General features: G+C 62.4%; 56 protein-coding genes, 1 tRNA gene and 1 riboswitch (2 of these 58 running past the window's edge). Of the genes, 35 read left to right on the top strand and 22 right to left on the bottom strand.

Annotation, left to right across the window (positions count from 1 at the left end; all coding sequences use genetic code 11):
* The 4 genes from ASD03_RS33310 to ASD03_RS33325 all read left to right on the top strand — a co-directional run.
* A protein-coding gene (locus ASD03_RS33310) for a murein hydrolase activator EnvC (RefSeq protein WP_025425129.1) crosses the window boundary here: on the top strand, positions 1-1,319 show its 3' portion. Its footprint begins 100 nt before the window's first position; the window shows 1,319 of its 1,419 coding nt (coding positions 101-1,419); the start codon falls outside the window, past its left edge; the stop codon is at positions 1,317-1,319.
* The gene (locus tag ASD03_RS33315) at positions 1,309-2,631 is read left to right on the top strand and encodes a S41 family peptidase (RefSeq protein WP_025425130.1); all 1,323 of its coding nucleotides are present in this window, start codon (positions 1,309-1,311) and stop codon (positions 2,629-2,631) included. The genes ASD03_RS33310 and ASD03_RS33315 overlap by 11 nt, the downstream gene beginning before the upstream one ends.
* Positions 2,632-2,768: 137 nt before the next feature.
* Entirely contained in the window at positions 2,769-3,986 is a 1,218-nt protein-coding gene (locus ASD03_RS33320; RefSeq protein ID WP_057218351.1) for a divergent polysaccharide deacetylase family protein, read from the top strand.
* Positions 3,987-4,224: 238 nt separating this feature from the next.
* Entirely contained in the window at positions 4,225-4,752 is a 528-nt protein-coding gene (locus tag ASD03_RS33325) for an RNA pyrophosphohydrolase (RefSeq protein WP_025425132.1), read from the top strand.
* A gap of 634 nt (positions 4,753-5,386) precedes the next feature.
* On the opposite strand, the gene bfr is transcribed toward ASD03_RS33325, so the two are convergent.
* The 5 genes from bfr to ASD03_RS40885 form a co-directional block, all read right to left on the bottom strand.
* Positions 5,387-5,878, bottom strand: coding sequence for a bacterioferritin (gene bfr / locus ASD03_RS33330; protein ID WP_025425133.1), 492 nt, complete (start codon positions 5,876-5,878; stop codon positions 5,387-5,389).
* Entirely contained in the window at positions 5,844-6,257 is a 414-nt protein-coding gene (locus tag ASD03_RS38410; RefSeq protein WP_239637581.1) for a (2Fe-2S)-binding protein, read from the bottom strand. The genes bfr and ASD03_RS38410 overlap by 35 nt, the downstream gene beginning before the upstream one ends.
* A gap of 242 nt (positions 6,258-6,499) precedes the next feature.
* Positions 6,500-9,856 carry an error-prone DNA polymerase gene (locus ASD03_RS33340; RefSeq protein WP_038575756.1) on the bottom strand — a complete coding sequence of 1,119 codons (3,357 nt, stop codon included), beginning with the start codon at positions 9,854-9,856 and terminating at the stop codon, positions 6,500-6,502.
* Positions 9,853-11,370, bottom strand: a complete 1,518-nt coding sequence (locus tag ASD03_RS33345) for a DNA polymerase Y family protein (RefSeq protein ID WP_239637582.1) — start codon at positions 11,368-11,370, stop codon at positions 9,853-9,855. Before ASD03_RS33345 ends, ASD03_RS33340 begins: the two co-directional genes overlap by 4 nt.
* Positions 11,321-12,280: a hypothetical protein gene (locus ASD03_RS40885; protein ID WP_025425136.1), complete on the bottom strand. Its 960-nt coding sequence runs from the start codon at positions 12,278-12,280 to the stop codon at positions 11,321-11,323. Before ASD03_RS40885 ends, ASD03_RS33345 begins: the two co-directional genes overlap by 50 nt.
* Before the next feature lie 170 nt (positions 12,281-12,450).
* Here ASD03_RS40885 and ASD03_RS33355 point away from each other — a divergent pair, with 170 nt between their 5' ends.
* Complete coding sequence (locus ASD03_RS33355; RefSeq protein WP_025425137.1) at positions 12,451-12,885, top strand: metallopeptidase family protein; 435 nt, start codon at positions 12,451-12,453, stop codon at positions 12,883-12,885.
* Positions 12,886-12,973: 88 nt separating this feature from the next.
* On the opposite strand, the gene ASD03_RS33360 is transcribed toward ASD03_RS33355, so the two are convergent.
* Positions 12,974-13,180 carry a DUF1737 domain-containing protein gene (locus ASD03_RS33360; RefSeq protein ID WP_025425138.1) on the bottom strand — a complete coding sequence of 69 codons (207 nt, stop codon included), beginning with the start codon at positions 13,178-13,180 and terminating at the stop codon, positions 12,974-12,976.
* The gene (locus tag ASD03_RS33365; RefSeq protein WP_025425139.1) at positions 13,177-14,082 is read right to left on the bottom strand and encodes a CoA ester lyase; all 906 of its coding nucleotides are present in this window, start codon (positions 14,080-14,082) and stop codon (positions 13,177-13,179) included. Before ASD03_RS33365 ends, ASD03_RS33360 begins: the two co-directional genes overlap by 4 nt.
* A 111-nt stretch (positions 14,083-14,193) precedes the next feature.
* Here ASD03_RS33365 and ASD03_RS33370 point away from each other — a divergent pair, with 111 nt between their 5' ends.
* The 9 genes from ASD03_RS33370 to ASD03_RS33410 all read left to right on the top strand — a co-directional run bounded on the left by ASD03_RS33370 (position 14,194) and on the right by ASD03_RS33410 (position 21,511).
* Positions 14,194-14,439 (top strand): hypothetical protein, encoded by a 246-nt coding sequence (locus ASD03_RS33370; RefSeq protein WP_025425140.1) that lies wholly within the window; start codon positions 14,194-14,196, stop codon positions 14,437-14,439.
* Positions 14,440-14,688: 249 nt separating this feature from the next.
* On the top strand, positions 14,689-15,120 hold the full coding sequence (locus ASD03_RS33375) for a glyoxalase/bleomycin resistance/extradiol dioxygenase family protein (RefSeq protein ID WP_025425141.1): 432 nt from the start codon (positions 14,689-14,691) through the stop codon (positions 15,118-15,120).
* Positions 15,121-15,335: 215 nt separating this feature from the next.
* The gene (gene leuD, locus ASD03_RS33380; protein WP_025425142.1) at positions 15,336-15,941 is read left to right on the top strand and encodes a 3-isopropylmalate dehydratase small subunit; all 606 of its coding nucleotides are present in this window, start codon (positions 15,336-15,338) and stop codon (positions 15,939-15,941) included.
* 8 nt (positions 15,942-15,949) lie between these two features.
* Positions 15,950-16,330 (top strand): RidA family protein, encoded by a 381-nt coding sequence (locus ASD03_RS33385; protein ID WP_025425143.1) that lies wholly within the window; start codon positions 15,950-15,952, stop codon positions 16,328-16,330.
* A 121-nt stretch (positions 16,331-16,451) separates the two neighbouring features.
* Complete coding sequence (locus ASD03_RS33390) at positions 16,452-17,291, top strand: MoxR family ATPase (RefSeq protein ID WP_025425144.1); 840 nt, start codon at positions 16,452-16,454, stop codon at positions 17,289-17,291.
* Positions 17,288-17,740: an NUDIX domain-containing protein gene (locus tag ASD03_RS33395; RefSeq protein ID WP_025425145.1), complete on the top strand. Its 453-nt coding sequence runs from the start codon at positions 17,288-17,290 to the stop codon at positions 17,738-17,740. Before ASD03_RS33390 ends, ASD03_RS33395 begins: the two co-directional genes overlap by 4 nt.
* A gap of 192 nt (positions 17,741-17,932) precedes the next feature.
* Positions 17,933-18,010, top strand: a riboswitch (SAM riboswitch).
* Positions 18,011-18,073: 63 nt separating this feature from the next.
* Positions 18,074-19,000 carry a homoserine O-succinyltransferase gene (metA, locus tag ASD03_RS33400; RefSeq protein ID WP_025425146.1) on the top strand — a complete coding sequence of 309 codons (927 nt, stop codon included), beginning with the start codon at positions 18,074-18,076 and terminating at the stop codon, positions 18,998-19,000.
* A 14-nt stretch (positions 19,001-19,014) separates the two neighbouring features.
* Positions 19,015-20,199 (top strand): VWA domain-containing protein, encoded by a 1,185-nt coding sequence (locus tag ASD03_RS33405; protein WP_025425147.1) that lies wholly within the window; start codon positions 19,015-19,017, stop codon positions 20,197-20,199.
* Between the two features lie 289 nt (positions 20,200-20,488).
* The gene (locus ASD03_RS33410) at positions 20,489-21,511 is read left to right on the top strand and encodes an aldose epimerase family protein (RefSeq protein WP_025425148.1); all 1,023 of its coding nucleotides are present in this window, start codon (positions 20,489-20,491) and stop codon (positions 21,509-21,511) included.
* 112 nt (positions 21,512-21,623) lie between these two features.
* Here the strand turns inward: ASD03_RS33410 and ASD03_RS33415 are convergent.
* A tRNA-Gly gene (locus ASD03_RS33415) sits at positions 21,624-21,698 on the bottom strand.
* Positions 21,699-21,953: 255 nt separating this feature from the next.
* On the opposite strand from ASD03_RS33415, the gene ASD03_RS33420 reads away from it, so the two are divergent.
* The 5 genes from ASD03_RS33420 to ASD03_RS33440 all read left to right on the top strand — a co-directional run bounded on the left by ASD03_RS33420 (position 21,954) and on the right by ASD03_RS33440 (position 24,983).
* Positions 21,954-22,463, top strand: a complete 510-nt coding sequence (locus ASD03_RS33420; protein WP_025425149.1) for a prolyl-tRNA synthetase associated domain-containing protein — start codon at positions 21,954-21,956, stop codon at positions 22,461-22,463.
* A gap of 58 nt (positions 22,464-22,521) precedes the next feature.
* Positions 22,522-23,499: a thioredoxin gene (trxA, locus tag ASD03_RS33425; protein WP_025425150.1), complete on the top strand. Its 978-nt coding sequence runs from the start codon at positions 22,522-22,524 to the stop codon at positions 23,497-23,499.
* Between the two features lie 124 nt (positions 23,500-23,623).
* The gene (locus ASD03_RS33430; RefSeq protein ID WP_025425151.1) at positions 23,624-24,304 is read left to right on the top strand and encodes an LON peptidase substrate-binding domain-containing protein; all 681 of its coding nucleotides are present in this window, start codon (positions 23,624-23,626) and stop codon (positions 24,302-24,304) included.
* Between the two features lie 10 nt (positions 24,305-24,314).
* On the top strand, positions 24,315-24,503 hold the full coding sequence (locus tag ASD03_RS33435; protein WP_025425152.1) for a Trm112 family protein: 189 nt from the start codon (positions 24,315-24,317) through the stop codon (positions 24,501-24,503).
* 87 nt (positions 24,504-24,590) lie between these two features.
* Positions 24,591-24,983 (top strand): hypothetical protein, encoded by a 393-nt coding sequence (locus ASD03_RS33440; RefSeq protein ID WP_025425153.1) that lies wholly within the window; start codon positions 24,591-24,593, stop codon positions 24,981-24,983.
* 4 nt (positions 24,984-24,987) lie between these two features.
* Here the strand turns inward: ASD03_RS33440 and ASD03_RS33445 are convergent, their stop codons facing one another.
* Complete coding sequence (locus ASD03_RS33445; RefSeq protein ID WP_057210855.1) at positions 24,988-26,202, bottom strand: ubiquinone biosynthesis hydroxylase; 1,215 nt, start codon at positions 26,200-26,202, stop codon at positions 24,988-24,990.
* 85 nt (positions 26,203-26,287) lie between these two features.
* Here ASD03_RS33445 and tesB point away from each other — a divergent pair, with 85 nt between their 5' ends.
* The 7 genes from tesB to ASD03_RS33480 all read left to right on the top strand — a co-directional run bounded on the left by tesB (position 26,288) and on the right by ASD03_RS33480 (position 36,287).
* Positions 26,288-27,178: an acyl-CoA thioesterase II gene (tesB, locus tag ASD03_RS33450; protein WP_025425155.1), complete on the top strand. Its 891-nt coding sequence runs from the start codon at positions 26,288-26,290 to the stop codon at positions 27,176-27,178.
* Between the two features lie 231 nt (positions 27,179-27,409).
* Entirely contained in the window at positions 27,410-27,748 is a 339-nt protein-coding gene (locus ASD03_RS33455) for a P-II family nitrogen regulator (RefSeq protein WP_025425156.1), read from the top strand.
* A 27-nt stretch (positions 27,749-27,775) separates the two neighbouring features.
* Positions 27,776-29,140 (top strand): ammonium transporter, encoded by a 1,365-nt coding sequence (locus tag ASD03_RS33460; protein WP_057218353.1) that lies wholly within the window; start codon positions 27,776-27,778, stop codon positions 29,138-29,140.
* 242 nt (positions 29,141-29,382) lie between these two features.
* Positions 29,383-32,055: a DNA translocase FtsK gene (locus tag ASD03_RS33465; protein WP_025425157.1), complete on the top strand. Its 2,673-nt coding sequence runs from the start codon at positions 29,383-29,385 to the stop codon at positions 32,053-32,055.
* A gap of 136 nt (positions 32,056-32,191) precedes the next feature.
* Complete coding sequence (locus ASD03_RS33470; protein WP_025425158.1) at positions 32,192-32,854, top strand: outer membrane lipoprotein carrier protein LolA; 663 nt, start codon at positions 32,192-32,194, stop codon at positions 32,852-32,854.
* Positions 32,855-33,085: 231 nt separating this feature from the next.
* Positions 33,086-33,892 carry an exodeoxyribonuclease III gene (locus ASD03_RS33475; protein WP_057218355.1) on the top strand — a complete coding sequence of 269 codons (807 nt, stop codon included), beginning with the start codon at positions 33,086-33,088 and terminating at the stop codon, positions 33,890-33,892.
* Between the two features lie 220 nt (positions 33,893-34,112).
* Positions 34,113-36,287, top strand: coding sequence for a TonB-dependent siderophore receptor (locus ASD03_RS33480; RefSeq protein ID WP_025425160.1), 2,175 nt, complete (start codon positions 34,113-34,115; stop codon positions 36,285-36,287).
* A 39-nt stretch (positions 36,288-36,326) separates the two neighbouring features.
* Here ASD03_RS33480 and ASD03_RS33485 read toward each other — a convergent pair whose 3' ends face one another.
* Together ASD03_RS33485 and ASD03_RS33490 are read right to left on the bottom strand one after the other, a co-directional pair.
* Positions 36,327-36,782, bottom strand: coding sequence for a Crp/Fnr family transcriptional regulator (locus tag ASD03_RS33485; RefSeq protein ID WP_057218358.1), 456 nt, complete (start codon positions 36,780-36,782; stop codon positions 36,327-36,329).
* A gap of 114 nt (positions 36,783-36,896) precedes the next feature.
* A complete protein-coding gene (locus ASD03_RS33490) occupies positions 36,897-37,580 on the bottom strand; it encodes a response regulator transcription factor (protein WP_025425162.1) in 684 nt (227 codons plus the stop codon).
* A gap of 143 nt (positions 37,581-37,723) precedes the next feature.
* Between ASD03_RS33490 and ASD03_RS33495 the strand changes: the two genes are divergently transcribed.
* The 3 genes from ASD03_RS33495 (at position 37,724) to ASD03_RS33505 (ending at position 40,270) form a co-directional block, all read left to right on the top strand.
* The gene (locus ASD03_RS33495; RefSeq protein WP_025425163.1) at positions 37,724-38,272 is read left to right on the top strand and encodes a L,D-transpeptidase family protein; all 549 of its coding nucleotides are present in this window, start codon (positions 37,724-37,726) and stop codon (positions 38,270-38,272) included.
* Positions 38,273-38,428: 156 nt separating this feature from the next.
* A complete protein-coding gene (locus tag ASD03_RS33500) occupies positions 38,429-39,079 on the top strand; it encodes a DUF6875 domain-containing protein (RefSeq protein ID WP_128090482.1) in 651 nt (216 codons plus the stop codon).
* A gap of 66 nt (positions 39,080-39,145) precedes the next feature.
* Positions 39,146-40,270: a GNAT family N-acetyltransferase gene (locus ASD03_RS33505; protein ID WP_025425165.1), complete on the top strand. Its 1,125-nt coding sequence runs from the start codon at positions 39,146-39,148 to the stop codon at positions 40,268-40,270.
* Positions 40,271-40,295: 25 nt separating this feature from the next.
* Here ASD03_RS33505 and ASD03_RS33510 read toward each other — a convergent pair whose 3' ends face one another.
* The 5 genes from ASD03_RS33510 to rplS all read right to left on the bottom strand — a co-directional run bounded on the left by ASD03_RS33510 (position 40,296) and on the right by rplS (position 45,067).
* The gene (locus tag ASD03_RS33510) at positions 40,296-40,832 is read right to left on the bottom strand and encodes a histidine phosphatase family protein (RefSeq protein WP_025425166.1); all 537 of its coding nucleotides are present in this window, start codon (positions 40,830-40,832) and stop codon (positions 40,296-40,298) included.
* 271 nt (positions 40,833-41,103) lie between these two features.
* Positions 41,104-42,513: a 3-isopropylmalate dehydratase large subunit gene (leuC, locus tag ASD03_RS33515; protein ID WP_025425167.1), complete on the bottom strand. Its 1,410-nt coding sequence runs from the start codon at positions 42,511-42,513 to the stop codon at positions 41,104-41,106.
* 243 nt (positions 42,514-42,756) lie between these two features.
* Positions 42,757-43,578, bottom strand: a complete 822-nt coding sequence (locus ASD03_RS33520) for an amino acid ABC transporter permease (protein ID WP_025425168.1) — start codon at positions 43,576-43,578, stop codon at positions 42,757-42,759.
* Positions 43,579-43,587: 9 nt separating this feature from the next.
* Complete coding sequence (locus ASD03_RS33525; protein ID WP_025425169.1) at positions 43,588-44,397, bottom strand: transporter substrate-binding domain-containing protein; 810 nt, start codon at positions 44,395-44,397, stop codon at positions 43,588-43,590.
* 127 nt (positions 44,398-44,524) lie between these two features.
* The gene (gene rplS, locus ASD03_RS33530; RefSeq protein WP_025425170.1) at positions 44,525-45,067 is read right to left on the bottom strand and encodes a 50S ribosomal protein L19; all 543 of its coding nucleotides are present in this window, start codon (positions 45,065-45,067) and stop codon (positions 44,525-44,527) included.
* Positions 45,068-45,394: 327 nt separating this feature from the next.
* Here rplS and ASD03_RS33535 point away from each other — a divergent pair, with 327 nt between their 5' ends.
* A complete protein-coding gene (locus ASD03_RS33535; RefSeq protein ID WP_025425171.1) occupies positions 45,395-46,141 on the top strand; it encodes a sulfite exporter TauE/SafE family protein in 747 nt (248 codons plus the stop codon).
* On the opposite strand, the gene trmD is transcribed toward ASD03_RS33535, so the two are convergent.
* The 6 genes from trmD to ASD03_RS33565 form a co-directional block, all read right to left on the bottom strand.
* A complete protein-coding gene (gene trmD, locus ASD03_RS33540; RefSeq protein WP_025425172.1) occupies positions 46,123-46,815 on the bottom strand; it encodes a tRNA (guanosine(37)-N1)-methyltransferase TrmD in 693 nt (230 codons plus the stop codon). The two genes, ASD03_RS33535 and trmD, sit on opposite strands and share 19 nt — an antisense overlap.
* 11 nt (positions 46,816-46,826) lie before the next feature.
* Positions 46,827-47,387: a ribosome maturation factor RimM gene (gene rimM, locus ASD03_RS33545; protein ID WP_057218361.1), complete on the bottom strand. Its 561-nt coding sequence runs from the start codon at positions 47,385-47,387 to the stop codon at positions 46,827-46,829.
* A 92-nt stretch (positions 47,388-47,479) separates the two neighbouring features.
* Positions 47,480-47,854, bottom strand: a complete 375-nt coding sequence (gene rpsP / locus ASD03_RS33550; protein WP_025425174.1) for a 30S ribosomal protein S16 — start codon at positions 47,852-47,854, stop codon at positions 47,480-47,482.
* Positions 47,855-47,891: 37 nt separating this feature from the next.
* A complete protein-coding gene (locus ASD03_RS33555) occupies positions 47,892-48,227 on the bottom strand; it encodes a chorismate mutase (protein ID WP_025425175.1) in 336 nt (111 codons plus the stop codon).
* A 13-nt stretch (positions 48,228-48,240) separates the two neighbouring features.
* On the bottom strand, positions 48,241-49,803 hold the full coding sequence (gene ffh, locus ASD03_RS33560; RefSeq protein WP_025425176.1) for a signal recognition particle protein: 1,563 nt from the start codon (positions 49,801-49,803) through the stop codon (positions 48,241-48,243).
* Positions 49,804-50,106: 303 nt separating this feature from the next.
* Positions 50,107-50,589, bottom strand: a complete 483-nt coding sequence (locus tag ASD03_RS33565; protein ID WP_025425177.1) for a MarR family transcriptional regulator — start codon at positions 50,587-50,589, stop codon at positions 50,107-50,109.
* 129 nt (positions 50,590-50,718) lie between these two features.
* Here ASD03_RS33565 and ASD03_RS33570 point away from each other — a divergent pair, with 129 nt between their 5' ends.
* The 5 genes from ASD03_RS33570 to ASD03_RS33590 form a co-directional block, all read left to right on the top strand.
* Positions 50,719-51,732 (top strand): MBL fold metallo-hydrolase, encoded by a 1,014-nt coding sequence (locus tag ASD03_RS33570; protein ID WP_025425178.1) that lies wholly within the window; start codon positions 50,719-50,721, stop codon positions 51,730-51,732.
* Positions 51,733-51,838: 106 nt separating this feature from the next.
* Entirely contained in the window at positions 51,839-52,744 is a 906-nt protein-coding gene (gene dapF / locus ASD03_RS33575) for a diaminopimelate epimerase (RefSeq protein ID WP_171520372.1), read from the top strand.
* A complete protein-coding gene (gene mtaB, locus ASD03_RS33580) occupies positions 52,741-54,015 on the top strand; it encodes a tRNA (N(6)-L-threonylcarbamoyladenosine(37)-C(2))-methylthiotransferase MtaB (protein WP_025425180.1) in 1,275 nt (424 codons plus the stop codon). The genes dapF and mtaB overlap by 4 nt, the downstream gene beginning before the upstream one ends.
* Before the next feature lie 18 nt (positions 54,016-54,033).
* Entirely contained in the window at positions 54,034-55,725 is a 1,692-nt protein-coding gene (gene ftsY / locus ASD03_RS33585; protein WP_025425181.1) for a signal recognition particle-docking protein FtsY, read from the top strand.
* Between the two features lie 198 nt (positions 55,726-55,923).
* Positions 55,924-56,355, top strand: the 5' portion of a protein-coding gene (locus tag ASD03_RS33590; protein ID WP_025425182.1) for a septation protein A. Its footprint extends 201 nt past the window's final position; the window shows 432 of its 633 coding nt (coding positions 1-432); the start codon lies at positions 55,924-55,926; the stop codon falls past the right edge of the window.

Genomic DNA, 56,355 nt, shown 5'->3' on the forward strand with positions numbered 1-56,355 from the left:
CCCAGGATGCACCGGCGACGCCAGCGGCATCAGCGGCGGACCAGCAGCAGGGGCCGCCCGATCCGGCGGCAAACCTGACGCTTCGTCGAGACAGCACCCGCAGCGAGCTCGATGCGCTGTCGAAAACCATCACGCTGTCGCAGGAGCGCGCCGACGAGCTGGCGGCGACCATCGCCGAGATCGACAAAAACAATGAGGCATTGCGCGCCGCCATTGTCGATTCTGCCAGGAAGCGGCAGGGTCTGGAGCAGCAGATCGTCGATGGAGAGAAGAAGCTGAGCGAGTTGCGCTCCAAGGAAGATACCGTGCGCCGATCGCTGCGCGCCCGGCGTGGGGTGCTTGCCGAAGTGCTCGCCGCACTTCAGCGCATGGGCCGCAACCCGCCGCCGGCGATCCTGGTGACGCCTGAGGATGCGCTCGGCTCCGTTCGCAGCGCCATTCTGCTCGGCGCTGTCGTACCCGGAATTCGCGAGGAAACGGACAACCTCGTCGCCGACCTGAAGGCGCTCGCCGATATCAGAACCGGCATCGGCAAGCAGCGCGAAGAGCTGACGGCAGCGATGACGGCCAATGCCGAGGAAGAGCGTCGCATGTCGATGCTCGTGGCCGAAAAGGAAAAACTGCGCCAGAAAAGTGCGGCCGAACTCGCCGCCGAACAGCGCAAGGCGCAGGAACTCGCCTCGCAGGCGACCAATCTCGAAGGCCTCATCGGTTCGCTCGAAAATGACATCGCTTCGGTGCGCGACGCGGCTGCCGCCGCACGCGCGCAGGAAGAGGAACGCCTGCGCATGAGCGAGGCCGAGCGCGAAGCGGCGCGGGAGCTCGCCCGGAGCGCCGTGCCCGACAAAAACCGCATTGCGCCAGCATACGTGTTCTCGGAGCTGAGGAATAAGCTTGCCTATCCGGCCGCGGGATCGCTTTTGCGAAAGTTCGGTGATGCCGATGGTACAGGGCACTCCCTGCAAGGGATCATGTTGGAAACCAACCCCGGCGCGCTGGTGACTGCGCCGTCAGATGGCTGGATCGTCTATGCAGGCAATTTCCGCAGTTATGGGCAGATGATCATTCTCAATCCGGGCGACGGCTACCATGTTGTGCTGTCGGGCATGGAGAAGGTGAGCGTACAGACCGGACAATTTGTCGTGGCGGGTGAACCGCTTGCGACGATGGGTGCGAAAAGAGTCGCAAGTGCTGCGGCCTTGGCGCTGGAAACCGACCGGCCGACGCTTTACATTGAATTCCGAAAAGACGGAAAACCGGTTGATTCCCGACCATGGTGGACCGCAGCAGAGGTTGGAAAGGCGCGAAATGATACGTAGGGCTTCACTTGTTCTGGTCGGGGCGCTGATGGGTGCGACCGCTATGGGCGTCATTTATTCGGCTGTCGTTCCGGCCGTCGCGGCCAATACCTCGACTTATCGCGAGCTGGCGATTTTTGGTGACGTGTTTGAGCGCGTGCGCGCGCAGTACGTCACCCCTCCGCAGGATGACAAGCTGATCGAGAATGCCATCAATGGCATGCTCTCTTCGCTTGATCCGCACTCGAGCTACATGAACTCGACCGACGCCGAGGACATGCGCACCCAGACCCGCGGCGAATTCGGCGGCCTCGGCATCGAAGTGACGATGGAAGACGACCTCGTCAAGGTCACGAGCCCGATCGACGACACGCCCGCGGCCCGCGCCGGCGTTCTCGCCGGTGACTTCATTTCCAAGATCGACGGCCAGGACGTTCGTGGCCTGAAGCTTGAAGATGCGGTCGAGAAGATGCGTGGCGCCGTCGGCACCCCGATCAAGTTGACGATCCTGCGCAAGGGCGCCGACAAGCCGATCGAACTGTCGATCGTGCGTGACGTGATCGCCGTTCGCGCCGTCAAGTTCCGCACCGAAGGCGACGTCGGCTATCTTCGCGTGATCTCGTTCACCGAGAAGACCTACGACGACCTGAAGAAGGGCATCGAGAAGATCAAGTCCGAAGTACCGGCCGACAAGCTGAAGGGCTATGTCCTTGACCTGCGCCTCAACCCGGGCGGTCTGCTCGACCAGGCGATCAACGTTTCCGACGCCTTCCTGGAGCGTGGCGAGGTCGTTTCGACCCGCGGCCGCAATCCGGACGAGACCCGCCGCTTCAACGCGACGCCTGGCGATCTGACCGACGGCAAGCCGGTGGTCGTTCTCGTCAATGGCGGCTCGGCTTCCGCATCGGAAATCGTTGCCGGCGCCCTGCAGGACCTGAAGCGCGCGACCGTGCTCGGCACGCGCTCCTTCGGCAAGGGCTCGGTACAGACGATCATTCCGCTCGGCGAAGCAGGCGCTCTGCGCCTGACGACGGCGCTCTACTACACGCCGTCGGGCAAATCGATCCAGGGAACGGGCATCACGCCCGACATCAAGGTCGAACAGCCACTGCCGCCGGAACTGCTTGGCAGGGTCGAAGCCCAGGGCGAATCCGATCTGCGTGGCCACATCCAGGGACAGAGCGAAACCGACGAAGGTTCCGGCTCGGTCGCCTATGTACCGCCGGAAACCAAGGACGACCTGCAGCTCAACTACGCGCTTGACCTCTTGCGCGGCAAGAAGACCGATCCGGCCTTCCCGGCAAGCCCGGAGCAGGCAGAGCTCAAGAAGTAAGCCATTGAAGGCGCCGGGCTGGTCAACCCGGCGCCTTTATACTATGTGGGCTGCAGGTGCTGCCGGAAACCGCCGATTCTCTTAAAAACGGCGCATCCCTCACCGGCAACTCTCCTTCAGGTCGACCGAGGCTCCGTTTGGGAACAGATCTCAATGCCCCCCTTGGCCAGAACCGCCGGGAAAAGACCGCGCCAAGACGCGACCGTCGTTGCCTTCTCAGCTATTCCCTTGTCGGCATCTTTGCCCTTTCCATAATCGGCCTTTCCGTCTGGAACGCCGTCGCTCCGGATGGGTTGCGCAGGCAGGCGTCCGAACCGGGTGTGGTTGGGCCGGAACCGGCCGAAACGGCACAAAAGACACCCAATTCCACAAGCGGGCAAGCATCGAACACCAGCGGCGGCACGCTGAAGCCGGGCACCGCCTTCTCCGGCGCTCATGTCGAGGAAACCCTGACAAACGACGGCGCGACCGTCACCAAGTTCACGCCGCGCCAACGCGACGGCAGCGGGCCTGCGCTGATCAATGTCGGCCCGATCCGCGGCCAGGACCCGCGCATGGCCGCCCTTCCGAATGACGACCTGCTGGAAGACAGCGCTGAGGGCCGGCTACCGATCACCGCCGCCGACGGGCTGCGGCCGATGGATCAATATGCCCGACCCTGGTCGGGTGCACGCGGCACCCGTATCGCGCTTGTGATCGGCGGCCTTGGCCTCAGCCAGACCGGCACGCAGAAGGCCATCCGCGACCTGCCGCCCGACGTCACCCTCGCCTTTGCCGCCGCCGGCAACAGCCTGCAGCGCTGGATGCAGGAGGCAAGACGCAGCGGCCATGAGATCCTGCTGCAGATCCCGATGGAGCCTTTCGATTACCCCGACAACGATCCGGGACCGCGCGCGCTCCGCCTCTCGCTTGGTTCGACGAAGAACCTGGCCGAACTGCACAAGAACATGGCGCAGATCACCAACTACACCGGCATCATGAACTATCTCGGTGGGCGCTTTCTCTCCGATGCCGATGCTCTCGAACCGGTGATGCGCGATCTCGGCAAACGCGGCGTGCTTTTCCTCGACGACGGCACGTCGGCGCAATCGCTGTCCGGCAAGCTTGCCGATGCCTTTGACGTTCCGCATGGCTTCGCCGACATGACCGTCGACAGCGAGCTCAGCCGCAGCGCCATCCTGAAAAAACTCGACGAGCTGGAACGCATCGCCCGGCGCAACGGTACAGCCATCGGTGTCGCCTCGGCATTCGACGAGAGCGTGGCCGCCATCGCCCAGTGGGCCGGCGAGGCGGAAGGGCGCGGCATCGAGATCGTCGGCGTTTCAGCACTCGTCAAGGACCCGCAGCAGAGATAGGTCAAGCGTGCCTTGAGCGCCGCGCGTCTTATTGGACGCGCAAAGGTCGCTGTAGCACTTTGAATTGCTGCATGTAGGGCGCCATGTCAGAAGCCCAGCGCCTCAGGCGAGGCGCACGAAATCATTGCGAACCCGAAAGATGGGTGCGATGAGACTTCACAAAGGTTCGAACACTTCAGGGCCATACGCTGCCGTGCGCGAGCAGTGGGTCACGCCTTGAGCCAGGAGAGGACAGCGGATGAGCAAGCATAACGACAAGAACCTACGGGCCGAAGACCTGCCCTATCGCCCCTGTGTCGGCGTCATGGTGCTGAACCGCGCCGGCCTCGTCTGGGCCGGCCACCGGATCGCCGTCGGCAATTCCGAATATGACGGCTCGCCGCAGCAATGGCAGATGCCGCAGGGCGGCATCGACAAGGGCGAGGATCCGCTGAAGGCCGCCTATCGCGAGCTCTATGAAGAGACCGGCATGCGCACGGTTTCGCTGCTCGCCGAGGCACCGGGCTGGATCAACTATGACCTGCCTTCACACCTGATCGGCATCGGCCTCAAGGGCAAATTTCGTGGCCAGACGCAGCGCTGGTATGCCTTCCGCTTCGAGGGCGACGAGAACGAGATCGCCATCAACCCACCGCCGGGCGGCCACGAACCGGAATTCGACGCCTGGGATTGGAAGCCGATGCGCGACCTGCCGGAGATGATCGTACCGTTCAAGCGCAAGGTCTATGAGGAGGTCGTTGCCGCCTTCGCCCACCTGGCGCCGTAACTACGCCTTTCGCAACAGGGGCCGGGTCTGCGCTGACATCGACCTTTCGCGGGGGACCCAGCCGACAACACGCACACCGCAAAGCGATGCCCTGGCATCCGTCGCAGATTGCGAGCTGCCAGCGGACGATAGGCGGCCGCTCGCAGCGCGCGCTTTTGGTCTTGCGATTGCCGCGGCAACCCTCACCGACCGCCTGGTTCCGGTTGAGGTTTTGCCCTGCCCGGCAGCAATGCCACTCTGGGGCCGATCGCCAATATCCGGCAGGTTGGTATCGAGCAGGCGCCGGCCGGCCCGATACCAATTCGGTGCAGGGCGCATCGCCGTTTGAAGACGCATGGAGAAATGCGCTCGAGCCTGAGGGTTCACAGACCCCCACCGGGCTCTTTGAGGGTCTGCATGCGGGCGAACCGTCAGCCCGCGCGCCCATTCTTTAGAGCGTTTCCGATTTAGACGGAACCGCACAAACGCTCTATCTCTTTGTTTTTACGCATTTCCTGACGGAAAACCGCTTCGCACTTTTCCTGGAAATGCTCTAAGCGCGTCAGGCAACGGGGCGCCATAGATCGTCTTGGCCCGAAAACCAGAAAGCCGCCGAGGTGATCGGCGGCTTTCTCGTGTGAATGGTGCGAGACGCTCAGTCGATCTCGGCTTCGTTGGCCGGTGCTGCGTTGAGCTGGCCGTATTTCGCTTCGCCGATGGTTTCGAGCAGTTCGAGTTGGGTCTCGAGGAAGTCGATATGACCTTCCTCATCAGCAAGCAGCTCTTCGAACAGCTTCATGGAGACGTAGTCTCCGGCGTCATGACAGATGTCGCGTGATTTCTTGTAGGCCGTGCGGGCATCGTATTCGCCGGCGAGATCCGCCTTCAGCACTTCCTTGACGTTCTGGCCGATGCGCAGCGGTCCGACCGTCTGCAGGTTCGGATGACCTTCGAGGAAGATGATGCGCGCGACGAGCTTGTCGGCATGATGCATTTCTTCAATCGACTCGGCACGTTCCTTCTTGGCAAGGAGCGTGTAGCCCCAATCTTCGAGAAGGCGGAAATGCAGCCAGTATTGGTTGACGGCGCCGAGTTCGAGATAGAGCGCTTCGTTAAGCTGCTCGATGACCTTTTTGTCGCCTTTCAAAATCCGCCCTCCGGTTGTCTTCATGGAATTGTTTGAGGCGGGCCATGAAATCAAATATCTCGACATCCGTCGAGTCGCGACGGCCGTGATATTGCTCGGTGGTGCGGATGATGATGTCGACGACGTTGGGGAAACAGCCGCAGCAGCGACCGCGTTTTTCCATCGCGTGATAGACTTTCGCCGGCACGATCAGCTGCCAACAGTCTTCATCGAGAAGGCTGACAATCATGTCCTCGATCTCTTTTTCCGTGATGAAATTGCAGCTGCAAACCAGCATGTCGTCTTGCCTGTGAAACGCAACGTCCTGAATTCGCTCATAAAGCAAAAGAGGACATTTATTGTCAACAAAAAACTCCACAAGCGGAACTTGCACGCAGATTAGAACGAATCTAAACATGACAAAAAACATCGTATTTTCAGAATATTAGCGTAGCATTGATGACCTTTCTTTCTGTGGATTTCCCGGCGATTGCCGCAGGATACTGCGACATTTTTACGCAGGAAGACCAAGGTGAGTGGCCGAAATCCGGTACGGCAAGCCCAGCTCCGGAAGGACGGGTCATGAAACGGCTGTGAGGGACCGAGCCTTCGAAGCCAAGCCGAGCCCATCGTGTCTGTTCATCAATGGAAGTTGCGGCCTTTCGGCATGACGTCGGCAATTTCGGTCGCGACGGCCTGATGATCGGCGCCGGCGGCACGGCGGGCAGCCGCAAGGCGCAGTTCCTTCAGCACCTTCTTATCGCGCGCGTCGGCCGTCGGTCGCAGCACCTCGTCGGCACGATCGTTGGCGCCGAAGCGGCGCTCCTCCTTGCGCAACAGCCCGAGCATCGGGGTCATATCCTCGATATACTCCGCCACCACGTGGATGACCTCGCTTTCACGCTGGAGCCGGCCGCGGATCTTGACGAGACGCGCACCCATGATCACCGGCCGGTATTTTTCAAAAACCTTCGGCCAGACGATGGCATTGGCGACGCCGGTCTCGTCCTCGATCGTCATGAAGATCACGCCCTTGGCCGAGCCTGGACGCTGGCGAACGAGCACCAGCCCGGCAACCGTCACTCTTCGGCCGACGGGTGCCGTGGCAAGCGCGCGGTTTTCGACCAGCCCCTGCCCCGAAAACTCCGCCCGGAGGAAAGAAACCGGATGCGCCTTCAGCGAGAAGGAGAGATAGCGGTAATCGTTGATGACCTGCTCGCCCTCCAGCATCACCGGCAGCGAAACTGCCGGCTCCAGCTGGAATTCGTCCTGCGTCGCCTGCTCGAAGAGCGGCAACCGCTCGGCAGCACTTTTCTCATCCAGCGCCTTTACCGCCCAAAGCGCGTTGCGGCGATCGAGCCCGATCGAACGGAACGCATCCGCATCGGCAAGCTTCTCCAGCACGGAGCGCGGCAATCCCGAGCGCAGCCAGAGATCGCGAACCGAGGTATAGCCCCGGCCGCGATGGGCGATAAGCTTGTCCACGATCTCCATCTCTCTCAGCCCCTTGACCTGGTTGAAGCCGAGGCGGATGGCCTTTTCCGTCTTGATCACACCCAGCATGTCCCGATGGCGCGGCTCCACCGCACCACGATCATGCCCGCCCCTCTCGAGGTCCGCATCCCAATTCGAATGGTTGATATCGACAGGCAGCACCCGCACGCCATGTTCGCGCGCGTCCCGCACCAATTGGGCGGGAGCGTAAAAGCCCATCGGCTGTGAGTTCAGAAGTGCTGCGCAGAAGACATCGGGATAATAGGTCTTCAGCCATGAAGAGACATAGACGAGCAGCGCGAAGGACGCAGCATGGCTTTCGGGAAAGCCGTATTCGCCAAAGCCTTCGATCTGCTTGAAGCAACGTACGGCGAAATCTCTGTCGTAGCCATTGTTGACCATGCCCTCGACCATCCTTTGCTCGAAGGTGTGGATGGTGCCGGTTCGCTTGAAGGTCGCCATTGCCCGCCTGAGCTGATCGGCCTGGCCCGGCGTGAAATTTGCCGCGGTAATAGCGATCTGCATCGCCTGTTCCTGGAACAAAGGCACACCAAGGGTCCGCTCCAGAACCACTTCCAGCTCCTTGCTCGGATATTCGATGGGTATGTTGCGATTGCGCTGCTCCCGCCGCTTCAGATAGGGATGCACCATGTTGCCCTGGATCGGTCCGGGCCGCACGATCGCCACCTCGATGACGAGATCATAGAAGACACGAGGCCTGAGCCGCGGCAGCATGCTCATCTGAGCCCGGCTCTCGATCTGGAAGACGCCGATCGTATCGGCCCGGCAGATCATGTCGTAGACGTCATCCTGCTCATCCTTGAACAGCGTGTGCAGGTCTTTCCTCACGCCGTAATGCCGCTCCATCAGCTTGAACGCCCGGGCGATGCAGGTCAGCATGCCGAGCGCCAGCACGTCGATCTTCAGGATCTTCAGCGTATCGAGGTCGTCCTTGTCCCACTCGATCATGTAGCGGTCGGGCATCGCCGTGTTCATGATCGGCACCACCTCGTCGAGCCGATCGCGGGTGATGACGAAACCGCCGACATGCTGAGAGAGATGGCGGGGAAAGCTCATCAGCGCGGTGGCATAGTCGAGCACTCGCACCGTCGTTGGATCCTTGACATCGAGACCGGCGGCCTTGGCCTCCCGTTCCGACAGGTCGGCGGCCGACCAACCCCAGACCGAACCGGCAAGCGCCGATTGCACGTCCTCGGAAAAGCCGAAGGCTTTGGCCGTTTCGCGACCGGCCGACCGCGCCCGGTAGCTGATGACGGCGGCCGTAAGCCCCGCATGCTCCTTGCCGTACGTCCTATAGATATGCTGGATCACCTCTTCCCGCTTCTCGTGCTCGAAATCGACATCGATATCCGGCGGCTCGTCACGCTCCGTCGACAGGAACCGGTCGAAAAGCAGCGTCGTCGAAAGCGGATCGACCTCGGTGATGGCAAGGCAGTAGCAGACCGTCGAATTTGCCGCCGAGCCGCGGCCCTGGCAGAGAATGTCGACGCTTCGCGCATATTCCATGATGTTGCGCACGGTGAGGAAGTAGGGCTCATAGCGCTTGCTGGCGATCAGCTCGAGCTCGTATTCGATCTGGGTCGAGACCTTCGCGGGAATGCCTTCGGGATAACGCACATGGGCGCCTTCCATCGTCAGCCGCCTGAGGGTCTGTGTCGTCGTCTCGCCTGCAAAACTCTCATCGGGATATTGGTATTCGAGTTCCGCCAAAGTGAAATTCAGCCGGCGGAAAAAATGCCCGGTATTGGCGATCGCCTCGGGGTAGTCGCGAAAGATGCGCGCCATTTCCGCCGGTGGTTTCAGATGGCGTTCGGCATTCGCCTGAAGCCGGAACCCCGCCTGCGCCACCGTCACATGCTCGCGTATGGCGGTGACGATATCGGCCAGCGGCCGGCGCGCCGGCGCGTGAAACAGCGGACTGTTGGTGGCGATCAGCCTCGTGCCCACGTTGCGGGCGATGGTCGCCAGCCCGGCAAAGACAAGCTGATCGAAACCGTCATAGCGCGGCACCAGCGCCAGATAGAGCCGGTCGGCAAAATGCGGCTTCAGCCGCTTGAGAAATTCCGCAAGGTTTTTAGCCTCCGACGCCCCGATCACCGGGTCGGGCAGGACGGCAATCAGGATATCCTCGCCCCATTCGACAAGGTCGGTCTCGTAGAGCGTACAGGTGCCTTTCTTCGCCCGCAGGTTTCCAGCACTCAGCATGCGGCAGAGATTGCCCCAGCCCCGACGGTTGCGCGGATAGGCGAGCACATCCGGGATGTCTTCGGCAAAGGAAAGCCGGGCGCCGGGCTGGAAGGAAAACGCCTCCACCTTGGCCTGCGCATGAGCGCGCACCACGCCCGCCACCGTATTGCGATCGGCAACGCCAAGGCCGGAAATACCAAGGCGGCTGGCGGCAACGATCATTTCGCCCGGATGGGAGGCTCCTTCGAGGAAGGAGAAATTCGACCAGGCGCCGATCTCGAAATAGGGCGTGCTCATGCGAAGACCCCATGCATGAACCAGCGCGGCTGTGCGGGCCCGCCATAATGCCCTTCTCGAAACAGCCAGAAGCGCCGGCCTTTTTCATCCTCCACCCGGAAATAATCCCGCTCGGCCGCCTTTTCGCCATCGACCCACCATTCGGCCGCGATCCGTTCAGGACCCTCGGCGCGCGCTATGCGATGAAGGCTCCGCCGCCAGCGAAAGCTTCTGGGCGGGCCCTCCGGCACCTCGGCCACCGCCTCCACCGGCTCCGGACTTTGGAACAGCCGCTGCGGTCGAACGGAAGCCATCCTAAGGCAGGCCGGAACAGTGGAAGCGGCTTCCTCGACCGTCTTCAGCATTTCCACATCCGCAAGCGGCTGAAAGGCGGCGGCACGCTCCGGCACGTGGCTCTGCGACAGGACGGGCAGAAACAGGCTTTCTGCGCCCAGCCGCGCCATGACCCTGTCGGCAAAGGCCGCAAGCGGCTGCTGCCGATCCGGCGTGCCGGAAAAATCCTCCTGCATCACCTCGTATTTTTCGCTTTTGGGAACCGACAGCCGCAGGATCTCGAAACCGAAACCGGCATCGAGATCCTCGTGCACCGCCTGCAGCCGCTCGCGGAAAAGGCCGGCAATGCGGCTCGGTTCAATCAGCGGCGAAGACGTTCCGGCAGCGATGCGAAAGACCCGGCCGTCGACGCGAAACAGCAGCAGTTCGAACAGCCGTCCGCCTTCGCCGCGCTTTTCCAGCTCCGGCTTCAGCCTTGCTGCCAGCTCCTGCGTCAGGCCGAGAATATCGTCCTCACCCTGGACCGGCTCGGAAAGCCGCCGCTCGGCCGAGAGGCTGGCAACGGGGAGCCGCGGCGAGAGCGGCTCGTCCTCCAGCCCCATGGCCTGATCGAGGCGCAGGAGCAGAATGGATCCGAAGCGGCGGGCAAGCGGCGCCCGCGGCGCCTCGATGATATCGCCGACCTGCTTGAGCCCGACCCGGCCGAGCGTTTCGATCATGTCGACTGGAAGCCTGAGGGCAGCCATCGGCAGTGGCGCAAGCACGCGTACGGCCTCCTCCGGAGCGATCACGCTTTGCGAGCCGAAGCGCGCCACCGCCCAGGAAAGCCCTGCCGAAGACGAGATCGCCGCACGCGCCTCGATGCCGAGATGAAAGAGCCGGGCGAGCAGGTCGTCGAGAAGCGATTTCTCGCCGCCGAGAAGATGGGCGCAGCCGGTAATGTCGAGATAAAGGCCGCTTTCGCCGTCGAGCGCCACCAGCGGCGTGTAGCGGCTGCACCAGTCCGCAAGCCCTTCCAGAAGGGCGCGATCCGCCGCCCGGTCGGCGGGCAGCACATCGACCTCGGGACACATGGCCCGCGCCTCGGCAACGCCCTGGCCCAACTGGAATCCTGATTTCTCGGCAAGGCCATCGAGCGCGACGAGGCGCATCGCATTCCTGACCCGGTCGGCAAAGACGACAGGCGGATGATCAGGACGCCCGCGGGAAAGCCAGGAGGTTCCCCAGCGGCTCCGCGCCACCCGGTCGGCCGGAAGATGCGGAAAGTCGAGCGACAGAATGCGCTGGTTGTGGGTCTGCCGCAGCAGCGGCTGGTAGGGGCTCGACGGGGTAAAAGCGGCGGTCATGGGGGTTCCACTCCAGGAAGAGGCCGACGGGAGCAGGAGACCTGCTTTTTTCGGCAATGACGTGAAAGACGGGATGGCCGATGCTGCCGCAAAGCATCGAACCGTCAGGGAGGGCGCGCTCGCGGGCGGGCGCCGGTTCGATATGAAGCCGGAAGAAGGCGCTGCTCGCCTCCTCGTGACCGGACTGACGCAGAAGAAGAAGAGGAATGCGTCCGGCGCGCGCGCGAACATGCAGGCGCCGGCTTTCGCTCAAGGCCAGCGATGCCGGATTGCCGCGAATTTCGAGAATGACGGCACAGAAGGCCGGGACGGAAAGCGCCGTCTCGGCGATCCACAGCGCGTCCTTCACCGTGCGCGGCAGGCTGAGGATCAGGCTTCGAATGTCGAGCCCGTAAGCCTTGAGACCAAGACCGTAGGGCAGGCCGGCCTCGGTCGAGGCCAGCGACTGGCTGACCCACAGAACCGGTGCCCCGGCATCGCCCTTTTGCTGGCGCGCCTGCTGACAAAGGGCGCTGAGCGCGGTTGCAAAACCGGCCGCAGCGCCGGCATCGCGCGTCTCGGAATTGCGGATCTCGGTCATACCCTCGAGCGGCAGGCCGCCCTCGAGGATATCGTCGAGTTCGGGAATGCCGAGCGGCAGGACCTTGCGGCCGGAGGACTGGTGACCTTCTTCCTTGCGCCGAAAGCCTGCGGGATCGGCCGCCTTGACCGCCTTCACGACGCCCGCAAGCCTGCGATTTTCGATCCTGGCTATGGTTTCGCGAAGCGAAAGAACGGTCTCCCGCTGCACGGCGTTCTCGGCCATGACGGTCAACTCCCATTTAAGATGTTCCTGTTATGTTCTTATAGATTCCAGAGCTGACCACATGAGTCAACAGCCAAGTTTAAGAATTTATTCCTCGCCCACCCCAGCCGGAATTCAACACTCGAAAAACAAAGGCAAAATCGCTATATGGAGGGCAACAAGGAGTGCCTATGGCCCGCATTGACCAGACCGATGATTGGCGGGAACGCCACGCACCGACGCTCACGACATTCGAACAACTCGCAGTGGAAGCCTACAGCCACCTGCCGCAGGAGTTCCGCCAACTGACGACCGACCTCATCATCGAGGTTGCCGATTTTCCAAGCGACGACGTCTTCGAGGACATGGCGCTGGAGACGCCGTTCGACCTGCTCGGCCTGTTCGAAGGCCGTGGCATCAGCGAACGTTTCACCATGGAGACAGGTGAGTTTCCGAACCGGATCATCCTTTATCGCCGCCCGATCATCGACTATTGGGCGGAAAACGAGGAAACGCTGGGCGACATCATCACCCATGTGCTGATCCACGAGATCGGCCACCATTTCGGCCTCTCCGACGACGATATGGAACGGATCGAGGCGAGCGTGGAGCACGTGGGCAACTAAGCCCCCATCCGCTCCGAGGCAGAGCCCCCGAAAAACAATCGGAAAACAAAAAAACGCTCCGGCCGGAAAGTCGAAGCGTTCCTGCTTTTTACTGTTCCGACAGCTTGATGTCGGGGTGGTAGTCCTTGCCTTCGACTTCCTTGAATACGGCCTGTCCGCATTGCATGTGCTGCGTATCCGCATTGAAGGCGTAGGTCGGTGAGCCGTGCAGGGACCAACCCTGGTTCAGTGCCGCCGTCACCTTATGGCAGAAGGACGCATCGTCGGGGCCGGTGAGGAAGCGGTAAAGTTTCAAAATCTTGCCTTTCGTTTTTCAATCATCTCCGCCTTGGCGGCGAGCTTCAGGGCCTGATCGAGATGCAGCCGCTCGATCATTCGGCCATGAAGATTGATGACACCTTTTTCCGCGTTCTCCGGCAGCGCGAAGGCGGCGATGATGGCGCGCGCCTCGTCGACGGCCGCCTGCTCGACGCCGAAGCGTTCGTTGGCCGGGCCGATCTGCAGCGGGTGGATCAGCATCTTGCCGTCATAGCCCATGTCGCGCCCCTGCCGGCACTCCTCGTCGAAACCGTCGGCGTCACGGAAATCGTTGAACACCGCATCGATGACGTCGAGACCGCTCCCGCGTGCGGCCAAAAGGATCTGCATCAGCCAGGGGATGAGGTACGGACGGCCGGGCCGGTCGGGAACACCGGTTTCCTTGCGCAGGTCGTTGAGGCCGACGACGAAACAATCGAGCCTGCCGCCGAAGGTGCGGCCGGTCTCGGCGATAACAGGCGCATTGACGACACCGCGCGGCGTTTCGATCATCGCCCAGAGACGCAACGCCTCCGGCGCATCGTTATCGGCCAGCCAGTCGGCGACGATCTGGATATCGGCCGGACTTTCGACCTTGGGCAGCAGGATTGCGTCAGGCTTTGCCGAAACGGCCGCCGCCAGATCCTGCTGGCCGAAGCCCGATCCGAGCGCATTGATGCGGATGATGACCTCACAATCCGGCCTGTTTTCGACGAGGTGGCGAACGAGGCCGTCCCGCGCCTCGGCCTTGCGCTCCGGCGCCACCGCATCCTCAAGGTCGAAGATCGCGGCATCGGCCGCAAGTTCCGCAACCTTGGCCAGTGCGCGGGCATTGTCGGCCGGCACTGAAAGCACCGAACGGCGCAGGCGAACGGGGTGATGTTCGATCGATTTTGTCATGCGGCCAGTTGTGCCCGCCTTTCCTTTTTTCCGCAAGACGAGGCGAACGGCCGCACCCCTCTTGCAAGCGGCGGCGGCAACACCCACATCCCGAGCAGAAAGGTGACGATCATGCAAAGCATACGTTCTGTTCTTTTTACGGCTCTCGCCATCACCATTACGCTGGCAGCCTTCGTCTTCACCGCATCGCTTGCGCTTGCGCTCGCCGGCATCGCCGCCGTTGTCGCGATCGGCAGCGCCATTGCCGCCCGGCTGAACCTGAAGCAGGCTCGAGCAACGGCCCGCCCGACCTCCGGCGCCGCCCCGCGCGAAATGCGCATCTGGAACGACGGTCGCGGCACGATCATCGATCTCTAGGCATCGATCTCCAGAGCGTTTCCGGTTTAGACGACGTCGCGGAAGCGCTCTATCTCCTTGTTTCTACGCACTTCCTGACGGGAACCGCTTCGCATTTTTCCCGAAATGCTTGAGTCTGCCCGACGCGGCAGCCCAATCTCGCTCGATTTTTTTGCGACACCCGTGTCGGCAAGACCCGCTTGCGTTCGTCCTTGGGTCAGGCCAGCAAAGGTCATGGCCACTGCATCATTCCCTCAACAGGAGCATGACATGGACAGCACGACGCAGAAAACAGACGCAAACCAGCTGCCGAAGGCCCTCAACGGCCTGGTGCCTTATCTCCAGGTCGACGGCGCGGCCAAGGCGGCGGAATTCTACAAGCACGCCTTCGGCGCAAAGGAAGCCTATCGGCAACCGGTCGACGACCAGGGCCGGACGATGCATATCCATCTCCACATCAACGGCAGCTCGCTGATGCTCAGTGACGCCTATCCGGAATACGGCCATGCCCTGGAAAAGCCGCAGGCCTTCAGCCTGATGCTGCCGGTCGACGACATCGACGCGTGGTGGAGCCAGGCGGTCGCCGCCGGCGCCGAAGTCGTGATGCCGATCGAATTGATGTTCTGGGGCGATCGCTACGGGCAGCTGCGCGACCCCTTCGGCGTGCTCTGGGCGCTGAACGCCCCAGTAAAAGCAGGCTAGAGTCAAGACAGGCTGAGACCGAAGCCAGACACCGGCCGATTTCGGCAAAACCCTCGGGCAAGGCGCCCAACGGATAAAACAACCGCGACAACACTTGCCGGGCAGGCGATTTCACCCGCCCGGCAAGCATCTTCGGGATAGATTTTCCTTCATTTCGGCGCAAAACTGATCTAAACGCTTACGCAACATTTCGCTGAAATCGAAGGCCTGAAGTTATGGAAAAGTTCGTCAAGCTCACCGGCGTCGCCGCTCCCCTCCCCGTCGTCAACGTCGACACGGACATGATCATTCCGAAGGATTACCTGAAGACGATCAAGCGCACCGGCCTCGGCACCGGACTTTTCGCCGAAGCGCGCTACAACGAGGACGGCTCGGTCAACCCGGATTTCGTGCTCAACAAGCCCGCCTACCAGAACGCCAAGATCCTGGTCGCCGGCGACAACTTCGGCTGCGGCTCCTCGCGCGAGCACGCACCGTGGGCGCTTCTCGACTTCGGCATCCGCTGCGTGATCTCGACCTCGTTCGCCGACATCTTCTACAACAACTGTTTCAAGAACGGCATCCTGCCGATCGTCGTCAGCCCGGAGAACCTGGACAAGCTGATGGACGACGCCTCGCGCGGCTCCAACGCCATCCTCTCGGTCGACCTGGAATCCCAGGAAATTACTGGTCCGGACGGCGGCACGGTCAAGTTCGAGGTCGATGCCTTCAAGCGCCACTGCCTGCTGAACGGCCTCGACGACATCGGCCTGACGCTGGAGAAGGCAACGGCCATCGACAGCTTCGAAAAGTCGACCACCGCCTCGCGCCCCTGGGCGTGAGCGACGGGATGACGCGCAAGCTCATCTCTTCCGGTTCGCCCTTCGAGAAGACGGCAGGCTATTCGCGTGCCGTCGCCAAGGGCGACTGGTGTTTCGTCTCCGGCACCACCGGCTACGACTACGCCACCATGACCATGCCGGAAACGGTGGAAGAGCAGGCGCACAATTGCCTGAAGACGATCGAGGGCGCGCTGAAAGAGGCGGGCTTCTCGCTCTTAGACGTGGTGCGCAATCACTACTACGTCACCGATGCCAGTTTCGCCGACCGGGTTTTTCCGATCTTCGGCGAGATGTTCGGCGAAATCCGCCCTGCCGCCACCATGATCGTCTGCGATCTCATCCGCCCGGAAATGCTGATCGAGATCGAGGTTACCGCCTTCCGCGGCTGACGTCTGACGGGTCGCAGCCAGCGGCAGTGACACCTGCACCGCTTATGCGCTACTGCAGAAGCATGACGACGGCCCTCGCCCGCAGGACCGTTTTCCGCATCACTATGACCGGAAGAAGCCCATGCAATTCGAAGGCACCGCCGACTATATCGCCGACAAGGACCTGATGATCGCCGTCAACGCCGCGATCCGGCTGGAACGGCCACTGCTCGTCAAGGGCGAGCCCGGCACCGGCAAGACCGAGCTTGCGCGGCAGGTTGCAGCTGCTCTGGGACTCGACCTGATCGAATGGAACGTCAAGTCGACGACCAAGGCGCAGCAGGGACTTTACGAATATGACGCCGTCTCGCGCCTGCGCGACAGCCAGCTCGGCGACGAGCGCGTCAACGACGTCAAGAACTACATCCGCAAGGGCAAGCTTTGGCAGGCCTTCGAGGCCGGGAAGCGTGTGGTGCTCTTGATCGACGAAATCGACAAGGCCGACATCGAGTTTCCGAACGACCTGCTGCAGGAACTCGACCGGATGGAGTTCCACGTCTACGAGACCAACGAGACGATCCACGCCCGCCAGCGGCCGATCGTCGTCATCACCTCCAACAACGAGAAGGAACTGCCGGACGCTTTTCTGCGCCGCTGCTTCTTCCACTATATCCGCTTTCCCGACGCAGACACGCTCGCCCGCATCGTCGAGGTGCACTATCCCGGCATCCGCAAGACGCTGCTTTCGGCAGCCCTTGCCGCCTTCTACGATATCCGCCAGGTGCCGGGGCTGAAGAAGAAGCCCTCGACCTCCGAAGCGCTCGACTGGATCCGCCTGCTCGTCGCCGACGAGATCGACCCGGCCGACCTGCGCGCCGATCCAAAGACCATGCTGCCGAAGCTGCACGGCGCGCTTCTCAAGAATGAGCAGGACGTCCACCTTTTCGAGCGCCTGGCCTTCATGGCACGCCGCGACGGATGAGACCGGACGCCAACAAGGTCCTGATCTACGCCACCTGGCGAGGGCATCTGCTCGTCTTCGACGAGCCGGACTTTCCCGATGTAGATCTGCAGGTCCCGGGCGGCACGATAGAACCGGGAGAAAGCCCTGAAGCGGCGGCCTTCCGCGAATTTGTCGAGGAGACCGGGCTGACGCCGCCGCCGGCATTATTGCCATTTAAAACGCAGGACTATCACTTCACGCAGAACGGCCGGAAAATCTGCCATCGCCGGCACTATTTCCATGGGCCGTTAGCCGGCGAACAAAAGGAACCCTGGCTGCACCGCGAAATGACGCCGGAGAGCGGTGGCCCGCCGATCCGCTTTCGCTTCTTCTGGCTCAGTCAGAGCGAGGCCGGCAAGCGGCTGGGATATGGCATGCAGAACGGTCTGGACTTGCTGCACCTAGCAACAGATTGCCCCTCACCCTAACCCTCTCCCCGCAAGCGGGGCGGGGGAACGCGGCGACCGCAACCTCATCACCTGCTGTAAGCCTGAAAGGGAGCCGAACGGCCGCGGCAATGTCCCTTCTCCCCGCCTGCGGGGAGAAGGTGGCGGCAGCCGGATGAGGGGCCAACCCACACGAATCGTTTTTCATTGACCCCCGCGGCCTTGCCGCGCTATCAAACAATCCGTGGTGATTTGGCCGGCCGGCTTGCAGCCACGTTAAACAAATCGCTAAAGGGCCGAGGAAACGTGGATTTTCCGAGGACCGGTCGCGATCAATCGCCGCCGGTTTTTTTGTATTGATCGAGTGGAAGCCCCATGCCCATCAAGATACCCGATACGCTGCCCGCATTCGAGACCCTCGCGACCGAGGGCGTGCGGGTGATGACCGAGACCGTGGCGATCCGTCAGGATATCCGCCCGCTCCAGATCGGGCTGCTGAACCTCATGCCGAACAAGGTCAAGACCGAGATCCAGATGGCGCGCCTCATCGGCGCCTCGCCGCTGCAGGTCGAGCTGTCGCTGATCCGCATCGGCGCGCACCGCGCGAAGAACACCTCCGAGGAACACCTGCTTGCCTTCTACGAGACCTGGGAGGAGGTGAAGGCCCGCAAGTTCGACGGCTTCATCATCACCGGCGCCCCGGTCGAAACGCTGGAATACGAGGACGTCACCTATTGGGACGAACTCAAGCGCATCCTCGACTGGACGACGACCAACGTGCATTCGACGCTGAACGTCTGCTGGGGCGCGATGGCGGCGATCTATCATTTCCATGGCGTGCCGAAATATCCGCTGAAGGAGAAGGCTTTCGGCGTCTACCGCCACCAGAACCTGCAGCCCTCCTCCGTCTATCTCAACGGCTTTTCCGACGATTTCGCCGTGCCGGTGTCGCGCTGGACCGAAGTGCGCCGCGCCGACATCGATGCGGTGCCCGACCTTGAGATCCTGATGGAATCGAAGGAGATGGGTGTGTGCCTCGTGCACGAGAAGAAGGGCAAGCGCCTCTACATGTTCAATCACGTAGAGTATGATTCCACTTCGCTATCGGACGAATATTTCCGGGATGTGGATGCGGGCGTACCGATCAAGATGCCGCATGACTACTTCCCGCACAATGATTCAACCCTGCCGCCGCAGAACCGCTGGCGCAGCCATGCGCATCTTTTCTTCGGCAACTGGATCAACGAGATGTACCAGACGACGCCCTACGAAATGGACCTGATCGGCAGGAACGAAAGCTAGGGCCGGAGCCGCGGATGTTCATCCCCTTCTTCCTCGAATTGAAGGCCGCGAAGATCCCGGTGACGCTCCGGGAATTCCTGTCCTTGATCGAGGGCATGGAGGCGGGCATTGCCACCTTCGATATCGAGGCGTTCTATTTTCTCGCACGCACGGCATTGGTGAAGGATGAGCGCCATATCGACCGCTTCGACGGCGTATTCCGGCATTGTTTTTCCGGCCTTGAGGCCATCAATCCGCCAGACGAGTTCGCGCAGGGTGAAATCCCCGAAGAGTGGTTGCGCAAGCTTGCCGAAAAATATCTGACCGAGGAAGAGAAGCGCCTGGTCGAAAGCCTTGGCGGCTTCGAGACCCTGATGGAGACCTTGCGCCAGCGGCTCAGCGAACAGGAAGGGCGCCACCAGGGCGGCGCCAAATGGATCGGCACCGCCGGCACCTCACCCTTCGGCGCCTATGGCTACAATCCCGAAGGTGTGCGCATCGGCCAGGACGGCTCGCGGCACCGGCGCGCGGTCAAGGTGTGGGACCGGCGCGAATTCAGGGATTACGACGACACGGTCGAACTCGGCACGCGCAACATCAAGGTGGCGCTCAAACGGCTCAGGCGCTGGGTGCGCCAGGGTGCTGCCGACGAACTCGACCTCTCCGGCACGATCCGCGCCACCGCCGAGCACGGCTATCTCGATGTCGTCACCCGGCCGGAACGGCGCAATGCTATCAAGCTCTTGATGTTCTTCGACGTCGGCGGTTCGATGGACGACCATATCCGCATCGTTGAGGAGCTGTTTTCGGCGGCACGCGGCGAATTCCGCCACATGGAGCACTTCTACTTCCACAATTGCGTCTACGAAGGCCTGTGGAAGGACAATCGCCGCCGGCGCGCCGACATCACCCGCACGGCGGAGCTGCTGCGCACCTTCGGCAGCGACTACCGCGCGATCTTCGTCGGCGACGCATCGATGAGCCCCTATGAGATCAGCCACCCCGGCGGTTCGGTCGAGCATTGGAACGACGAGGCCGGCGGGCTCTGGCTCTCGCGTATCGCCGCCCATTTTCCCCGGTCTATCTGGCTCAATCCGGTTGCCGAGCAGCATTGGGGCTACACTCAGTCGATCGGCATGATCAGGAGCCTCGTAGGCGGACGGATGTTTCCCTTGACGCTTGCCGGACTGCAGGACGCGACGAAACAACTATCACGCTGAATCTACCGCAGAAAATCTCGATTTCCGGTTGCCGATCCACCTGAAATGACGCAGGTTGCTTGTCGTGAGGACTGCATGTTTCCGTAAATCGTAGAGCATCCCGCTTTCAAGTGGAATCACTGAAAGCGGATAAGATGCTCTAGAATCAAAGTGCTAGAGCGTCCTTTGTGTGTTCATCTGAACGCACGGCGCTCTAGCCGATTTAAGGATACAACATGCAGCAGTTCTAGAGTGTACAGCGACCTTTGCGCGTCTGCTAAGACGCGCGGCGCTGTGGGGGAGCCAGGCGATGGACAAGCATGCGGATACGGAAATCTTCGGACACCTGCCATCGGGTGAGCCGGTTCATCGTGTCGTGCTCTCCGGTGGTGGCCTTACTGCCTATATCCTCACCTGGGGCAGCGTGATCCAGGATCTGCGGCTGGATGGCCATGAGCCGCCGCTGGTGCTCGGGTTCACCGATCTCGAAAGCTATCTCGACCATTCCCCCTATTTTGGCGCGACGCCCGGCCGCTGCGCCAACCGTATTGGCGACGGTCGCTTCACGCTCGACGGCAAAACCTACCAGCTCGAATGCAATGAAAAAGGTGTGACCCACCTGCATGGCGGCAGCGACAACATCGGCAAGCGCAACTGGACGATCGTCAGCCACACACCGGACAGCGTCACGTTGGCGATCACCGACCCGGACGGCCGCGCCGGCTATCCCGGCAGCTGCCAGATCCGCTGCACCTACCAGCTCAAAGCCGGCGGCGTGCTCAGTGTCGTCTACGAGACGGAGACCGATCGGCCGACACTCGCCAATGTCTGCCAGCACAGCTATTTCAATCTCGATGGCGGCACGGACGCGCTTGGCCACGACATCATGATCGCCGCCGACCATTATCTGCCGACCAACGAGTTCCAGGTCCCGACGGGCGAAATCCGCCCGGTCGAAGGCACCGCCTTCGATCTCAGGGAAATGACCTCGCTCAAGCGCCAGACCGAGGGCGAACGCATCGCCTACGACCACAATTTCTGCCTTTCGCCGGAGCGCATGGCAAAACACTCAGTCGCCTTTGCCCGCAGCCTCAATTCCGGCGTGACGATGGAAGTGCTGACGACCGAGGCTGGCGTCCAGCTCTATACCGGCTTCAAGCTCGACGTGCCGGTGCCCGGCCTCGAAGGACGCCGCTACGGCGCCTTTGCCGGTTTCTGCCTTGAAACCCAGGTGTGGCCGGACGCGGTCAATCACGAGGGCTTTCCGAACGCGGTTCTGCGCCCCGGCGAACTCCGCCGCCAGGAAACCGACTATGTCTTCATGAAGAGCTGACAGGCGAGCGCATCGGCGCTGACAGCAGAGACAAGACGGCTGCTGCGTTTCGCCCGGGGCGAATGCATTGGCCGAAGCCAAAAGCATTTACAAGTAAAATGGTTGGGAAAATTGGAGCGGGTGAGGCGATTCGAACGCCCGACCCCAACCTTGGCAAGGTTGTGCTCTACCCCTGAGCTACACCCGCTCATTACCTCGGTCCGGGGGTAGTCGGTGGACCGTGGGTGCCGCGCTGTCTTGCGGCGACGGGCGCTATATGGCCTAAGCGATTTTGGAATGCAACAGGGAAATGTCGAGAAAGCGAATATTTTTTGGAAGCCTCCCCGGGAAGCCCGCAAATGCCGCGTTTTCGCGCCGCGCCGCCGTCTCTGAGATTGCACGCCGCGGCCGTTCTCCCCTAAAGCAGACTGGAAAAAAACGGAGCGGCAGGAGAATCACCCTCATGAACGAAGCGCAGCCGAAGACCGCGGACGAACTTTTCCGCTTTCTCGACGACCTCGGCATCGAACACAGCACCAAAAAACACGAGCCGGTGTTCACCGTGGCCGAATCGGTGGCATTGCGCGACGAAATCCCCGGCGGTCACACCAAGAACCTGTTCGTGAAGGACAAGAAGGACAACTACTTCCTTTTGACCGTAGAGGAACACGCGACCGTGGATCTGAAGACGGTACACCAGGTCATCGGTGCTGCGAGCAAGGTTTCCTTCGGCAAGCCGGAGAAGCTGATGGAATATCTCGGCGTCATCCCGGGAGCGGTGACCGCACTCGGCGCCATCAACGACACCGGCGGCAACGTCAAGGTGATCATCGACGAGGAATTGATGAAGTTCGATGTGATCAACTGCCACCCGCTTTCCAACGACGCGACGACCTCGATCGGCTCGAACGACCTGTTGCGCTTCATGGAAGCGACGGGACATGAACCGCTTGTCTTGAAAGTGACAGCCTGACATACGATCTTTGGCGCGAATGCAGGAAGCCGGATCACGAGCCGGCGAGGAGAGAAGAATGACGGGCAACGACAATCCCTATGCAGGGTCCTTCGGCAACCAGATGACCGCTTCGGCTTCCTTCGGCGGCCAGCCGGCCGCGGCCGCCGCACCGGGCGGCGACCTGATCAAGGAAACGACGACCGCCAACTTCAGCAAGGACGTGCTGGACGCCTCGCGCCAGCAGCCTGTTCTCGTCGATTTCTGGGCGCCCTGGTGCGGACCATGCAAGCAGCTGACCCCCGTGATCGAAAAGGTCGTGACGGAAGCCGCCGGCCGCGTGAAGCTCGTCAAGATGAACATCGACGACCATCCGTCGATCGCCGGCCAGCTCGGCATCCAGTCGATCCCCGCCGTCATCGCCTTCGTCGGTGGGCGACCGGTCGACGGTTTCATGGGTGCCGTGCCTGAAAGCCAGATCAAGCAATTCATCGAAAAGATCGCCGGCCCCGCCGTCGACGACAGCAAGGCCGAGATCGAGGCAGCACTTGCCGACGCCAAGGGGTTGCTCGAAGCGGGCGATGCCGAGAACGCCGCCGGGCTCTTCGGCGCCGTGCTGCAGGCAGACCCGGAGAATGTGGTGGCTATTGCCGGCATGGTCGATTGCATGATCACGCTTGGCCAGATCGCCGAAGCGCGCGAAGCGCTTACGAGCCTGCCGGAAGATCTTGCCAAGGATGCCGGCATCAGCGCGATCGCCAAGAAGCTTGACCAGATCGAAGAAGCCCGCAAGCTCGGCGATCCGAACGCCCTGGAACAGCGGTTGGCGGCAAACCCTGACGACCATGAGGCGCGCATGATGCTCGCCAAGATCCGCAACGTGGAAGGCGACCGCAATGGCGCGGCCGACCACCTGCTGACGGTCATGAAGCGCGACCGGGCTTTCGACGACGATGGCGCACGGCGCGAGCTCGTCTCGTTCTTCGAAGTCTGGGGCCCGAAAGACCCGGCGACGATCGCCGCCCGCCGCAAGCTGTCGTCGATCCTCTTTTCCTGAGCAGAGCAGCAAGATCGGTGCGTTTTTCCCTTGAGATTTTCGAAGGGCGCACCATTTCTTGATCTGGTTGGCTATGCCTATGGGCGTGGCGGGGCAGAACCGGACATCTGCAAGGTCAATTGGAATGCATGTCGGAAATGCACGTTATCTTGGTCCGCAGGACTTGCCGGAGATCATTCCGGTGTTTCCGCTGACCGGTGCGCTGCTGCTCCCGGGTGCCCAGCTGCCGCTCAACATCTTCGAGCCACGCTACCTGGCGATGCTCGACGACGCTCTTTCCGGCAATCGGCTGGTCGGGATTGTCCAGCCCTCCTTCTGCGAAGGCCGCAACGACATCGGCGTCGGGCCGGTGCCCGCGCTCTGCGAGGTCGGCTGCATCGGCCGCATCACCTCCTTTGCCGAAACCGGCGACGGCCGCTACATCACCTCGCTGACCGGCGTATGCCGCTACCGACTGTTTAACGAGGTGGCCGGCACACGCGGCTATCGCCGCTTCCGTATCGGGCCCTTCACGGCCGATCTCGAAAATCGCGACGATGAAAGCCTTGTCGATCGCTCGGCGCTGCTGGCAGCCTTCAGGGCCTATCTGGAGGCCAACAAGCTGAAGGCCGACTGGGAGAGTGTCGAGCGCGCCAGCAACCGCACGCTGGTCAACTCCATGGCGATGATGTCGCCCTACGGACCGGCAGAAAAACAGGCGCTGCTGGAGGCCCCCGACCTCAAGACCCGCGCCGAGACGCTGATTGCCATTACCGAGATCGTGCTTGCGCGCAATTTCGGCGATGTCGACAACATTCTGCAGTAAGCGAGGGGTCATGGACGTCAACGCCAGCAAGGTCGATCCGAAACTGCTCGAACTGCTCGTCTGCCCGTTGACCAAGGGCCGGCTCAGCTATCGCGCCGAAGCCAATGAGTTGATCTCGGAAAAGGCACGGCTCGCCTATCCCATCCGCGACGGTGTGCCGATCATGCTGATCTCCGAGGCACGCAAGATCGAGGACTGACGCCAGCGGCCGATCCCACATCCTTTGACGATCAGTCAAGGAATAGCCCGTAAGTTGCCTGGACTATCGGTAGCTCGGCGGGACACGATGAACATCTGGCACTACGTCGTCGCGATCGTGACTCTGACCGCGCTTGGCGCGGCGGTCCATGTCTTCCGCTCGTCGTTCAATTTCATTCCCGATCGCTTCAATGCCGCGCCCGGCCAGTTCTGGCGCAATCACGCCATCGACGACATGCTGAGTGCGAACTACGGTTTCTGGGACATGGTCGCCGGGACCGAATACGACGAGGACGGATTTTACGAGTTCTTCAGCCGCAGAAATCTACGCATCTGCTTCACGTGGACGATCGCGATCGGCATGACATTGCTGTTGTCGTACCAGGATCTGCAAGACAAATTCACTGCCGTCGTCGATGTCGCGCCCGGCTGGCTCTGGGCGCTTTTCGTCTACCGGATCGAGAATCTCACCATCTTCTGACCCCTCAGATCGGCTGGCCGGAAAGCAGCCGCGGGTCCGCGTCGCCGGCAACGCCGGCCGCCTGGCGGATGAAGAAGCTTTTGAGGGACGGCAGCCGATCGACAAGACCGAGACCGAAGTCGCGGGCGATCCTGACGGGTGTAATGTCGTTCGAAAACAGTCGGTTGAGCACATCCGTGGTCACCCCCATGCGGAAGGTGTCGAACCGGCGCCAGCTCTGGTAGCGCTCGAGGATAGCAAGCGAACCGATATCGAGCCCGAGACGATCCGCCTCGACGATCGTCTCGGCCAGCGCCGCCACGTCCTTGAAGCCGAGATTGAGGCCCTGGCCGGAGATCGGGTGGATCCCGTGGGCGGCATCGCCCGCAAGCGCAAACCGCGGTTTTACGAAATCGCGCGCAAGGGTCAGGCCGAGCGGAAAGGCGCGACGGCCGCCGACAACCTTGAGATGGCCAAGCCTGTGGCCGAAGCGGCGCTCCAGCTCTTCTTCGAAGAGGAAATCGTCGCCCTTGACCAGGCGCTCCGCGTCCGCAGTGCGCTCGGTCCACACCAGCGACGAGCGATTGTTCTTGAGCGGCAGGGTGGCAAAGGGGCCGGCCGGCAGGAAATGCTCCTCGGCCGTGCCTTCGTGCGGGCGCTCATGCTCGACGGTGGTAACGATGCCCGACTGGCCATAGTCGAATTCGACCGTCTTGATGCCGGCCGCATCGCGCAGCTTCGAGCGCACGCCATCGCAGGCAACCAGCAGACGGGCCTCCAACTGCTCGCCGCCGGTAAGCGTCACCGCAACCGCATGATCGCCGCTCTCGAAGGTTTCGACCATGGTCGACTGCCGCACGGTTACACCAAACTCCTCGCAGGCGGCGCGCAGCGCGCCGACCATGGCCGTGTTCGGCACCATATGGGCAAAGGGCCGCCCCTCCTCCCCCTCGCCGTCGAAGGTGAGGAAAACCGGGCGCACCGGATCGGATGTCTTCGAATCGGTGATGACCATGCGCCGGATCGGCTCGGCCTCCGGCACAATCGCCTGCCACACGCCGAGAACATCGAGCATGCGCTCAGCTGCCGAGGCGACGGCAGAGGCGCGCTCGTCGCGCTTCCAGGCGCCTTCCGGCGCACCGTCTATGACGGAAACTTCGAGATGCGGTGCCGCCTTCTTCAGCGATACCGCGAGCGAAAGGCCGACATAGCCGCCACCGGCAATCAACACATCGATCATCCGCTTTCTCCCGTCGCACTTGAGCATCGTTTCATGCCTATATAGATCAATGCCATCGCCGTTCCTACCATCGGAGACAGCCGAAATGTCGCGCCCCACTGAGACCGCAACGCCCATGGATGCGCTGCTTGCCACACTCGACCTCGAAAAGCTCGAGGAGAACCTGTTCCGTGGCCGCAGTCCCCAGGTCGGCTGGCAGCGCGTGTTCGGCGGCCAGGTGATCGGGCAGGCGCTGGTCGCAGCCCAGCGCACTGTCGACGAAGGCCGCTACGTGCACTCGCTGCACGCCTATTTCATGCGCCCAGGCGATCCGTCCGTGCCGATCATCTACGAGGTGGACCGCATCCGCGACGGCTCGAGCTTCGCCACGCGGCGTGTCGTCGCCATCCAGCACGGCAAGGCGATCTTCTCAATGTCGGCGTCGTTCCAATATGACGAGGACGGCTTCGAACATCAGATCGACATCCCCAACGTGGCGATGCCGGAAACCCTGCCGGGCGAGCAGGAGCTGAAGGACAAGTTCCTGGCGCACGCCCCCGAAGCGATCCGCCGCTACTGGGAGCGGCCACGGCCGATCGAGATCCGGCCGGTCTCGCTCACCCACTATTTCGCCCGCAACGATGGTAAGCCGACCCAGGACGTCTGGGTCAAGGCCGTCGGCCATGTGCCCGACGAGCGCCACCTGCAGGCGGCCGTGCTTGCCTACCTCTCGGACATGACGCTGCTCGACACGTCGCTCTATGCCCATGGCACGTCGGTGTTCGATCGCAACCTGCAGGTTGCAAGCCTCGATCACGCCATGTGGTTCCATCGCCCCTGCAAGATGGACGACTGGCTGCTCTATACCCAGGACAGCCCCAGTGCCCATGGTGCCCGCGGCATGACCCGCGGCAGCCTTTTTGACCGTTCCGGCGTGCTGATTGCCTCGGTGGCGCAGGAAGGCCTGATCCGGAAAAAGGCAGCTGAACAGGAATAGGGCACTTATTCTTTTCTGCCTATTTTTTAATCTTCTAAAGTGACGATTTTTTAGCGCGTCGCGGCACCGTCGCTGTGCGTGATAATTTTCCCATGCCTTTTCATAGGTTTAGCGTGCCACGACGAATCTGGCACGCCCCTTGAATGTAGCTGTCCGGTTGCACGGCGCTTTCAGCGTTCCGCAGCAAGGAGAGATGGCCTCCGACCGGAGGCGAACAAGGATGGGAAACCGATGAAAATTGTGATGGCCATTATCAAGCCGTTCAAGCTCGATGAGGTTCGCGAAGCCCTCACTGCTGTTGGCATCCAGGGCCTGACCGTAACCGAGGTTAAAGGCTACGGCCGCCAGAAGGGACATACTGAAATCTATCGCGGCACCGAATACGCCGTGAGCTTCCTGCCAAAGCTGAAGATCGAGATCGCGGTCGCCTCGGAGGTCGTCGACAAGGCCGTGGAAGCGATCGCCGTTGCCGCCAAGACCGGCCAGATCGGCGACGGCAAGATCTTTGTCTACTCCATTGACCATGCCGTGCGCATCCGCACCGGCGAAACCGATTCAGAAGCGTTGTAAGCCACGCCGTTCAGGGAGCACTACTCGATGTCGTCAAGCAAACTTTCCACCTCTCTGGTCAGGATCGGCGCAGCCTCTGCCGCCCTTCTTGCACCGGTCGTCGCCTTTGCCCAGGAAGCCGCACCGGCAGCCGCCGCTGCCACCACCGCAGCACCCGTTCCCGACAAGGCCGACACGGCCTTCATGTTCATCTCCACGCTGCTCGTCTTCTTCATGCTGATCCCAGGCCTCGCGCTGTTCTACGGCGGCCTCGTTCGCGCCAAGAACATGCTGTCGGTCCTGATGCAGTGCACCGTCATCGGCGCAACGATGATGATCGTCTGGGTCGTCTATGGCTATTCGTTCGCCTTCGGCGGCTCGACCAACCCCTATTTCGGCGGCTTCGCCAAGATGTTCCTCGCAGGCGTCTCGGTTGACAGCACGTCGGCCACCTTCTCCCAAGGCGTGGTCATTCCGGAATACATCTTCATGCTGTTCCAGATGACGTTTGCAGCGCTGACGCCGGCCCTCATCATCGGCGCCTTTGCCGAGCGCATCAAATTCTCGGCGGCCGTGCTCTTCTCCGTCCTCTGGGCAACCTTCGTCTACTTCCCGATCGCCCACATGGTCTGGGACGGCAACGGCCTGCTCTTCGGCATGGGCGCCCTCGACTTCGCCGGCGGCACCGTCGTGCACATCAATGCCGGTGTTGCGGGCCTCATCGGCGCGATCATGGTCGGCAAGCGCACCGGTTTCGGCAAGGACATGATGGCACCGCATTCGATGACGCTGACGCTCGTCGGCGCAGCGATGCTGTGGTTCGGCTGGTTCGGTTTCAACGCCGGCTCCAACCTCGAGGCATCAGGCGGCGCGATGCTCGCAACCGTCAACACCTTCCTCGCGACCGCAGCAGCCATCCTTACCTGGTCGGTCGTCGAAACCTTCACCCGCGGCAAGGCCTCGATGCTCGGTGCAGCCTCGGGCATGATCGCCGGCCTCGTCGCCATTACGCCTGCCGCCGGCATCGCCGGCCCGATGGGCGCGATCGTCATGGGCCTGATCGTTTCGCCGCTGTGCTACTTCTTCGTCTCGGTGGTGAAGAACAAGTTCGGCTACGACGACACCGCTGACGTCTTCGGCGTTCACGGCGTCGGCGGCTTCTTCGGTGCGCTGGCGACCGGCATCTTCGCATCGTCATCGCTCGGCGGCATCGGCTATGCCGACGGCGTCACCATGGGCGGCCAGTTCATGACCCAGCTCACCGCCGTCGCCATCACCATCATCTGGTGCGGCGTGGTCTCGGCCATCCTCTACAAGGTGGTCGACGCGATCGTCGGGCTCCGGGTCTCGGTCGAAGCCGAACGCGAAGGTCTCGACCTCTCGTCCCACGGCGAAGCCGCCTACCACAGCTAAGCCAATCGCGGCGCCGTCAACAGGCGCCGCTCAACGTCCCGTCGCGGTCCGTCTGATACGGATCGCCTTTGGCCCGGATCGACTGATCCGGGCTTTTTTTCCCTTTCATGCGGATTGCACGCCTCGCCCACCGGTATTTTAGCGGCATACACGCATGGTTAATGTCGCATTAACCGTGCTTCGCTTAGGTTGATTCCATGGCACGCAATGTGTCTTGAAGATCGAGACGGGCAGCAGGCAACATGAGCAGAAGCAATCCGGCAACGCTTGACAGCCGTTCCAACCGGTTCGTGCTAACCACATTCGTATGGCGACAGATCGCGTCGCTGGCGGGCTTTGCGCTGTTTGGCGCACTGGCGCTGGCAATCGCGGCGCTATCGACATGGAACGTTGCCGACCCGAGCTTCTCCTACGCCACCTCCGACGAGCCGACCAACGTGCTCGGTTATGCCGGCGCGGCCTTTGCCGACATCTTCATGCAGTTTTTCGGGCTTGCAAGCGTCGTCGCCCTGCTTCCGGCCGTTGCCTGGGCGCTGGTGCTGATCGGCGGCAAGCGCTTCGACAAGATCTTCAAGCGCCTCGGCCTCTGGTTCGTCGGATCGGTGCTTGCAGGCGCGGCCTTGAGCTGCGTCCCGGCGCCGATCACCTGGCCGCTGCCCAACGGCCTCGGCGGCGTCTTCGGCGACATGATCCTGCGGTTTCCCGCGCTGTTCACCGGCGCCTTCCCGACCGGCACCTTCGCTACCGTGCTTGCCTGCATCTTCGCCGCTCCTGCCGCCTGGTGCCTGATCTACAGCGCCGGCCTGATCGGTGTCGGCGAGGAGGAGGACGAAGACGAGATCGAGGCGCCGACGCCGAGCAAGGCGCGCACCGTGCGCGACGAACTGGACGAAGACGACAGCGAAGGCCCCTTCACCCTGCTGATGGGCTCTTTCGCCCACTTGCGCTACACCGTGCAGGCACGCGTCCGCCGCATCTTCGGCATGAGCGGTACCCGCACGCCGACGAAGCGCCAGTACGATGAGCCCTACGATTTCAACAATGACGAATTCGGCACGCTGAACGAGCCGGTCCGGCCGAAGCCGATGGCCGGCGACCGCATCGAACCTTCGCTCGACCGTTCCGAGCGCCGCATCGTCACGCCACCGCCGATCATGGCTGATGACGATGACGACATGCCCTTCGACATGGACGAGCGCCGCCCCGCCGGCATTCTGTCCGATGACGAGGACGACGATCTTGACGCAGCAGCCGACTGGGCGCCGAAAGCAGCACCGCCGAAGCAGGGTCTGCCGAAGGCCGGCTCGCGTGTTGCCACCCCGCCGCCTCGCCCGAAGACCAGCCAGCGGCTCGAGCGCGAGGCGCAGCGCTCCTTCGTCGAGGACGATGACGGCGATTTCGCGCTGCCGCCAATGCATTTCCTCGCCGAGCCGAAGAACGTCACCCGCGACGCTTCGCTCTCCGCCGACGCGCTGGAGCAGAACGCCCGCATGCTCGAAGGTGTGCTTGAGGACTTCGGCGTCAAGGGTGAGATCATCCACGTCCGCCCGGGCCCGGTCGTTACCCTTTATGAACTGGAGCCGGCGCCGGGCATCAAATCCTCCCGGGTCATCGGCCTTGCCGACGACATCGCCCGCTCGATGAGCGCCATTGCTGCCCGCGTCGCCGTCGTGCCGGGCCGCAACGCCATCGGCATCGAATTGCCCAACCAGCGCCGCGAAACCGTTTATCTGCGCGAACTGATCGGCTCGCGCGACTTCGAGACCAGCAAGGCGCGCCTGGCCATGGCGCTCGGTAAGACCATCGGCGGCGAACCGGTGGTCGCCGATCTCGCCAAGATGCCGCATCTGCTCGTCGCCGGCACCACCGGCTCGGGCAAGTCAGTGGCGATCAACACCATGATCCTGTCGCTGCTCTACCGCCTGCGTCCCGACCAGTGCCGCCTGATCATGATCGACCCGAAGATGCTCGAACTCTCCGTCTATGACGGCATCCCGCACCTGCTTTCGCCCGTCGTGACCGACCCGAAGAAGGCGGTCGTCGCGCTCAAGTGGACGGTGCGCGAGATGGAAGAGCGCTACAAGAAGATGTCGAAGATCGGCGTGCGCAACATCGACGGCTTCAACACCCGCGTCGAGCAGGCGCTGGCCAAGGGCGATGCGATCACCCGCACGGTGCAGACCGGCTTCGACCGCCAGACCGGCGAGGCGATCTACGAGACCGAGGAATTCGATCTGTCGCCGATGCCCTATATCGTCGTCATCATCGACGAAATGGCCGACCTGATGATGGTCGCCGGCAAGGACATCGAAGGCGCGGTGCAGCGGCTGGCGCAGATGGCGCGCGCTGCCGGCATTCATGTGATCATGGCGACGCAGCGCCCGTCGGTCGACGTCATCACCGGTACGATCAAGGCCAACTTCCCGACCCGCATCTCCTTCCAGGTGACGTCGAAGATCGACAGCCGCACCATCCTTGGCGAACAGGGTGCCGAACAGCTGCTCGGCATGGGCGACATGCTCTACATGGCCGGTGGCGGACGCATCCAGCGCGTCCACGGTCCCTTCGTCTCCGACACCGAAGTCGAGGAAGTCGTCGCCTATCTCAAGACCCAGGGCACACCGCAATATCTCGACGCGATCACCGAAGATGACGACGAGGACAATGACGGCGGCGGCCCCGCCGGCACGTCCAATCTTGCCGATTCCGACGACCCCTACGACCAGGCGGTGGCGATCGTTCTGCGCGACGGCAAGGCCTCCACATCCTATGTGCAACGTCGCCTCGGGATAGGCTATAATAGGGCCGCTTCACTGATCGAGCGCATGGAACAGGAAGGCATCATCGGCCCGGCAAACCATGCCGGCAAACGGGAAATCCTCGTGCCGACCGAAGCGGAAATCACTGGCCGGTAAACCCGGCTTTCGTCCCGGGCGATGATCCATGCCCGGTAACGGTCATGTGAGAGCGCGGCCCGCCGAAGGCCATGAAAAACGCCTTGAAGGTGCCGCACTTGCGCTCCAGATGATTCAGGAAATGAAGGAGACTGTGATGACAGAGACGAAAACCACCCTGGGCAGCAATCCGGCGATGTCGCGCCGTGTATTCGTTTGCGGCCTCGCGGCGCTCGCGGGCATGGGTGGCGCCGGTCTTGACGTCACCAAGGCCTTTGCCCAGGCCCCGGCCTCCGCCCAGAAGATCGCCGATCATTTCTCGTCGGTGAAGACCATGTCCGGCGAATTCGTGCAGTTCGGCCCGCGCGGCGAGCAGACCGGTGGCAAGTTCTACATCCGCCGCCCCGGCCGCATCCGCTTCAACTACGAGGCGCCTTCGCCGATGCGCGTGATTTCCGACGGCAAGTCGGTGGTCATCGGCAATATGAAGCTGAAGACCTGGGATATCTACCCGCTCTCCAAGACGCCGCTGAACCTGTTGCTCAGCGAGCGGATCGACCTGACCGGCAAGATGGTGCGCGACGTCAAGGAAGAATCAGACCTCATCACCATCGTGCTCGGGGATCGCTCGATCTTCGGCGATTCGACCATCACCATGATGTTCGATCCGAAGACCTACGACCTGCGCCAGTGGACGATCACCGATGCGCAGAAGAAGGACACGTCGGTGATGATCTTCAACGTCCGGACCGGCATCGCGCTCGACGACAAGGTGTTCAAGATTCCTTACGACGAGGTTCGCAACAAACGGGGCGGCTAAGACCGCCTCAGCATAGGCATTGTGGACATCGGCCGCCCACTGCATGTGTCCTCGGATCCGATCTAAGGATAAAACATGCAGCGCGTCAAAGTGCGCAGCGACCTTTTCATGCATTCCTTGTCCCGACGCGCCAGACCTGCTTAAACCTCCCCGACATCGAAAACATATCCGTCCTGAGCCGGCTTTCCATTCGTCGAACGCCCGGACCTACCCAATCATGGGGAATGAGCAATGGCCCTTTCCGTCGCCACGTGGAATATCAACTCCGTTCGCCTGCGCATGCCGCTGATCGAACATCTGCTGAAGACCTGGCAGCCCGACATTCTCTGCCTGCAGGAAACCAAGTGCCCGAACGACCAGTTTCCGTCAAAGCCACTCAAGGCACTCGGCTACAACCATATCGAGATGCACGGCCAGAAGGGCTATCACGGCGTCGCGACGATCTCGCGTCTGCCCCTGCACGAGCTTAGCGACCGCCGCGACTATTGCGTCGTCGGCGATGCGCGCCACCTTTCGGTGGTGTTCGAGGCGGGCGGCAAGAAGATCCGCCTGCACAATTTCTACGTTCCCGCCGGCGGCGACGAACCGGACAGGTCGATCAACCCGAAGTTCGGCCACAAGCTCGATTTCGTCGATGAGATGAAGCTGCTGCACGCCGAAGCCGAGGCGGGCATCTCCTCCATCCTCGTCGGCGACCTCAACATCGCGCCGCTCGAGGACGACGTCTGGTCGCACAAGCAACTCCTGAAGATCGTCAGCCATACGCCGATCGAAACCGAGGGCCTCAACACGGTGATGAACGGCGGCGCCTGGGTCGACCTGATGCGCCAGCATGCGCCGGCGCCGACCAAGCTCTATACCTGGTGGAGCTACCGCGCGAAGGATTGGGAAGCGGCCGACCGCGGCCGACGCCTCGACCACATCTGGTCGTCGGCCGACCTCGCGCCGAAGCTGACGCAGGTGGATATCCTGCGGGAAGCGCGCGGCTGGGAGCGGCCGTCGGACCATGTGCCGGTGATCTCAGCGCCGCGCGTCTAATAAGACGCGCGGCGCTGTAGCACGATCAGCTGCATCAAGAAACGATGAGTAAAAATCTCATATTTTTCTTGATCCTGTTTTTCGAAGCGATTATCCCTTTTTGCGAGCGGCGGGGACACCGCCTCCGGCGGCTAAGCAGCCGTCGTTTCCATTGATTTTCGGGTGCTTCGCTCCGGGCCAGTCCGGAGGGCTTTCGTGCGCCCGCAAAAGGGGCCAGATCATGCGCAAGATTTTTCCGAACAGACCCGTTCGCACCTCGCTTCGTTCCCTTTCGGCAACAACGGCACTACTCGCGATCACGATCGGACTGCTATCAAATTCCGCCACCGCGCAGACGGCCACGAGTGAGAAGACGACGCGGCTGCAGAAGATCGAGGTTTCGGCCGCACAGGCGGCCACCAGCATCGCCGAGGACAATGATACCATCGCACCGTCGCGCAATATCACGGCGCTGAAGACCGACACGCCACTGGTCGAGACCCCGCGCTCGGTCTCCGTCGTCACCCGCAAGGAACTGGAGGAGCGTGGCGCCCAGGACATGATCCAGGCAACCCGCTATGCCGCCGGTGTTACCACCGGCGCCTTCGGCTTCGACCCGCGCTTCGACCAGATCTACATTCGCGGCTTCGAGACGACCACAACCGGCGACTTCCGCGACGGCCTGCGCCAGCCCTATATGAACTACGGCACCTTCCCGACCGAGATCTACGGTCTCGACCGCATCGAGATCATCAAGGGACCGGTGTCGGTGCTGTACGGCGCCGCCGGTGTCGGCGGCATCGTCAACCGCATTTCCAAGATGCCGCAGGACGACACGCACCGCGAGGTCGAAGTTCAATACGGCACGATCGGCCGCGCCCAGACGGCCTTCGATTTCGGCGGCCCGGCGACCGCCGAAGGCGACTTTCTCTATCGTATCGTCGGTCTGCTGCGGAACGGCGAAACCAGCTACGACGTTGCCGACGACCGCTACCTGCTGCAGCCCTCCTTCACCTGGAAGCCGGACGAGGCAACGTCGCTGACCGTCTACGGCCTCGGACAGAAGGGCGAGAGCGATGCCAGCCCGCGGGTGTTCGAATATGGCGGCAAGCTGCTGCGCTACAGCGATCCGGAATACGATCACCAGAAGGTGCGGCAGTATCAGGCTGGCTTCAAGCTCGAGCACGAATTCGACAATGGCCTGATCTTCCGTCAGCACGCCCGCGTCAGCGACATGGATTTGGACGCCCGCTATCTCGAGTTCGGCACGGCAACTGGCAATGTCTACGAGCGGTCGCCGGTCGCGATTACCGACAATCAGCGCACCTACCAGATCGACAACCAGTTGCTGGCGACCTTCGATACCGGCGCCATCTCGCACACACTGCTGACCGGCCTCGACTATACCTGGATCACGTCAGACTTCGGGCTCGGCTTTGGCGCCAGCGATCCGGCCTATCGCTTCGACCTCGACAATCCGACCTTCGGCATCACCGGCCCGACGCCCGCGCTCACCAGCTTCAGTGGCCGCGATCTGCGCCAGACCGGCATCTATGCTGAGGACCAGGCGGAATTCGGCAACTGGCGCGCCGTCGCCGGCCTGCGCCACGACTGGGTGGACCAGACGAGCACCAACAAGAACACCGGTGCAGTCGACCGCAAGGACGACGGTGAAGTCACCGGCCAGGTGGGCCTGCTCTACCTCTTCGACAACGATATTGCGCCCTACGCCAGCTACGGCACGTCCTTCGTGCCGAGCACGCAGCTCTCGGCAGATGGTACGGTTCTGGATCCGACGACGGGCGAGCAGATCGAACTGGGCATCAAATACCAGCCGGAAGGCGAGGCCTATTCGCTGAGCGCCGCCGTCTACCGGATCGTCGAAACCGGGGCGCCGCAATATGTCGCGGACGCGTCGCTGCCCGTCGGCTACTACTACAAATCTTCGGGCGAGGTGACCACCAAGGGCTTCGAGGTCGAGGCGCGACGCGAATTCGACAATGGCTTCAGCCTGATCGCCGCCTACACCTACAACGACGCCGAGATCACCGGGAACGTCAATCCCGCACTGATCGGCAACGTGCCCTCGACCAAGCCGCGCAACATCGCATCCCTCTGGGTGAACTACCTCGTGCCAGACGATACGCAGCTCGCCGGTCTCAGCCTTGGCGGCGGTATCCGCGCCACCTCCAAGTCCTTCACCTCCGACGACAATACGGCGGAAAACGGCGGCGCCGTCTACTTCGACGCGTCGATCGCCTATGATTTCGGCGTGAAAAATCCCGATCTGAACGGATTGTCGCTGGCCGTCAGCGCAACCAACATTGGCGACCGGCGCGAAGAAGTCTGCACCGACGGTTACTGCTACTTCGGCCAGGGCCGCACCGTGCTCGGCACGCTCAAGTACAAATGGTAGGTGAAAACGCCTGGCGTGCGACCGTCTATCGGGAGTGCGTCAGGCGAAACGGCCGGCCAGTGCGCCTGCGCGGCGGATCATCGCCTGCAGGTTCTCGCGGATGCGCCCCTCCACGAGGGCGGCAACTTCCGGGTATTCTTCCAGCATGCGCCGGAACAGCGGGCGATTGATGCGGATCACTTCGCTGTCTTCGTCCGCGGTCGCGGTAAACTTGCGTTCCACCATCGAGATCAGCGCCAGTTCCGAGAGAAGCGCGCCGCGGCCGACGGTGGTGACATCCTCCATCGCGCCGTCGGCATTGGCTTTCGAAAGCGAGAGGCTGCCGCTGGCAATGGCAAAGGCGCAATCGGCCGGAGCGCCCTCGCGAAACAGCTCCTGCCCTTTGAACACGCGTCGACGTTCGGCGCCAAAGGCAATCAGCCTCAGCTTGTCCTCGCTGATATCGGCAAAAAGCGGCACATTGGACAGAAGAACGATGTCGTCGTTGAGCGCCAAACGGCTAACCTCCCTGAATCACGATGCTCCGGGGTTCGAAACCCAAGAGCATAGCAATCGATGCAAATAGTCCGAAGCAGCTGACGTGCGGAGAAATCATCGGACGTCGCCGCCTCACGGAACGATCTTGTAGCCGCCGTTCTCTGTCACCAAAATCTCGGCATTGGAAGGGTCTCGCTCGATTTTCTGGCGGAGCCGATAGACATGTGTTTCGAGCGTATGCGTCGTCACGCCGGAATTGTAACCCCAGACTTCTTCGAGCAGCACGTCGCGCGTCACCACCTTCTGGTCGGCGCGATAGAGATAGCGGATGATCGCCGCTTCCTTTTCGGTCAGCCGGATCTTCTGGCCGTTTTCGAGCGTCAGCAGCTTCTGGCTCGGCTTGAACGTGTAGGGACCGACACTGAAGGTCGCATCTTCGCTCTGTTCGTGCTGGCGCAGCTGCGCGCGGATACGGGCGAGGAGGACGGCGAAGCGGAACGGCTTGGTGACATAGTCGTTCGCGCCGGCTTCCAGACCGAGGATCGTATCCGAATCCGTGTCATGACCGGTGAGCATGATGATCGGCGCCTTGAAGCCGCCCTTGCGCAAGAGCTTGACCGCCTCGCGCCCGTCCATGTCGGGCAGACCGACATCCATGATCAGCAGATCGACCTGCTGGGCGCGCGCCGCCTGTATCCCCTTGCCGGCAGTCGCTTCCTGAAGAAGATCGAACTCCTCGTACAGCGAAAGCTGTTCGACCAACGTTTCGCGCAGGTCATTGTCGTCGTCGACAAGAAGAATGGTACGGGTCGCCATGGGACAATTCCTGTTTGCTTCCGGTTTCAAACTAGCTCAAATGCCCGTGTTGGCAAGCGAACCGGTTTTGGAACCTCGTTATATATGCAACCGTGCTTATGGTGCCCGCCAAATCACGGACAATTCAAAAATCTGTGAGAGAGATGCGCAAGAAAACGTCGGGAAGAAGGCCAGTCAAATCCGTCATCACCGTCCGGCCTGCCCCGCTTGATCGCAGGCGTGCACTGGTTACCTTCGATGGCCGCACGGAGCAAGCGGCCATCGGCCGCAGCGGCATTACCAGCCGCAAGCGCGAGGGCGACGGTGCCACGCCGCGCGCCGCGATGAAACTCATCGGCGGCTATGTCAGGCGCGACCGCATCCTGCTGCCGCCGACGCCGCTGCCGATGCGGGCCACGCGTAACGGCATGCTCTGGTGCGACGCTCCCAGTCATGCCCGCTACAACCGTCCAGCCAATGCGCCCTTCGCGCCGAGCCACGAGGACATGATGCGCACGGACAGGCTCTACGACATCTGCCTGGTGATGGACTGGAACCTGACCAGCCGGCGCCGTTATGCCGGGTCGGCAATATTCTTTCACCTCATCCGCCCCGGATACGAGCCGACCGAGGGCTGCGTCGCCATAAGCCTTGCCGCCATGCGCCGGCTGATCCCGCATCTGCGTCGCGGCACCGTCGTCAAAGTTGTCTAATGTCGACGCTGCAATATGAGGCATGACCGGCGATCGAAAGAAGAATTCGGAAAGCATAGATCACGCGAGAAACCTCACCGGCCACAACCATCAACACTTCCGCAAGCTCTGGTGTCTATGTAGCCTCAAGCGAGATTTGCAGGACGAGTGCTGCCGATGCTGACCAAGACGGCCAAAGCGATACCGGCGACCGACGGACGGTTCTTCGGGATAAAAGAGGTTCGTGATAGCGCGGACGGCGTCTCGCAAGGTTCCGACATTGCGCAGCTGCTCGACTGGGTCGAATCCTATCTGATGGCCGGCCATTCCGATCTCGGACGAACCGGCGCTGTCTGCCCCTTTACCCGCCAGGCCGCCAAGATCGATACCGTCCGGTTGGCGATTTCTGACGCGCGCGCCGAGGACGAAGACACGGTCTTTGCGCTCATCCGTGGCGCATTCGGCGAACTCGAAGCCATCCCCTGCAAACCCGCGATGAAGCATTTCCGCACGGTGATCGTTGGCTTTCCTGACTGCGCCGATGCGGATGGGATCGCGATGTTGAAGCGCATCCAGCGGCGGCATCGGTTCTATTCACTCGCCCGCGCCCGGATGATCGGCATGATGCATGCAGGCTCCGAGGATCGCGGCCTGTGGAACCCGGACTTCCGACCACTGCGCTCGCCGATGCCGGTTCTCGCGATCCGGCATCTGGTCGAGAACGATGCCCCGTTCGCCGCTCTCCACCCCGCCCTCATGGTTGCCTATCTTGCCCGTTTCCCGATCAGAGGAACGCGGCGGCTCGTCAATCACTTCCGAAGCGGCTGAGCCATGCCCGGCCGAGCGACGTCGCCGATCGCCGACGCAGTTGAGATAACTCCGAGCTCTCAGCTTTTGGGCGACAATCTCCAAATCAGTTGCGTCACAAGTCTCGAAGGCTTCGAGGCCCTGCACAAGGAATGGGACGACCTGTTCGAGCGGACGGCGGAGCCTCAGCAGGTGTTCCAGCGTCATATCTTCCTGCGACACTGGGCGCGGCACTATCTCGATCCAAAGACGCAGCTCTGCATCCTCATCGGTCGTATCGACGGGCGTCTCGTCACCCTCTGGCCACTGGTGCGCCGGCGCAAGCTTGGTTTTGATGTGCTTGGTTTCATGGGAGCGCCGGTGACCCAATTCGGCGACGTGCTCGTCGAGGCCGGCGAGAACAGACACGCCTTGCTCGAAGCCGGCTGGAACGCCGTCGCATCGCTCGGCGCCGATCTCTTCGAAGCACGGCGGGTAAGAGCGGATGCTGCCCTATGCGGATCGGTGATCCCAAGCGGCGCCTCCTTGCCTGGCGACGTGCAGGCGCCTTTCGCAAGCCTGTCACGGCGGGTGACAGCCGATGGCCCCGGCATCGCCTATTCCGCACGCGAGCGCTCGAACTATCGGCGCCGGCTGCGAAGGCTGCGAGAGCACGGCGACATCACCTTTACCGAGCCGGAGCCGGGGTCAACAGCCGCAACGGCCGCAGCCGCTGCCATCACCATCAAGAAGAACTGGCTGCTCGAAAACGCGATCCTGTCGCCGACCGTCATGGACAGCCGCTTCCAAGCGTTCTTCGAGGACCTGGCCGGCGATCCCGGCGCCGGCCTCTGCGCCTCGACGATCGCCTGCGATGGGCGGCCGATCGGCGTCGATCTGTCCTTCGATTGCAAGGGCCACACCTTCGGACACGTGCTGGCAACCGACCCTGGCTATGACCGCGAGGGCCTCGGGCGGCTGCTGATCCACCGGACATTCGCGGCCGCCGCCGATCGCGGCAGCCGTGTCTTCGACCTGCTGGCGCCAGCGGATGGCTACAAGATGCAGCACGCCGACGGGCTGGTTGCCGTCAGCGACTATGCTTTCGCGTTCTCCTGGCGCGGCTGGCTGCTGCGCGAGCTTGTCATGGCGCGGCTGCAACCGGCGGCCAAGGTCTTGGCAAAGCGCCTTCCGTCCGCCCTTGTGCGCAGGCTGGCAAAACACAAGATCTGATCCAATCAGGCAAGCCGGCGCGGCCTCAGGCGAGTTGGCGCGGCGTGACGAAATCGATGAGACGGCACCGGCCCGATGCCAGGTCCTCCCAACTGGAGCCGTCGAACGCGAGTACGGCAAGCGCCGCTGTCGGAAACTTCTCCCGCATGCGCGCGAGCGCCTCCTGCCTGCCCGATCCGGCCAGCAGATGCGCAAGTTCCTCCATGCCCGGATTGTGGCCAACGACAAGCAGGTTACGGATATCAGGGTCAACGGCGCGAATGGTCGCCAGAATGGCGGGTGCCCCAACTTCGTAGATGTCGCGCGTCTCACGGGTGGGGATTGGCGGCGGCAGGTTATCCCGAACCAGCGCCCAGGTTTCCCGCGCACGTCGCGCAGTGGAAACGATCGCGAGCCCCGGGATCAGCCCTTTGCGCTTCATATCTGCGCCGATCAGTGGCGCCGCCTTGCGGCCGCGCTCGCCGAGCGGCCGGTCGTGATCCGGCACGCCGTCCGGCCATGCGGACTTGGCATGGCGCAACAGCATCAGGCGGTATGTTTTCGCCCCGCGATCCCCGGCCATCACGTCCTCCTTCGCAGCGAAGTACGATCTACTCCGTCAGGTCCATTCTGGCATCGCTTCGACGTTTTGTCCCCGTACTGCATAATTCCTTAAATCGGAATCGATTTAAGGAGGAAATTATGCAGCAGGTTTAATGCGCTACAGCGTCCTTTGCGCCTCATATCTGACGCGCAAAGGACGCTGTAGGAGTGAACCACAAAAAAGGCCGCCCCGAAGGGCGGCCATCAACGCCGGAAAGCTCAGGAACCGGCTTATTTCCACTCGCGCCAGCTTACTTCCACTCACGAATGTCGACGAAATGTCCGGCGACCGCTGCGGCCGCCGCCATTGCCGGCGATACCAGATGTGTGCGTCCCTTGAAGCCCTGGCGGCCTTCGAAGTTACGGTTGGAGGTCGAGGCACAGCGCTCGCCCGGCTTCAGCCGGTCGTCGTTCATCGCCAGGCACATCGAGCAGCCCGGCTCGCGCCAGTCGAAGCCCGCTTCCCGGAAGATCTTGTCGAGGCCTTCGGCTTCCGCCTGCTCCTTGACGAGGCCGGAGCCCGGAACAATCATCGCCGAAACGGTCGGCGCAACCTTGCGGCCTTCGACGACAGCGGCAACGGCGCGCAGATCCTCGATGCGGCCGTTGGTGCACGAGCCGATGAAGACGCGGTCGATGGCGATGTCAGTGATCTTGGTGCCGGGCTTCAGGCCCATGTAGTCAAGCGCGCGCCACTTGGAGGTGCGCTTGTTTTCTTCCGGGATCTCGTCCGGGTTCGGGACGATGCCCTGAACCGAGATGACGTCCTCAGGCGACGAACCCCAGGAGACGATCGGCGGCAGATCGGCAGCGTCGAGCACGACGACGCGATCGTAATGCGCGCCTTCGTCGGTGTGCAGCGTCTTCCAATAGTCGAGCGCCATTTCCCAGGCCTTGCCCTTCGGCGCGCGCGGCTTGTCCTTGATGTATTCGAAGGTCGTTTCGTCGGGCGCGATCAGGCCGGCGCGGGCACCGCCTTCGATCGTCATGTTGCAGATGGTCATGCGGCCTTCCATCGACAGCGAGCGGATCGCTTCGCCGGCAAACTCGATGACGTGTCCGGTGCCACCGGCAGTACCGATCTCACCGATGATGGCAAGGATGATGTCCTTGGCGGTCACACCTGGCGGCAGCTGGCCGTCGACGCGCACCAGCATGTTCTTGGCCTTCTGCTGGATCAGCGTCTGGGTCGCAAGCACGTGCTCGACTTCCGACGTGCCGATGCCATGCGCCAGCGCGCCGAAGGCACCATGCGTCGAGGTGTGGCTGTCGCCGCAAACGATGGTCATGCCCGGCAGCGTGAAGCCCTGCTCCGGGCCGACGATGTGCACGATGCCCTGGCGCTTGTCGTTTTCCGAGTAGTATTCGACACCGAACTCGGCTGCGTTCGTGGCGAGCGCCTCGACCTGGATGCGGCTCTCCTCGTTCTTGATGCCGAGATGGCGATCAGGTGAGGTCGGCACGTTGTGGTCGACGACGGCGAGCGTCTTTTCCGGAGCGCGGACCTTGCGGCCAGCCATGCGCAGGCCCTCGAAAGCCTGCGGGCTCGTCACCTCATGAACGAGATGACGATCGATGTAGAGAAGACAGGTGCCATCGTCCTGGCTGTTGACCAGATGGTCGTCCCAGATCTTGTCATAGAGAGTACGCGGTGCGCTCATGGCGATATATCCATCGAATTTTCAGAAGTAAGGGAAAAGCCGGCAGCAAGGCAGCCGGAAACACTGATCAAGGGATCAGGATAGGAGGCTTGTCAGCGCCCCGGATACGCGCGCAAAAAAGCGTGCCGGCAGACGCTTGTGGTCCTGCAGCACGACGATTTTTTGCTCTCGACATCCGAACTTGGATTCCATGAGGCCGTACATATCAATTTTTTGACACTTCGGCAATCGGTGGAAGCAGCCTCAACGCTGCTCGGCGCGCCGCAACCGCCGCTCGATCCCCCGCAAGCCCAGCGACAGGCCAATGGTCAGGACGAGATAGACATAGGCAACGATCGAATAGGTCTCGAAGAAGCGAAAGGAACCGGAGGCGTAGACCTTGCCCATCTGGGTGATGTCGGCGACGCCGAGCACCGAGACCAGCGAGGAGTCCTTGACCATGGCGACGAAGTCGTTGCCGAGCGGCGGCAGGATCACGCGGATCGCCTGCGGGAAGATCACCAGGCGAAACCGCTGGTAGCGCGTCAGGCCCAGCGCCTTGGCTGCCTCGACCTGACCCTTGTCGACCGAGAGGATGCCGGCCCGAAAGACTTCGGCGATGAAGGCGGAATAGCCGATCATCAGCGCCATGATCGCCCGCCACATCAGCGAGATGTCGCGCACCACCACCGGCTCCATCCAGCCGGCCGATATCAGCGGCGCGGTGATGAAGTTGGCGACCGTGACGAGCGTCGGCGCGCCGACGAAGGCGATGTAGAACAACAGGACGAGGATCGGCACGCCGCGGATGACCTCGGTGTAGAAGCGTGCGATCTGGCGAAGTGCCGCGTGCTCCGACAGCGCCATCAGCGCAATGCCGAGACCGAGCGTCGTCGCCAGCACGAAGCCCATCAGGGTCACGAAAATGGTGACGCCAATGCCCTTGAGGACGACGTTGAAGACTTCGGTGTAGATGTCATTGGTGACGATAACAGCGGCGAGCGCCACGGCAATCACCAGAAGGGCGACCAGCCACCAGGGATAGTCGCCCTTTCCGGACTTATCAGTCGATTGTGGGGAGGCCATGGCCTGCGATCAGCCGCCCATCTTGTAGTCGAGGAACCACTTCTTATCCAAGGCGTCGAAGGTTCCATCTTCCTTCAGCGCCTTGATCGCGGCGTTCACCGGGCCGACCAGGTCCGAACCCTTGGGATAGATGAAGCCGAAATCCTCGGTGCCGAGCGGGCCGCCGACGACCTTCAGCTTGCCTTCGGACGAATCGACATACCCCTTGGCGGCAACGCTGTCGGTCAGGACGACGTCGACGTCGCCGGCCTTGAGCGCCTGCACGGTGGCACCGAAGGTTTCGAACAGCTTGATGCGCGGGTTCTGCTCGTTGCCATCGAGCATTTCGTAGACGGCGGTGTAGAACGGCGAGGTGCCCGGCTGTGCGCCGACCAGACCGTCGGCGAAGGCGCCGAAGCTCTTGCCGTCGTTGAAGCGGTTCTCGTCGCCGCGCACCAGCATGAACTGCTGCGAGCGCATGTACGGATCGGAGAAGTCGACCTTCTCCTTGCGGTCGTCCTTGATGGTAATGCCGGTCATGCCGATCTGGTACTGGCCGTCGTGAACAGCCTGGATCATCGCGTCCCAGCTGGTGTTCTGGTACTCGACCTTGAAGTTCAGACGCTTGGCGATCTCGTTCATCGCATCATATTCCCAGCCGATCGCCTCACCGGTCTTCGGATCGACGAACTGCAGCGGCGGGTAGGCATTTTCCGTGACGACGACAACCGTCTTGCCACCGAGATCCGGCAGGTCGCTGGCGAAAGCCGGTGCAGAAAAAGCAAATGGAACGGCAAGTGCGGCTGCGATGCCCGCAAGCACATGGCGACGGATTGTCATTGGAAGAGCTCCCGAAAAGTGTGGCAGCGAAAAATGTCACGGATTGCTAAGAAAAGACAAGCGCATAGTACCAAAAAAGAAAGGCGGCCCGAGGCCGCCTTCCCTACAATCCCAAAGGATTGAAATCTTATTCCGCTGCGGCTTCAGCTGCCTTGGCTTCGGCGGCTTCTGCTGCTGCCTTGGCTTCTGCGGCTTCGGCTGCTGCCTTTTCGGCTGCAAGAGCCTGAGCTGCTGCGATCTTTTCAGCTTCGATCCGTGCCTTTTCCTCGACAACGGCCTGGCGCTCGGCGTCGTTCAGCTTGCGGGCGCGCGTACCGGTGTTTTCAACGATACGAGCCGACTTGCCGCGACGATCGCGCAGGTAGTAGAGCTTGGCGCGACGGACCTTACCGCGGCGAACCACTTCAACGCTCTCGACGAGCGGCGAGTAAACCGGGAATACGCGCTCAACGCCTTCGCCGTAGGAGATCTTGCGAACGGTGAAGCTTTCGTTGATGCCGCCGCCCGAACGAGCGATGCAAACGCCTTCATAGGCCTGAACGCGGGTACGCGTGCCTTCGACAACGCGGACGTTGACGCGCAGCGTGTCGCCTGCGGAGAAATCGGGGAGCGTGCGCTTGGCGGCAATCTTGGCGGCCTGTTCGGCTTCCAGCTGCTGGATGATGTTCATCGGGTTAACCTTTCAAGTTCTTCTGAAACAGCCAGAGCGCTCTCGATCGACCTGTCGGACGTACCTTCAGATGTTGCCGGACCCCGGCAGGAGCGGATTCACCATTCTTTGTTGGTGGTCGACGGGCAAACAACCCGAACCGGGGCGGCACTTACACGAAGAAAACCCGCTTGTCATCCCCGCAAGCCATATTTTCCGGGCCATGGAGGCGTTCGGCGCGAATTCTATCAGAGATTTCGAAATAACGCGCATTGAAATGCATTCAATCGCGGGCTTGCGGCTGCAAAGCCCGCGGGCTATGCCGAGCTGGGGGCGATGGGGGAGACCATGCATTTCTTCGAAGTACTTCTGCTTTTCGTCGCCGGTTTCCTGTCGGGCGTGGTCAATGCGATTGCCGGTGGCGGAACCTTCCTCACCTTCGGCGCCATGACCCTTGGCGGGTTGCCGCCGATTGTCGCCAATGCCACGTCGTCGATCATCCAGCTTCCCGGCTATATCACCTCGACCCTTGCCTATGCCAAGGAGATCCGCGCGGACCGCCGCCAGGCGATCCTTCTTGGCGTCATTTCGGCGGTCGGCGGACTTGCCGGCGCGGTGTTGCTGATCTCCCTGTCGAACGCCTCGTTTCGTGCGCTCGTCCCCTGGCTGCTGATCGCCGCGACGGCGATCTTCGCCGCCGGGCCGCTCCTGAAGCCCAAGGCCCGCATCGACGAGCATGCGATCAGCCCGGCCGGTGTCGTCAGCCAGTTCGCAACCTCGATCTATGGCGGCTTCTTCGGCGCCGGCATGGGCATCATGATGCTGGCGGTGTTGGGACTTGCCACCGGTGGCGGCTATCACCGCCTGAATGCGCTGAAGAACTTCATCTCGATCGTCATCGCCACCATCGCCATCGTGGTCTTCGCCGCCGGCGGGGTCGTGTCGTGGCTGCATGCGGCGATCATGGTTCCCGGTGCCGCCCTCGGCGGTTATCTCGGCGTCTGGGCGGCACGGCGCGTGCCGCAGGCGGTGATCCGCGCCTTGGTCGTCGCGGTCGGCTTGCTGCTCGCCGCCTATTACTTCTTCACGGGTTGAGGAAGCAGGTCCGGCCGACGCGCCTCGGTCAGCCGACGGGCTTCCGCCTCGCGCCACTTGGCGATGGCGCCGTGATTGCCCGAGGTCAGCACGGCCGGGATCTCCCTGCCCTCGAAGACCTGCGGACGGGTATAGTGCGGATGCTCCAGCAACCCGCCTTCGAAGCTTTCGTGAACGCCCGACAGCTCGTTGCCCATCACCCCGGGCAGGATGCGCACGACGGCATCGAGCAGCGTCAGCGCTGCCGGCTCGCCGCCCGAGAGGATATAGTCGCCGATCGACACTTCCTCGAGCGCGCGCCCGTCGATGACGCGCTGGTCGACACCTTCGAACCGCCCGCAGACGATGACCACGCCGGGACCGTCGGCAAGTTCGCGCACGCGCTTCTGCGTCAAGGGCCTACCGCGCGGGCTCATCAGCAGCCGCGGGCGATGATCGTCCTGCGACACCGCGTCGATCGCACGGGCGAGGACGTCGGGCCTCAGCACCATGCCGGCGCCGCCGCCGGCCGGCGTATCGTCGACGGTCCGGTGCTTGTCCTCCGCAAAGTCACGGATCTGCACGGCATCGATCGACCATTGGCCGCGCTCCAGCGCCCGGCCGGAGAGCGAGGCGCCGAGATGGCCGGGAAACATTTCGGGATAGAGCGTGAGAACCGTTGCGCGGAAGGACATTGCCTTGGCGCTCACTTGCGCCTGGCCGAAAACGGGCTGCCGGGCTCGTCCTTGTCGTCGATGAGGCCGGCGGCCAGCGGATCGACCAGCAGCTTGCCGCCTTCCAAATCGATCTCCAGAACGGACCATTCAGTAAAGGGAATGAGCACGGGGCGCTTGCCCGGCCCCTTGAGCTCCAGCAGGTCGCCCGCGCCGAAATCGAACACGCCCGTCACGGTGCCGTAGCTCTTGCCGCTGCCGTCGATGGCCTCGAGGCCCTCGAGGTCGGCATAGAAGAATTCGTCTTCGTCGAGATCGTCGTCGGGCAGATTGTCGCGATCGACGAACAGTTCGAGGCCATTCAGCGCCTCGGCGGCCGTGCGGTCGTTGACGCCGCGAAAGCGGACGACGACCACGTTCTTGGCCTCGCGGATTTCCAGCACCTCGAACACGCTCCCATCGGCGCTATGGAGATGGCCATAATCGCCGAGTGCCGTCGGGTCGTCGGTGAAAGACTTGACCCTGACCTCGCCGCGCAAACCTTGCGCCGCGCCGACAGTCGCCATCAGAACCGGGTTTTCGAGTTTGCTCATCATCCGTATCCGTTTGGGGATTTCAGGGTGCACATAACGGAAAACGGGCGGCATGGAAATGCCGCCCGTCTCCTTCATCCGTTTGCCGGATATTATTCCGCGGCACCTTCGGCAGCGGCAGCAGCGGCGTCTTCGGCCTTCTGCTTGGCTTCAGCAGCGCGCTCCTGAGCCTTCTTGCCCGGCAGACCCTTGTTCGGGTTGCTGCGAGCCGGACGCTGAGCGATACCGGCCTGGTCGAGGAAGCGCATGACGCGGTCGGTCGGCTGGGCGCCCTGGGCGATCCAGTGGCTGATGCGCTCGGCGTTCAGCTCGACGCGCTTTTCGTCGTCCTTGCCGAGCATCGGGTTCCAGGAACCGATCTTCTCGAGGAAGCGGCCGTCACGCGGGCTGCGGGCGTCGGCAACGACGATCTGGTAGTAAGGACGCTTCTTGGAACCGCCACGGGCGAGACGAATTTTCAGTGCCATTTGAGTAACTCCTTGCAGGCTTTCTTGACCGCTTCGTTCAAGCGGAATGGGTGGTGCCGACGGTGCCCGCGGAATGCGTGCGATCGGCGGCGATGGCTTCATGATGCCGGATGACTTCCTTGATGATGAAGTTCAGGAACTTCTCGGCGAAATCCGGATCCAGATTGGCATCCTTCGCCAGGTGGCGAAGACGTTCGATCTGGTATTCTTCGCGCGCCGCATCGGCCGGCGGCAGATTGTGCTTGGCCTTGAGAACGCCGACCGCCTGGGTGCAGCGGAACCGTTCGGCCAGCATGTGGACGAGCGCGGCATCGATGTTGTCGATCGACTGCCGGTAACCCGCCAATTCCTTTTTGATTTCGGGATCAATCATCTCTCACCGATCCTCACTTCTTCTTGGGTAGGCCCGGAAGGCCGGGGAAACCGCCAAGGCCCGGAAGCTTGGCGCCGCCGAGACCGGGCAGGCCGCCGCCGCCAAGGCCCGGCATGCCGCCGGGCTTGAGGCCGGCTGCTTCCGCCTGCTTCTGCAACGCTTCGAGCTGCTTGGGGTCGAGGCTCGACAGATCGGGCATGCCGCCGCCACCAAGGCCGCCGAGGCCCATCTTGCTGGCAAGGCCGCCCATCATCTGCTTCATCATGCCGCCTTTGCCCTTGCCGCCCATCATCTTCATCATGTCCGCCATCTGGCGGTGCATCTTCAGAAGCTTGTTGATGTCGGCAGCATCGGTGCCGGAACCGGCGGCGATGCGCTTCTTGCGGGAATGCTTCAGCATGTCCGGGTTGGCGCGCTCGGCCCTGGTCATCGAGGAGATGATGGCGATCTGGCGTCCGAACAGCTTGTCGTCGAGACCGGCCGAGGCCATCTTGTCCTTCATGCCGGCCATGCCGGGCATCAGGCCCATGATACCGCCCATGCCGCCCATCTTCTGCATCTGACGCAATTGGTCGGCGAGGTCGTTCAGGTCGAACTTGCCCTTGGCCATCTTGGCGGCCATTGCGGCCGCCTTTTCGGCGTCGATGTTCTCGGCAGCCTTTTCGACCAGCGAGATGATGTCGCCCATGCCGAGGATACGGTCGGCAACGCGGCGCGGATGGAACTCTTCGAGTTCGCCCATCTTTTCGCCGACGCCGATGAGCTTGATCGGCTTGCCGGTAACGGCGCGCATCGAAAGTGCTGCACCGCCGCGGCCGTCGCCGTCCATACGGGTGAGCACGAGGCCGGTGATGCCGACGCGTTCGTCGAAGTTGCGGGCGAGGTTGACGGCATCCTGACCGGTCAGCGCATCGGCGACCAGCAGGATCTCATGCGGATTGGACTTCCGCTTGATTTCCGCCATCTCGATCATCAGCGGCTCGTCGATATGCGTACGGCCGGCGGTGTCGAGGATGACGATGTCGTGGCCGCCGAGCTTGGCGGCCTGCACGGCGCGCGCGGCGATATCGGTCGGCGACTGGCCGGCGATGATTGGCAGCGTATCGACGCCGGCCTGAACGCCGAGCTGGCGAAGCTGCTCCTGGGCGGCCGGACGACGGGTGTCGAGCGAAGCCATCAGGACCTTCTTTTTGTCCCGCGTCTTCATCCGGCTGGCGATCTTGCCGGTGGTCGTCGTCTTGCCCGAGCCCTGCAGACCGACCATCATGATGACGACCGGTGCCGGCGCATTGAGGTCGATAGTGACGCCCTCGGAGCCCAGCATCTCGACCAGCTCGTCATGGACGAGCTTGACGACCATCTGCCCGGGCTTGATCGATTTCAGGATCTCGGCGCCAACGGCCTTCTCGCGAACCTTTTCAGTAAAGGAGCGCACGACGTCGAGGGCGACATCGGCTTCGAGCAACGCACGGCGAACCTCGCGAAGCGCCGCGGAAACATCTGCTTCCGACAATGCGCCGCGGCCGGTCAGTCCATTCAATATGGAACCAAGGCGGTCCTGGAGGCTCTCGAACATTCTCACTTCCTTCTGGTTTCCGGTGGCATGGAGACTAGCCGGAAACGTGGGTTCCTTCGCCTGAAAAACAAGGCGCAAAGCCAAAAACCACCCGAGGGCGCAACGCGCTGTCGGATGTTGACCTCCGGGCTCTCTTTATACATTTACGGGGCCTGGTCGGTGGCTTCGAAGTCATCAACTTGCGAAGGAATTTGCCGCGATAAACAGGAAAGCGGCCGAAAAGTCAAGAACGGCCGGCAAATCCGGCAGCAGGGATTTCAGGCACGGACTGCGCCGCGACGCTCACAGCACCAATCCCGGCGGTCAAGAGCCTTCCTTGTCATCCGCTGCGCCAAGTTCACGTGCCAGCTCATCGAACGCCGTCGCGACGCGGGTCATGACCCTGAGTGCCGCAACCACTTCGGTCTGGTTGATATCGCCCAGAACCGCGTGCAGCAATTCGAGTTCGCGCCGGTGGATGGCCTCGAACAGGTCGCGACCGACAACGCTCGGCGCACAGAAATAGGCGCGTCGATGTTCCGGGTTGGGTTGCTTTTCCAGAAGTCCCTTTTCCAGCAGTCCGACGACGACGCGCAGCACGAACTGCCGTTTCATCGACAACCGCCGCGCCGCCTCCGGCACTGTCAATGGCTCCACGCAGAGAAGCTCGAGCACCGCCCTTTCGGCGACGGATATGCCCGAACCTTCCAGCATGTGCTCGATCGAACGATGCACATTGAGATGGATCGGCCGGACCAGTTTGATGGCCTTGTACAGACGTTCCTGTTTGTCGAAGCGAACCAGCATGAGGCACGATAGCAATCAAGTTGCTATTTTCAAGAATTTCTTGAACCTTGTCCCCTCACCCTGTCACGACGCATCGCAAGCGCCTATCTTTTTCAGACACCGCCACCAAACAATCGCCGGAAAGCGACGATGCCGAAGGTCAATCCTTATTATCGGGGGCCCGCCTCCGACCACTTCGACGGAACGCGGTTCTTCAACCCCAATGGCCGGCAGCCGCGGGGCATGGGCGACCTTCTGCGCTGGCAGCTCGGTCGAGGCAAGGTGAGGTGGCCGACGCATTATCCAAGCCCGTTTCAGCAGGCAAAGCCGGATCTGAGCATCGAGGCCGACCGCCTGCGGGTGACGATGATCGGCCACGCGAGCCTTTTGATCCAGGTGCATGGCTTCAACATACTGACCGACCCGGTCTGGGCACACAGGGTGAGCCCGTTTTCCTTCGTCGGCCCAGCACGGCGCAATGCGCCAGGCATCGAGATGGACGATCTGCCGCCGATCGACCTCGTGCTCGTCACCCACAACCACTACGACCATCTCGATCTCGATACGCTGGCAGCCCTCAACGAAGAGCACAGTCCGCTGATCGTCACGCCGCTCGGCAACGACACAATCATCCGCCGCGCCGTGCCGGACGCGACCATATCCGTTCTCGACTGGGGCGACCGGCTGGACCTTGAAGACGAACTGGTGATCCATGCCGAGCCCTGCCATCACTGGTCGGCGCGCGGCTCCGGCGATCGCCGCATGGCGCTCTGGGCGGCCTTCGTCATCGAAACCCCTGTTGGCAAGATTTACCACGTCGGCGACACCGGCTTTCACGGCGGCATCAACTATCGCGCCGCCCGCGAAAAACATGGCGGCTTCCGCCTCGCCAACCTGCCCTTCGGCGCCTACGAGCCGCGCTGGTTCATGCAGGATCATCACCAGAACCCGGAAGAGGCGGTGCAGGGCATGATCGACTGCGCCGCCGACCACGTGGCTGGGCACCACTGGGGAACCTTCCGCTTGACCGATGAAGGCGTCGATGCACCGGTCAAGGCGCTCGAACAGGCGCTTGACGAGGCCGAGATTGCCCGCACGCGCTTCAGGGCCATGCGCCCGGGCGAAATCTTCGATGTGCCGCCTTCGTCGTCGACGCGCCAATGAAGCCGGCACTGGGAAGCCGGCACTGGTAATTTCCGGGCTTTTCCGCCATATACAGCCCAAATGAAGGGTGCCTCCGCTTGGCGAGGCTGGTTTGGACAATCGCGACATGGTCGACAACGTGCAATTTGCCAGAATGAACGGGCTTGGAAACAAGATCCTGGTCGTCGACATGCGCGGCCGCCGCGACCGCGTGACGCCGCAGGCTGCCATATCGCTCAACGCCGATCCGGCCACCGCCTTCGACCAGATCATGGCGATCCACGATCCGAAGGCCGCCGGCACCGACGCGTGGATCGATATCGTCAATTCCGACGGCTCGATGGCCCAGGCCTGCGGTAACGGCACGCGCTGCGTCGTCCAGGCGCTTGCCGCCGAAACCGGTAAGAAGGCCTTTCTCTTCCATACGGTTGCTGGCCTGCTCGAAGCCAAGGAGCACGACGACGGCACGATCTCCGTCGACATGGGAAGCCCGCGCTTCGGCTGGGACGAAATCCCGCTGTCGGAAGAGTTTCACGACACGCGCCGGATCGAGCTGCAGATCGGCCCGATCGACAATCCCGTGCTGCATTCGCCGTCGGTTGCCTCGATGGGCAATCCGCACGCGATCTTCTGGGTCGACAACGACGTCTGGTCCTATGACCTCGAACGCTTCGGGCCGCTGCTCGAAAACCACCCGATGTTCCCGGAGCGGGCCAACATCTCGATTGCGCGCGTGCTTTCGCGAAATGAACTGGACCTCAGAACCTGGGAACGCGGGGCCGGCCTGACGCTTGCCTGCGGTTCTGCTGCCTGTGCTGCGGCCGTCAGCGCCGCCCGGACCGACCGCACCGACCGCAGGGTGATCGTCAACGTGCCCGGTGGCCCACTGTCGATCGAGTGGCGTGAAGCGGACGACCATGTCGTCATGACCGGCCCGGCCGAATGGGAATGGTCGGGAACCGTCGACCCTGCGACCGGCGCCTGGCAGCGCGATGAAACCCAACCGGGAACCGCCGAGGCCCGGGCGCTTTGAGCGGCGTCGAGGTCATAACCTTCGGCTGCCGTCTCAATACCTACGAATCCGAAGTGATGCGGGCGGAAGCCGAAAAGGCGGGGTTGAACAACGCCATCCTCGTCAACACCTGTGCGGTGACCGGCGAGGCCGTGCGCCAGGCGCGCCAGGCGATCCGCCGCGCCCGCCGCGACAACCCGCATGCCCGCATCATTGTCACCGGCTGCGCCGCCCAGACGGAGAAGGAAACCTTCGCCGGTATGGCCGAGGTCGACGCCGTGCTCGGCAACGAGGAGAAGCTGAAAAGCGCCTCCTACCGATCGCTGCCCGATTTCGGCGTCTCGGCGGAAGAAAAGCTGCGCGTCAACGACATCATGAGCGTGCGGGCCACAGCACCACAGATGGTCAAGCATATCGACGGTCACGTACGCGCCTTCATCCAGGTGCAGAACGGCTGCGATCACCGCTGTACCTTCTGCATCATCCCTTATGGACGCGGCAATTCCCGCTCGGTACCGATGGGTGCGGTGGTCGACCAGGCACGCAGGCTCGTCGAGGGCGGCTACAGCGAGATCGTGCTCACCGGCGTCGATGCGACGAGCTACGGCGCCGATCTGCCGGGAACCCCGACGCTGGGACTGTTGGCAAAGACGCTTCTCAAACAGGTGCCGGATATCCGCCGCCTGCGCCTTTCCTCGATCGACGGCATCGAGGCCGACGGCCATCTGTTCGATTTGATTGCCGACGAAGCGCGCTTCATGCCGCATCTGCATCTGTCGCTGCAGCATGGCGACGACATGATCCTGAAGCGCATGAAACGTCGCCATTCGAGCGCCGACGCCCTCGCCTTCACGGACAAGGTCCGGCGCTTGCGCCCCGATATCAGTCTCGGCGCCGACATGATCGCCGGCTTCCCGACGGAAACCGAAGAGATGTTTGAAAATGCCGTGCGGCTTGCCAAGGATTGCGGCATCGCCCATCTGCACGTCTTTCCCTATAGCCCCCGTCCCGGCACGCCGGCAGCGCGTATGCCGCAGCTTGACCGGGCGCTGGTCAAGGATCGCGCCGCCCGCCTTCGCGCGACGGGCGCGGCCCTTTATGCCCGCCATCTCGAAGGCATGGTCGGCAGCGCGCAGACGCTGCTGGTCGAAAACAACGGCCTCGCTCACACCGAAAACTTCACGCTCGTCGACGCCGCCGGCCTCAAACCCCGTGCGCTTGTGCCGGTCACGATCACCGGCCACAATGGCAAGCATCTGACGATGCAGGTAAAACAGATGGCTGCGGCCTGACTCATGCGGAATCCCTGAATGGCAATCGGTTTCATCAAGAAGATCTTCTCCTTCGGCAAGGGCACTGTCGAGGAAACCAAGCCGCAGGATGCCGCGCCGGAAGCGGACGTCGCAGCAGCGGTACCGGCCGAAGTGCCGCCGGCGCCGGAGCCCGTTATCCCCGAGGCGATCGCCCCGGTCGACGTAGAAATCGACGAGCCCGTTGCCGAGCAGTCCGCGGCCGAAGAAGCCTCTGAAGAACTGCTTGAGCCGCTGTCTGATATCGAAGCCCTGCCGCTTGCCGTCGAGGACCCGATCCTGCCGGCCGAGATCGAGACCGCGGGCGGACCGGCATCGGACGAGGCGCGCAACGACGAGAATACCTCTGTCAGCGAAGACGCGGTCGTGCCCGTGGATGCAGCGGCAGAACAGGGAGAACTGTCGCCCACAACGCAAGAGGCGCTTGAGGCCTACGCCGCGCTTCAGGAAACAGCACCGGAAGAGCCGCCTGTCGAGCCAGAGGATCTGGCCGAGCAGGAGGAAATCGCAGCCGTCGAAGATCAGCCGATCGGCGACGATGCGAGCGATGAACTGGCTGCAGATGCGGCACCTGTCGAGGATGTCGTCGAACAAGACGACAGTGTTTTCGAGGCGCCAGTTTCAGAGGCAGCGGTCCCCGAGGAGCCGGTCCTCGGAACGCCGCTGCCCGAAGCACCTGCCCCCGAAGCTGTTATTGCCGCCAGCCTGCCGAAGGGTTTTGCCAGCGCTGCCGAGCGCGCGCAGGAAGAGCCCGTTGCCGCGCCACAGCCCAAGCTTACCTGGTATCAGCGCCTGCGCCGCGGGCTTGCCCGCACCTCGTCGCAACTGACCGGCCAGATCGCCAGCCTCTTTACCAAGCGCAAGCTCGACGAGGCGACGCTGCAGGACCTGGAGGATCTGCTGATCCAGGCCGATCTCGGCGTCGAGACTGCCATGCGCATCACCGATACGCTCGCCTCCGAGCGCTACGGCAAGGACGTGTCCGGCGAGGACGTGTCGCGGATCATGGCCGGCGAAATCACCAAGGTGCTTTCGCCCGTCGCCAAGCCGCTGGAACTCGACCTCAGCCACAAGCCGCATGTCATCCTGGTCGTCGGCGTCAACGGCACGGGCAAGACCACGACGATCGGCAAGCTCGCGGCCAAGTTGTCGGGCGCCGGCCTCAAGGTGATGCTCGCCGCCGGCGACACCTTCCGCGCCGCCGCCATCGAGCAGCTGAAGATCTGGGCCGATCGCACCAAGTCCGACATCGTTTCATCGAAGCTCGGCGCCGATGCCGCCGGCCTTGCTTATGAGGCCTTCCAGCAGGCGCGCGAAAAGAAGGCCGACGTGCTGATCATCGACACCGCGGGTCGGCTGCAGAACAAGGCCGAGCTGATGGCCGAACTGGAAAAGATCGTGCGCGTGCTCGGCAAGCTCGACCCGGACGCACCGCACACGGTGCTGCAGACGCTTGACGCCACCACCGGCCAGAACGCGCTGCAGCAGGTGGAGATCTTCCGCAACGTCGCCGGCGTCAGCGGGCTGATCATGACCAAGCTCGACGGCACGGCCCGCGGCGGCATTCTCGTCGCCATCTCCGCCAAGCACAAGCTGCCGGTCTATTTCATCGGCGTCGGCGAAGGCATCGACGATCTCGAACCATTCGAGGCCAAGGATTTCGCCGAGGCGATCGCGGGCGTCGCCGCGTGACGGCGGATGTCCGCCACGTCTTGTTCGAGGCAATGCGCCATAAGAGGCAATCTTTGATCGGCAGCATGATTTGCCCGTAAATCGGTTCCGACTTACGGAAATGTCCGGTGGCGTTTGCGCAAGCCGGCTGCCTTGATATGGTTTTGCCGCAAAGCTGGTGTTATGAGCGGCAGGCACATGCAAAAACAGGATCCCGAAATGTCGACGATCGAGGCTACCAAGCCGCAGAAGGAAGTCAGCCCGCTGTTGAAGCTGGTGCTGGAGCTCGGACCCCTGATGGTCTTCTTCTTCGCCAATTCCCGCGGCGAGTGGCTGGCCGGACATTTCCCGACGCTCTCCGAACTCGGCGGCCCGATCTTCATCGCGACCGGCCTGTTCATGGCCGCCACCGCGATTGCGCTCGTGGTCTCCTGGATGCTGACGCGCACGCTGCCTATGATGCCACTGATCTCCGGCATCGTCGTCTTCGTCTTCGGCGCGCTGACCCTCTGGCTGCAGAACGATACCTTCATCAAGATGAAACCGACGATCGTCAACACGCTGTTCGGCACGATCCTGCTCGGCGGGCTTCTCTTCGGCAAGTCGTTGCTCGGCTACGTCTTCCACTCCGCCTTCAAGCTCGATGAAGAC

The organism is Ensifer sp. Root127 (assembly GCF_001425225.1).
GTDB classification, from domain to species: Bacteria; Pseudomonadota; Alphaproteobacteria; order Rhizobiales; family Rhizobiaceae; genus Ensifer; species Ensifer canadensis.

Excerpts from the sequence above, each read along its gene's own strand:
- ASD03_RS33315 (WP_025425130.1), top strand. The coding sequence starts at position 1,309 with ATGATACGTAGGGCTTCACTTGTTCTGGTCGGGGCGCTGATGGGTGCG.
- ASD03_RS33325 (WP_025425132.1), top strand. The coding sequence starts at position 4,225 with ATGAGCAAGCATAACGACAAGAACCTACGGGCCGAAGACCTGCCCTAT.
- ASD03_RS33340 (WP_038575756.1), bottom strand. The coding sequence starts at position 9,856 with ATGAGCACGCCCTATTTCGAGATCGGCGCCTGGTCGAATTTCTCCTTC.
- ASD03_RS40885 (WP_025425136.1), bottom strand. The coding sequence starts at position 12,280 with ATGGCCGAGAACGCCGTGCAGCGGGAGACCGTTCTTTCGCTTCGCGAA.
- ASD03_RS33355 (WP_025425137.1), top strand. The coding sequence starts at position 12,451 with ATGGCCCGCATTGACCAGACCGATGATTGGCGGGAACGCCACGCACCG.
- ASD03_RS33365 (WP_025425139.1), bottom strand. The coding sequence starts at position 14,082 with ATGACAAAATCGATCGAACATCACCCCGTTCGCCTGCGCCGTTCGGTG.
- ASD03_RS33370 (WP_025425140.1), top strand. The coding sequence starts at position 14,194 with ATGCAAAGCATACGTTCTGTTCTTTTTACGGCTCTCGCCATCACCATT.
- ASD03_RS33375 (WP_025425141.1), top strand. The coding sequence starts at position 14,689 with ATGGACAGCACGACGCAGAAAACAGACGCAAACCAGCTGCCGAAGGCC.
- leuD (WP_025425142.1), top strand. The coding sequence starts at position 15,336 with ATGGAAAAGTTCGTCAAGCTCACCGGCGTCGCCGCTCCCCTCCCCGTC.
- ASD03_RS33385 (WP_025425143.1), top strand. The coding sequence starts at position 15,950 with ATGACGCGCAAGCTCATCTCTTCCGGTTCGCCCTTCGAGAAGACGGCA.
- ASD03_RS33390 (WP_025425144.1), top strand. The coding sequence starts at position 16,452 with ATGCAATTCGAAGGCACCGCCGACTATATCGCCGACAAGGACCTGATG.
- ASD03_RS33395 (WP_025425145.1), top strand. The coding sequence starts at position 17,288 with ATGAGACCGGACGCCAACAAGGTCCTGATCTACGCCACCTGGCGAGGG.
- metA (WP_025425146.1), top strand. The coding sequence starts at position 18,074 with ATGCCCATCAAGATACCCGATACGCTGCCCGCATTCGAGACCCTCGCG.
- ASD03_RS33405 (WP_025425147.1), top strand. The coding sequence starts at position 19,015 with ATGTTCATCCCCTTCTTCCTCGAATTGAAGGCCGCGAAGATCCCGGTG.
- ASD03_RS33410 (WP_025425148.1), top strand. The coding sequence starts at position 20,489 with ATGGACAAGCATGCGGATACGGAAATCTTCGGACACCTGCCATCGGGT.
- ASD03_RS33420 (WP_025425149.1), top strand. The coding sequence starts at position 21,954 with ATGAACGAAGCGCAGCCGAAGACCGCGGACGAACTTTTCCGCTTTCTC.
- trxA (WP_025425150.1), top strand. The coding sequence starts at position 22,522 with ATGACGGGCAACGACAATCCCTATGCAGGGTCCTTCGGCAACCAGATG.
- ASD03_RS33430 (WP_025425151.1), top strand. The coding sequence starts at position 23,624 with ATGCATGTCGGAAATGCACGTTATCTTGGTCCGCAGGACTTGCCGGAG.
- ASD03_RS33435 (WP_025425152.1), top strand. The coding sequence starts at position 24,315 with ATGGACGTCAACGCCAGCAAGGTCGATCCGAAACTGCTCGAACTGCTC.
- ASD03_RS33440 (WP_025425153.1), top strand. The coding sequence starts at position 24,591 with ATGAACATCTGGCACTACGTCGTCGCGATCGTGACTCTGACCGCGCTT.
- ASD03_RS33445 (WP_057210855.1), bottom strand. The coding sequence starts at position 26,202 with ATGATCGATGTGTTGATTGCCGGTGGCGGCTATGTCGGCCTTTCGCTC.
- tesB (WP_025425155.1), top strand. The coding sequence starts at position 26,288 with ATGTCGCGCCCCACTGAGACCGCAACGCCCATGGATGCGCTGCTTGCC.
- ASD03_RS33455 (WP_025425156.1), top strand. The coding sequence starts at position 27,410 with ATGAAAATTGTGATGGCCATTATCAAGCCGTTCAAGCTCGATGAGGTT.
- ASD03_RS33460 (WP_057218353.1), top strand. The coding sequence starts at position 27,776 with ATGTCGTCAAGCAAACTTTCCACCTCTCTGGTCAGGATCGGCGCAGCC.
- ASD03_RS33465 (WP_025425157.1), top strand. The coding sequence starts at position 29,383 with ATGAGCAGAAGCAATCCGGCAACGCTTGACAGCCGTTCCAACCGGTTC.
- ASD03_RS33470 (WP_025425158.1), top strand. The coding sequence starts at position 32,192 with ATGACAGAGACGAAAACCACCCTGGGCAGCAATCCGGCGATGTCGCGC.
- ASD03_RS33475 (WP_057218355.1), top strand. The coding sequence starts at position 33,086 with ATGGCCCTTTCCGTCGCCACGTGGAATATCAACTCCGTTCGCCTGCGC.
- ASD03_RS33480 (WP_025425160.1), top strand. The coding sequence starts at position 34,113 with ATGCGCAAGATTTTTCCGAACAGACCCGTTCGCACCTCGCTTCGTTCC.
- ASD03_RS33490 (WP_025425162.1), bottom strand. The coding sequence starts at position 37,580 with ATGGCGACCCGTACCATTCTTCTTGTCGACGACGACAATGACCTGCGC.
- ASD03_RS33495 (WP_025425163.1), top strand. The coding sequence starts at position 37,724 with ATGCGCAAGAAAACGTCGGGAAGAAGGCCAGTCAAATCCGTCATCACC.
- ASD03_RS33500 (WP_128090482.1), top strand. The coding sequence starts at position 38,429 with ATGCTGACCAAGACGGCCAAAGCGATACCGGCGACCGACGGACGGTTC.
- ASD03_RS33510 (WP_025425166.1), bottom strand. The coding sequence starts at position 40,832 with ATGGCCGGGGATCGCGGGGCGAAAACATACCGCCTGATGCTGTTGCGC.
- leuC (WP_025425167.1), bottom strand. The coding sequence starts at position 42,513 with ATGAGCGCACCGCGTACTCTCTATGACAAGATCTGGGACGACCATCTG.
- ASD03_RS33520 (WP_025425168.1), bottom strand. The coding sequence starts at position 43,578 with ATGGCCTCCCCACAATCGACTGATAAGTCCGGAAAGGGCGACTATCCC.
- ASD03_RS33525 (WP_025425169.1), bottom strand. The coding sequence starts at position 44,397 with ATGACAATCCGTCGCCATGTGCTTGCGGGCATCGCAGCCGCACTTGCC.
- rplS (WP_025425170.1), bottom strand. The coding sequence starts at position 45,067 with ATGAACATCATCCAGCAGCTGGAAGCCGAACAGGCCGCCAAGATTGCC.
- ASD03_RS33535 (WP_025425171.1), top strand. The coding sequence starts at position 45,395 with ATGCATTTCTTCGAAGTACTTCTGCTTTTCGTCGCCGGTTTCCTGTCG.
- trmD (WP_025425172.1), bottom strand. The coding sequence starts at position 46,815 with ATGTCCTTCCGCGCAACGGTTCTCACGCTCTATCCCGAAATGTTTCCC.
- rimM (WP_057218361.1), bottom strand. The coding sequence starts at position 47,387 with ATGAGCAAACTCGAAAACCCGGTTCTGATGGCGACTGTCGGCGCGGCG.
- rpsP (WP_025425174.1), bottom strand. The coding sequence starts at position 47,854 with ATGGCACTGAAAATTCGTCTCGCCCGTGGCGGTTCCAAGAAGCGTCCT.
- ASD03_RS33555 (WP_025425175.1), bottom strand. The coding sequence starts at position 48,227 with ATGATTGATCCCGAAATCAAAAAGGAATTGGCGGGTTACCGGCAGTCG.
- ffh (WP_025425176.1), bottom strand. The coding sequence starts at position 49,803 with ATGTTCGAGAGCCTCCAGGACCGCCTTGGTTCCATATTGAATGGACTG.
- ASD03_RS33565 (WP_025425177.1), bottom strand. The coding sequence starts at position 50,589 with ATGCTGGTTCGCTTCGACAAACAGGAACGTCTGTACAAGGCCATCAAA.
- ASD03_RS33570 (WP_025425178.1), top strand. The coding sequence starts at position 50,719 with ATGCCGAAGGTCAATCCTTATTATCGGGGGCCCGCCTCCGACCACTTC.
- dapF (WP_171520372.1), top strand. The coding sequence starts at position 51,839 with ATGGTCGACAACGTGCAATTTGCCAGAATGAACGGGCTTGGAAACAAG.
- ftsY (WP_025425181.1), top strand. The coding sequence starts at position 54,034 with ATGGCAATCGGTTTCATCAAGAAGATCTTCTCCTTCGGCAAGGGCACT.